The sequence below is a fragment of the Tsukamurella strandjordii genome (assembly GCF_039525985.1).
Classification (GTDB): domain Bacteria; phylum Actinomycetota; class Actinomycetes; order Mycobacteriales; family Mycobacteriaceae; genus Tsukamurella; species Tsukamurella strandjordii.
The window spans coordinates 1-56,506 of the sequence record NZ_BAAAII010000011.1; the positions used below are offsets into that span (position 1 = coordinate 1).

At 68.4% G+C, this 56,506-nt stretch carries 55 protein-coding genes, 1 tRNA gene and 1 pseudogene; 19 read left to right on the plus strand and 38 right to left on the minus strand.

What is annotated here, in order from left to right; genetic code table 11:
* Window positions 1–358 (plus strand): annotated as a pseudogene (locus ABD108_RS18145) (hypothetical protein); the annotation flags it as partial.
* A gap of 45 nt (window positions 359–403) precedes the next feature.
* A complete protein-coding gene (locus ABD108_RS18150) occupies window positions 404–994 on the plus strand; it encodes a hypothetical protein (RefSeq protein WP_343930999.1) in 591 nt (196 codons plus the stop codon).
* Between the two features lie 3 nt (window positions 995–997).
* Here the strand turns inward: ABD108_RS18150 and ABD108_RS18155 are convergent, their stop codons facing one another.
* On the minus strand, window positions 998–1,588 hold the full coding sequence (locus ABD108_RS18155) for a TetR/AcrR family transcriptional regulator (protein WP_220656785.1): 591 nt from the start codon (window positions 1,586–1,588) through the stop codon (window positions 998–1,000).
* A 109-nt stretch (window positions 1,589–1,697) separates the two neighbouring features.
* Between ABD108_RS18155 and ABD108_RS18160 the strand changes: the two genes are divergently transcribed.
* The 3 genes from ABD108_RS18160 to ABD108_RS18170 are packed head-to-tail and all read left to right on the plus strand — an operon-like array spanning window position 1,698 to window position 5,724.
* Window positions 1,698–2,711, plus strand: a complete 1,014-nt coding sequence (locus ABD108_RS18160) for an ABC transporter permease (protein ID WP_343931000.1) — start codon at window positions 1,698–1,700, stop codon at window positions 2,709–2,711.
* 3 nt (window positions 2,712–2,714) lie between these two features.
* Complete coding sequence (locus ABD108_RS18165) at window positions 2,715–3,971, plus strand: pyridoxal phosphate-dependent aminotransferase (RefSeq protein ID WP_220656787.1); 1,257 nt, start codon at window positions 2,715–2,717, stop codon at window positions 3,969–3,971.
* Window positions 3,972–3,981: 10 nt separating this feature from the next.
* Window positions 3,982–5,724 (plus strand): YibE/F family protein, encoded by a 1,743-nt coding sequence (locus tag ABD108_RS18170; RefSeq protein WP_305110281.1) that lies wholly within the window; start codon window positions 3,982–3,984, stop codon window positions 5,722–5,724.
* A 3-nt stretch (window positions 5,725–5,727) separates the two neighbouring features.
* On the opposite strand, the gene dcd is transcribed toward ABD108_RS18170, so the two are convergent.
* Window positions 5,728–6,297 carry a dCTP deaminase gene (dcd, locus tag ABD108_RS18175; RefSeq protein ID WP_220656789.1) on the minus strand — a complete coding sequence of 190 codons (570 nt, stop codon included), beginning with the start codon at window positions 6,295–6,297 and terminating at the stop codon, window positions 5,728–5,730.
* 111 nt (window positions 6,298–6,408) lie between these two features.
* On the opposite strand from dcd, the gene ABD108_RS18180 reads away from it, so the two are divergent.
* On the plus strand, window positions 6,409–7,782 hold the full coding sequence (locus ABD108_RS18180; protein ID WP_343931001.1) for an amino acid permease: 1,374 nt from the start codon (window positions 6,409–6,411) through the stop codon (window positions 7,780–7,782).
* 73 nt (window positions 7,783–7,855) lie between these two features.
* Window positions 7,856–7,929 (plus strand) — tRNA-Gly (locus ABD108_RS18185).
* A gap of 522 nt (window positions 7,930–8,451) precedes the next feature.
* Here the strand turns inward: ABD108_RS18185 and ABD108_RS18190 are convergent.
* Window positions 8,452–9,351: a hypothetical protein gene (locus ABD108_RS18190; protein ID WP_343931002.1), complete on the minus strand. Its 900-nt coding sequence runs from the start codon at window positions 9,349–9,351 to the stop codon at window positions 8,452–8,454.
* A 92-nt stretch (window positions 9,352–9,443) separates the two neighbouring features.
* Here ABD108_RS18190 and ABD108_RS18195 point away from each other — a divergent pair, with 92 nt between their 5' ends.
* Window positions 9,444–9,653, plus strand: a complete 210-nt coding sequence (locus ABD108_RS18195) for a type II toxin-antitoxin system HicA family toxin (RefSeq protein ID WP_343931003.1) — start codon at window positions 9,444–9,446, stop codon at window positions 9,651–9,653.
* Between the two features lie 201 nt (window positions 9,654–9,854).
* On the opposite strand, the gene ABD108_RS18200 is transcribed toward ABD108_RS18195, so the two are convergent.
* The 13 genes from ABD108_RS18200 to ABD108_RS18260 are packed head-to-tail and all read right to left on the minus strand — an operon-like array spanning window position 9,855 to window position 21,792.
* Window positions 9,855–10,616: an amidohydrolase family protein gene (locus ABD108_RS18200; protein WP_220656793.1), complete on the minus strand. Its 762-nt coding sequence runs from the start codon at window positions 10,614–10,616 to the stop codon at window positions 9,855–9,857.
* On the minus strand, window positions 10,609–11,724 hold the full coding sequence (locus ABD108_RS18205; protein ID WP_343931004.1) for an AbrB family transcriptional regulator: 1,116 nt from the start codon (window positions 11,722–11,724) through the stop codon (window positions 10,609–10,611). Before ABD108_RS18205 ends, ABD108_RS18200 begins: the two co-directional genes overlap by 8 nt.
* Window positions 11,724–12,770, minus strand: coding sequence for a PrpF domain-containing protein (locus tag ABD108_RS18210; protein ID WP_343931005.1), 1,047 nt, complete (start codon window positions 12,768–12,770; stop codon window positions 11,724–11,726). Before ABD108_RS18210 ends, ABD108_RS18205 begins: the two co-directional genes overlap by 1 nt.
* Window positions 12,771–12,784: 14 nt before the next feature.
* Entirely contained in the window at window positions 12,785–13,669 is an 885-nt protein-coding gene (locus tag ABD108_RS18215) for a sterol desaturase family protein (RefSeq protein WP_343931006.1), read from the minus strand.
* Between the two features lie 27 nt (window positions 13,670–13,696).
* Entirely contained in the window at window positions 13,697–14,494 is a 798-nt protein-coding gene (locus ABD108_RS18220) for an NAD(+) diphosphatase (RefSeq protein ID WP_343931007.1), read from the minus strand.
* Window positions 14,494–15,750, minus strand: a complete 1,257-nt coding sequence (locus ABD108_RS18225; RefSeq protein ID WP_343931008.1) for an MFS transporter — start codon at window positions 15,748–15,750, stop codon at window positions 14,494–14,496. Before ABD108_RS18225 ends, ABD108_RS18220 begins: the two co-directional genes overlap by 1 nt.
* A gap of 37 nt (window positions 15,751–15,787) precedes the next feature.
* Window positions 15,788–17,203 carry an FAD-dependent oxidoreductase gene (locus ABD108_RS18230; protein ID WP_343931009.1) on the minus strand — a complete coding sequence of 472 codons (1,416 nt, stop codon included), beginning with the start codon at window positions 17,201–17,203 and terminating at the stop codon, window positions 15,788–15,790.
* A gap of 32 nt (window positions 17,204–17,235) precedes the next feature.
* Entirely contained in the window at window positions 17,236–17,994 is a 759-nt protein-coding gene (locus ABD108_RS18235; protein WP_220656800.1) for a thioesterase II family protein, read from the minus strand.
* Between the two features lie 31 nt (window positions 17,995–18,025).
* Window positions 18,026–18,904 carry an ACP S-malonyltransferase gene (locus ABD108_RS18240; RefSeq protein ID WP_220656801.1) on the minus strand — a complete coding sequence of 293 codons (879 nt, stop codon included), beginning with the start codon at window positions 18,902–18,904 and terminating at the stop codon, window positions 18,026–18,028.
* A complete protein-coding gene (locus tag ABD108_RS18245) occupies window positions 18,901–19,488 on the minus strand; it encodes a histidine phosphatase family protein (protein ID WP_220656802.1) in 588 nt (195 codons plus the stop codon). The genes ABD108_RS18240 and ABD108_RS18245 overlap by 4 nt, the downstream gene beginning before the upstream one ends.
* Complete coding sequence (locus ABD108_RS18250) at window positions 19,485–20,453, minus strand: AvrD family protein (RefSeq protein WP_220656803.1); 969 nt, start codon at window positions 20,451–20,453, stop codon at window positions 19,485–19,487. The genes ABD108_RS18245 and ABD108_RS18250 overlap by 4 nt, the downstream gene beginning before the upstream one ends.
* Window positions 20,450–20,731 (minus strand): acyl carrier protein, encoded by a 282-nt coding sequence (locus tag ABD108_RS18255; protein WP_220656804.1) that lies wholly within the window; start codon window positions 20,729–20,731, stop codon window positions 20,450–20,452. The genes ABD108_RS18250 and ABD108_RS18255 overlap by 4 nt, the downstream gene beginning before the upstream one ends.
* Window positions 20,732–20,787: 56 nt before the next feature.
* Entirely contained in the window at window positions 20,788–21,792 is a 1,005-nt protein-coding gene (locus ABD108_RS18260; protein ID WP_343931010.1) for a beta-ketoacyl-ACP synthase III, read from the minus strand.
* Between the two features lie 291 nt (window positions 21,793–22,083).
* On the opposite strand from ABD108_RS18260, the gene ABD108_RS18265 reads away from it, so the two are divergent.
* Window positions 22,084–22,566 carry a transcriptional regulator gene (locus ABD108_RS18265; RefSeq protein ID WP_255585551.1) on the plus strand — a complete coding sequence of 161 codons (483 nt, stop codon included), beginning with the start codon at window positions 22,084–22,086 and terminating at the stop codon, window positions 22,564–22,566.
* Here ABD108_RS18265 and ABD108_RS18270 read toward each other — a convergent pair.
* The 11 genes from ABD108_RS18270 to ABD108_RS18320 all read right to left on the minus strand — a co-directional run bounded on the left by ABD108_RS18270 (window position 22,545) and on the right by ABD108_RS18320 (window position 34,661).
* The gene (locus tag ABD108_RS18270; protein ID WP_305110292.1) at window positions 22,545–23,681 is read right to left on the minus strand and encodes a hypothetical protein; all 1,137 of its coding nucleotides are present in this window, start codon (window positions 23,679–23,681) and stop codon (window positions 22,545–22,547) included. The genes ABD108_RS18265 and ABD108_RS18270 overlap by 22 nt on opposite strands.
* Window positions 23,682–23,716: 35 nt before the next feature.
* A complete protein-coding gene (locus tag ABD108_RS18275) occupies window positions 23,717–24,214 on the minus strand; it encodes an ImmA/IrrE family metallo-endopeptidase (protein ID WP_220656807.1) in 498 nt (165 codons plus the stop codon).
* Window positions 24,211–25,146, minus strand: a complete 936-nt coding sequence (locus ABD108_RS18280) for an alpha/beta fold hydrolase (protein ID WP_305110294.1) — start codon at window positions 25,144–25,146, stop codon at window positions 24,211–24,213. Before ABD108_RS18280 ends, ABD108_RS18275 begins: the two co-directional genes overlap by 4 nt.
* Before the next feature lie 10 nt (window positions 25,147–25,156).
* On the minus strand, window positions 25,157–26,455 hold the full coding sequence (locus ABD108_RS18285) for an MFS transporter (RefSeq protein ID WP_343931011.1): 1,299 nt from the start codon (window positions 26,453–26,455) through the stop codon (window positions 25,157–25,159).
* Window positions 26,456–26,514: 59 nt separating this feature from the next.
* On the minus strand, window positions 26,515–27,456 hold the full coding sequence (locus tag ABD108_RS18290; protein WP_305110296.1) for a ketopantoate reductase family protein: 942 nt from the start codon (window positions 27,454–27,456) through the stop codon (window positions 26,515–26,517).
* Window positions 27,453–28,751 carry a beta/alpha barrel domain-containing protein gene (locus tag ABD108_RS18295; protein WP_343931012.1) on the minus strand — a complete coding sequence of 433 codons (1,299 nt, stop codon included), beginning with the start codon at window positions 28,749–28,751 and terminating at the stop codon, window positions 27,453–27,455. The genes ABD108_RS18290 and ABD108_RS18295 overlap by 4 nt, the downstream gene beginning before the upstream one ends.
* A gap of 72 nt (window positions 28,752–28,823) precedes the next feature.
* Window positions 28,824–30,032, minus strand: a complete 1,209-nt coding sequence (locus tag ABD108_RS18300; protein ID WP_220656811.1) for an MFS transporter — start codon at window positions 30,030–30,032, stop codon at window positions 28,824–28,826.
* Between the two features lie 168 nt (window positions 30,033–30,200).
* Window positions 30,201–31,274 carry a peptidoglycan recognition protein family protein gene (locus ABD108_RS18305; protein ID WP_343931013.1) on the minus strand — a complete coding sequence of 358 codons (1,074 nt, stop codon included), beginning with the start codon at window positions 31,272–31,274 and terminating at the stop codon, window positions 30,201–30,203.
* 350 nt (window positions 31,275–31,624) lie between these two features.
* The gene (locus ABD108_RS18310; RefSeq protein ID WP_343931014.1) at window positions 31,625–33,109 is read right to left on the minus strand and encodes an amino acid permease; all 1,485 of its coding nucleotides are present in this window, start codon (window positions 33,107–33,109) and stop codon (window positions 31,625–31,627) included.
* Between the two features lie 27 nt (window positions 33,110–33,136).
* Complete coding sequence (locus ABD108_RS18315) at window positions 33,137–34,243, minus strand: hypothetical protein (RefSeq protein WP_343931015.1); 1,107 nt, start codon at window positions 34,241–34,243, stop codon at window positions 33,137–33,139.
* 52 nt (window positions 34,244–34,295) lie between these two features.
* Window positions 34,296–34,661 carry a PLD nuclease N-terminal domain-containing protein gene (locus ABD108_RS18320; protein ID WP_220658489.1) on the minus strand — a complete coding sequence of 122 codons (366 nt, stop codon included), beginning with the start codon at window positions 34,659–34,661 and terminating at the stop codon, window positions 34,296–34,298.
* A 77-nt stretch (window positions 34,662–34,738) separates the two neighbouring features.
* On the opposite strand from ABD108_RS18320, the gene ABD108_RS18325 reads away from it, so the two are divergent.
* Entirely contained in the window at window positions 34,739–35,053 is a 315-nt protein-coding gene (locus tag ABD108_RS18325) for a hypothetical protein (RefSeq protein ID WP_220656814.1), read from the plus strand.
* Complete coding sequence (locus tag ABD108_RS18330; protein WP_343931016.1) at window positions 35,050–35,823, plus strand: S-methyl-5'-thioadenosine phosphorylase; 774 nt, start codon at window positions 35,050–35,052, stop codon at window positions 35,821–35,823. The genes ABD108_RS18325 and ABD108_RS18330 overlap by 4 nt, the downstream gene beginning before the upstream one ends.
* 50 nt (window positions 35,824–35,873) lie before the next feature.
* Here the strand turns inward: ABD108_RS18330 and ABD108_RS18335 are convergent, their stop codons facing one another.
* Complete coding sequence (locus tag ABD108_RS18335; RefSeq protein ID WP_343931017.1) at window positions 35,874–36,656, minus strand: DoxX family membrane protein; 783 nt, start codon at window positions 36,654–36,656, stop codon at window positions 35,874–35,876.
* 107 nt (window positions 36,657–36,763) lie between these two features.
* Complete coding sequence (locus tag ABD108_RS18340) at window positions 36,764–36,973, minus strand: CsbD family protein (RefSeq protein ID WP_220656817.1); 210 nt, start codon at window positions 36,971–36,973, stop codon at window positions 36,764–36,766.
* A gap of 521 nt (window positions 36,974–37,494) precedes the next feature.
* Here ABD108_RS18340 and ABD108_RS18345 point away from each other — a divergent pair.
* On the plus strand, window positions 37,495–38,658 hold the full coding sequence (locus ABD108_RS18345) for a DICT sensory domain-containing protein (protein WP_343931018.1): 1,164 nt from the start codon (window positions 37,495–37,497) through the stop codon (window positions 38,656–38,658).
* 11 nt (window positions 38,659–38,669) lie between these two features.
* Here ABD108_RS18345 and ABD108_RS18350 read toward each other — a convergent pair whose 3' ends face one another.
* Window positions 38,670–40,124, minus strand: coding sequence for a catalase (locus ABD108_RS18350; RefSeq protein WP_343931019.1), 1,455 nt, complete (start codon window positions 40,122–40,124; stop codon window positions 38,670–38,672).
* A 268-nt stretch (window positions 40,125–40,392) separates the two neighbouring features.
* On the opposite strand from ABD108_RS18350, the gene ABD108_RS18355 reads away from it, so the two are divergent.
* Together ABD108_RS18355 and ABD108_RS18360 are read left to right on the plus strand one after the other, a co-directional pair.
* Window positions 40,393–41,943 (plus strand): alpha/beta fold hydrolase, encoded by a 1,551-nt coding sequence (locus ABD108_RS18355; protein ID WP_343931020.1) that lies wholly within the window; start codon window positions 40,393–40,395, stop codon window positions 41,941–41,943.
* Window positions 41,943–42,767 (plus strand): trypsin-like peptidase domain-containing protein, encoded by an 825-nt coding sequence (locus ABD108_RS18360; RefSeq protein ID WP_305110305.1) that lies wholly within the window; start codon window positions 41,943–41,945, stop codon window positions 42,765–42,767. Before ABD108_RS18355 ends, ABD108_RS18360 begins: the two co-directional genes overlap by 1 nt.
* A 29-nt stretch (window positions 42,768–42,796) precedes the next feature.
* Here ABD108_RS18360 and ABD108_RS18365 read toward each other — a convergent pair whose 3' ends face one another.
* Together ABD108_RS18365 and ABD108_RS18370 are read right to left on the minus strand one after the other, a co-directional pair.
* Window positions 42,797–43,288 (minus strand): SRPBCC family protein, encoded by a 492-nt coding sequence (locus ABD108_RS18365; protein WP_220656822.1) that lies wholly within the window; start codon window positions 43,286–43,288, stop codon window positions 42,797–42,799.
* 17 nt (window positions 43,289–43,305) lie between these two features.
* On the minus strand, window positions 43,306–44,691 hold the full coding sequence (locus ABD108_RS18370) for an aspartate aminotransferase family protein (protein WP_343931021.1): 1,386 nt from the start codon (window positions 44,689–44,691) through the stop codon (window positions 43,306–43,308).
* A 148-nt stretch (window positions 44,692–44,839) separates the two neighbouring features.
* On the opposite strand from ABD108_RS18370, the gene glsA reads away from it, so the two are divergent.
* Both glsA and ABD108_RS18380 read left to right on the plus strand, forming a co-directional pair.
* Window positions 44,840–46,078, plus strand: a complete 1,239-nt coding sequence (gene glsA / locus ABD108_RS18375; protein ID WP_220656824.1) for a glutaminase A — start codon at window positions 44,840–44,842, stop codon at window positions 46,076–46,078.
* Between the two features lie 23 nt (window positions 46,079–46,101).
* Window positions 46,102–46,599, plus strand: a complete 498-nt coding sequence (locus ABD108_RS18380) for a hypothetical protein (protein ID WP_305110307.1) — start codon at window positions 46,102–46,104, stop codon at window positions 46,597–46,599.
* Between the two features lie 12 nt (window positions 46,600–46,611).
* Here ABD108_RS18380 and ABD108_RS18385 read toward each other — a convergent pair whose 3' ends face one another.
* The 5 genes from ABD108_RS18385 to ABD108_RS18405 all read right to left on the minus strand — a co-directional run bounded on the left by ABD108_RS18385 (window position 46,612) and on the right by ABD108_RS18405 (window position 51,679).
* Entirely contained in the window at window positions 46,612–47,472 is an 861-nt protein-coding gene (locus ABD108_RS18385; protein WP_343931022.1) for a M23 family metallopeptidase, read from the minus strand.
* 126 nt (window positions 47,473–47,598) lie between these two features.
* A complete protein-coding gene (locus ABD108_RS18390; protein WP_255585553.1) occupies window positions 47,599–49,242 on the minus strand; it encodes a long-chain fatty acid--CoA ligase in 1,644 nt (547 codons plus the stop codon).
* Between the two features lie 60 nt (window positions 49,243–49,302).
* Window positions 49,303–50,073 carry an SDR family oxidoreductase gene (locus tag ABD108_RS18395; RefSeq protein WP_220656827.1) on the minus strand — a complete coding sequence of 257 codons (771 nt, stop codon included), beginning with the start codon at window positions 50,071–50,073 and terminating at the stop codon, window positions 49,303–49,305.
* Between the two features lie 54 nt (window positions 50,074–50,127).
* Window positions 50,128–51,072 (minus strand): TIGR03564 family F420-dependent LLM class oxidoreductase, encoded by a 945-nt coding sequence (locus ABD108_RS18400; protein WP_343931023.1) that lies wholly within the window; start codon window positions 51,070–51,072, stop codon window positions 50,128–50,130.
* Between the two features lie 64 nt (window positions 51,073–51,136).
* Entirely contained in the window at window positions 51,137–51,679 is a 543-nt protein-coding gene (locus tag ABD108_RS18405) for a TetR/AcrR family transcriptional regulator (protein ID WP_220656829.1), read from the minus strand.
* A gap of 99 nt (window positions 51,680–51,778) precedes the next feature.
* Between ABD108_RS18405 and ABD108_RS18410 the strand changes: the two genes are divergently transcribed.
* Window positions 51,779–53,329 (plus strand): MFS transporter, encoded by a 1,551-nt coding sequence (locus tag ABD108_RS18410; RefSeq protein ID WP_343931024.1) that lies wholly within the window; start codon window positions 51,779–51,781, stop codon window positions 53,327–53,329.
* A gap of 189 nt (window positions 53,330–53,518) precedes the next feature.
* Here ABD108_RS18410 and ABD108_RS18415 read toward each other — a convergent pair whose 3' ends face one another.
* Window positions 53,519–54,718: an alpha/beta hydrolase gene (locus tag ABD108_RS18415; RefSeq protein ID WP_343931025.1), complete on the minus strand. Its 1,200-nt coding sequence runs from the start codon at window positions 54,716–54,718 to the stop codon at window positions 53,519–53,521.
* A 150-nt stretch (window positions 54,719–54,868) separates the two neighbouring features.
* On the opposite strand from ABD108_RS18415, the gene ABD108_RS18420 reads away from it, so the two are divergent.
* Both ABD108_RS18420 and ABD108_RS18425 read left to right on the plus strand, forming a co-directional pair.
* Window positions 54,869–55,639: a deoxyribonuclease IV gene (locus tag ABD108_RS18420; protein ID WP_220656832.1), complete on the plus strand. Its 771-nt coding sequence runs from the start codon at window positions 54,869–54,871 to the stop codon at window positions 55,637–55,639.
* Complete coding sequence (locus ABD108_RS18425; protein ID WP_220656833.1) at window positions 55,636–56,373, plus strand: class I SAM-dependent methyltransferase; 738 nt, start codon at window positions 55,636–55,638, stop codon at window positions 56,371–56,373. The genes ABD108_RS18420 and ABD108_RS18425 overlap by 4 nt, the downstream gene beginning before the upstream one ends.
* Window positions 56,374–56,506 lie beyond the last annotated feature (133 nt).

The window sequence follows — 56,506 nt, forward strand, 5'->3', positions numbered from 1 at the left end:
CACCGCCGGCGAGTCCAAGGCCGCCGGCTTCGGCATCGCCGCGGGCGCCAAGCGTCCCGGGCTGAAGAAGCTGGGCAGCGAGATCAAGGAGAAGGCCGCGGAGGCGCGGGCCGAGGTGCGCGAGCACATCGAGCACAAGCCCGCCCCGGCCGACGCTCCGGCAGCGGCCGAGGCTCCCGCAGCGGCCGAGGCACCCGAGGCTCCTGCGGCACCGGAATCCGCGGCGGCCCCCGAGGCTCCCGCCGCGGCGCCGAAGGCACCGTCGGGCGACGACCGGAGCCTGGCCACCGAGGGTGAATCGAAGGCGAAGGGCTTCGGCATCGCTGCGGGCGCCAAGCGCCCCGGCGGGCGGAAGTGATCGAACGTCCCCGATTCGCTATCGGTCGTACGGCAGGATGTACGCGTGCCTGAGTACGTGAGCTACGAGGAGTTCGGCCGGCGATTCTTCGAGATCGCCGTGAACGAGGAGCGTGTGGGCTCCGCGTTCGCCGACATCGCCGGTGGCGACTTCACCGTGGGCCCAATCCCGTCGGGCCCCGGTGGGGTCGCGAAGGTGTGGGCGAAGGTCGAGATCGACGAGCCCCAGCTCACGCGCCACGTCGGCGAGCTCATCACCTTCACGGTGAAGATCCCGCTGCGGATCGGCCTGCTGATCGACCTCAAGGTCGACCGCATCCGCTACGACGTGGCCGGCCTCATCACGCTGCCGCTCACCGTCCGCGCCGCGGCGCCGCTGGAGCTGCGCATCGAGGTGGACCCGCCCAAGCCCAAGGACGTGTGGGTCGATGTGGAATCGCACTCCATCCGAGGCTCGATCGTGCGCGTGGTGGCCAGTGTGGACTCCGAGATCCGACGATTCATCGCGCAGTACGTGGCCGAGGAGATCGACAAGCCCGAGGTGAAGAAGGCGCGCATCATCGACGTCTCCGAGGAGCTGGGCCGCGCCTTCCACAATCTGGGCGACGACGACGCCGACTCGGCCACCTCGGCCTAGCGATCAGTTCGACGGTGCGCCGTCGGCGTCGACGAGGCGCTGGATGGCCGGCCCGTAGGTGGCGATGATCTCCTCGGTCGACGGTGCCGTGAAGATCGGCGACCGCACCAGATAGCGCATGAACGCCAGCCCGAACATGGTGCTGGCCACCACCCGCCCCGTCTCGATGCTCACCCCCGCGTGCTGGGTGAGGATCGGGAGCATCACCGAGGCGATGAATTCACCGAAGGTGTTGGCGGCCTTGTCATCCACGTCGACCGCCGCGCGCAGGACGGCGAGGAAGCTCGCACCGGTCTCCGGGCCCTCCCACACGCCGAGCGCCGCACGTAGGAGGCGCTCGCCCATGCCGTCCCGCGGACCGTCGAGCGCGGCGGTGAAGATCTGTTCCGGATCGACGGGCATGCTCATCACGGCCCGGAACAGGCCCTTCTTGTTGCCGTAGTAGTAGGAGACGAGGGCAACGTCGACCCCGGCGCGGGTGGCGATGGCGCGGATGGTGGCGCGGTCGTAGCCGACCTCGGCGAACAGCTCGCGCGCCGCCTCCAGGATGTCCGCCTTCGCGGTGCTCACACCTGCGCGCCTGCCCGTCGTCATGACCGCGAGCCTACCGTCGCGCCGCACTATTTCAACACCTGTTGACTTATCTGGCGAGTCGGTCGTAGCCTCAGGTTCAACAGACGTTGAAATACTTGGGAGCCCCATCATGAGCAAGAACCACGCGAAGCTCGCCGCGGTCTTCGCCGGACTGGCGATCGCGATCCCCCTGATCGTGCTGCTGTTCACCGCACCCGCCGCGAAGGGCAAGCCGCACGACCTGCCGATCGGCGTCGTCGGACCGTCCGCCGCCGTCACCCAGGTGTCCGAACGCCTCGACGCCCAGCAGCCGGGCGGCTTCGAGGTGAAGACCTACGCCACCGCCGACGACCTGATCACGGCCACGCAGAACCGCGAGGTGTACGGCGGCGTCGTCCTCGGCGCCCAGCCCCGGGCGATCACCGCCACCGGCGCCTCCCCCGTGGTCGCGCCGATCATCACCCAGCTCGCGAACGCCGCCGCGCAGGGCCGTACCGCCGCGGTGACCGATGTGGCGCCCCCGTCGGCCGACGATCCGCGCGGAGCCGGCTTCGGCTCGATGGTGATGCCGGTGTTCCTCAGCGGCATGGTGCTGGCCCTGGCCACCGTGATGATCGGCGGCCACCCCACGGTGGTGGCCGCGGCCCTGCCGATCGGTGCCGCGGTGGTGGGCGCCGCGGCCGTGGGCGCCGCGATGTGGATCGGCGTGCTGCCCGGCGGCTTCGGGGCGCAGTGGCTGGCCATGAGCGCCGGGATGCTGGCGATCGGGGCCACGGTGGCGGGCCTGGTGCAGTTGGCTGGCCCGCGCGGAATCGCCCCCGCGGCTTTGCTTTTCATGCTGATCGGCATGCCGCTCGCCGGGGTCGCGGCACCCCCGGAGTTCCTGCCCCACGTGTGGGGCGTGCTCGGCCAGAGCCTGCCGATCGGCGCCACCGGCACCGCCCTGCGCGGCGCGGCCTTCTTCGCACCGGACGCCGTGATCGGCGCCGGAGCGGGAGCCGCGTTCGCAGTGCTCGGCGCCTGGATCGTGGTGGGCTACTGCCTGCTGGTGATCGGTGCGGCCAAGCATCGCGCCGCGACCGCGGCGGCACCGTCGAGCAGCCAACCCGACGAAAAGGATTTGCCGCAGCCTGCGACGATATAGCCCATGAGCCGACCGCATGTGCCCCACATCCGCACCGAACTCAAGCCGCTCGAGCAGTCCGCGAAGCTGCAGAACGTGCTGTACGAGATCCGGGGCCCCGTGGTGGCACAGGCGGCACGGCTGGAGGCGCAGGGGCACCGCATCCTCAAGCTGAACATCGGCAACCCCGCCACCTTCGGTTTCGAGGCTCCGGATTCCATCGTCCGCGACATGATCCACGCCCTGCCCACCTCCCAGGGCTACAGCGAGTCCCAGGGCATCGCCTCGGCCCGGCGGGCCGTGGTGACCCGGTACGAGGAGGTGCCCGACTTCCCGTACTTCGACATCGGCGACGTGTACCTCGGTAACGGCGTCTCCGAGCTCATCACCATGACGATGCAGGCCCTGCTCGACAACGGCGACGAGGTGCTCATCCCCGCGCCGGACTATCCGCTGTGGACCGCGATGACGAGCCTCTCGGGCGGCAAGCCCGTGCACTACCTGTGCGACGAGGACAACGGCTGGAACCCGTCGGTCGAGGACATCGAGGCGAAGATCACGCCGCGCACCAAGGCCATCGTGGTGATCAACCCGAACAACCCCACCGGCGCGGTGTACTCGCGGGAGACGCTGCAGCAGATCGTCGAGGTGGCGCGCAAGCACTCGCTGCTGGTGCTGGCCGACGAGATCTACGACCGGATCCTCTACGACGACGCCGAGCACATCTCGATCGCCGAGCTCGCGCCCGATCTGCTGGTGATGACCTTCAACGGCCTGTCCAAGGCGTACCGGGTGTGCGGCTACCGCGCCGGCTGGGCCGTGCTCACCGGCCCCAAGGAGCACGCCGCCGGATTCATCGAGGGCCTCACCCTGCTGTCCTCGACGCGCCTGTGCCCCAACGTGCCCGCGCAGCACGCCATCCAGGTGGCGCTCGGCGGCTACCAGTCGATCAACGATCTGATCCTGCCCGGCGGCCGGCTGCTGGAGCAGCGCGATGTGGCCCACGAGAAGCTCAACGCCATCGATGGTGTGAGTTGCGTCAAGCCGATGGGTGCGCTGTACGCGTTCCCCCGACTCGATCCGAACGTCCACGAGATCCGCGACGACGAGCAGCTGGCCCTCGATCTGCTCACGCAGGAGAAGATCCTGCTGGTCCAGGGCACGGGCTTCAACTGGCCCACACCGGACCACCTGCGGGTGGTCACCCTCCCCTGGGCCCGCGACCTGTCCGAGGCGCTCGACCGATTCGGCAACTTCCTGAGCTCGTATAAGCAGAAGTAGGGTTGCGGGCGTGACCGACACCGATGAGCACGCCGACCACGACCACGCCGGAGGCGTCCACACCCACTCGCTGAGCAGTATCTCGCTCGGCAAGTGGGCGTCCCGCGTGGTCGTCGGGCTGCTCGCGGTGATCGGTGTGGCGGTGGCGATCGGCGTGATCGTGCTGTGGCCGTCGCAGCTGCGGGTGAGCGTGCCGAACGCCCCGGAATCGCCCACGCTGTACAAGGGCACCGTCGGCGAGCAGGTCCTGGGCGACTGCGATTTCACACCCCGCGGCAACGGCCAGGTGAGCGATGTCGAACCGCATCCGGTGTCCAATCCCAACGGCGGCTGCCTGAACAGCTCGGTGAAGATCTCGAGCGGCCCCGATACCGATAAGTGGACGCAGTTCTCGATCGGGACGATGCGGGTGAGCACCAGCGCGCTGCCCGGCCAGGGCACCCCGTCGGGCAACGGCGGCATCGACACCTCGCGTCCCGCGACCCCGGGCACCGGCCAGCCCGATCTCACGCCCGGAACGAAGATCATGATCGCCCAGAACGGCGGCGGGATGGCGGGGGCTCCGGCGAACTACTCCTTCTACGACTACTCGCGCGGTGTCTCGCTGTGGGTGTGGGGGCTGATCTTCGCCGTCGTGATCGTGGCGGTGGCGCACTGGCGCGGCTTCCGGGCCCTGGTGGGGCTCGCCCTGTCCGGCGTGGTGATCGTGCTGTTCGCGCTGCCCTCGATCCTCGACGGCCACTCGGCGGTGTGGGTGGCGCTGGTGGCCTCGTCGGTGATCCTCTACCTGGTCCTGTACCTGGCGCACGGTGTCTCGCTGCGCACATCCGCGGCACTGCTGGGAACGCTGTGCGCGCTCGCGGTGTGTGCGGCGCTGGCCTGGGCGGCCACGGTGACCACCCGCGTCACGGGCCTGAGCAGCGACGATGCCACCAATCTTCAGGCGCACGCCTCGCAGCTGTCGATCTCGGGTGTGCTGCTCGCCGGTTTCGTGATCGGCGCGCTCGGTGTGCTCAACGATGTGACGATCACGCAGTCGTCGGCCACCTTCGAGCTGGCCAAGCTGTCGCCGAAGGCGTCGCGGCGCCGCACCTTCCTATCGTCCATGCGGGTGGGCCGCGATCACATCGCCTCCACGGTGTACACGCTGGTCTTCGCGTACGTCGGCTCGGCACTGCCGCTGCTGTTGCTGTTCTCGATCGCCGGCCGCCCGCTGGGGCAGGTGCTCACCTCGGACTCGGTGTCGGTGGAGCTGGTGCGGTCCTTCGTCGGCGGTATCGGGCTGGCGCTGTCGGTGCCGCTGACCACCGCGATCGCGACGCTGCTGGCGAAGCCCACGCGGGCGGCGGTCAGTCCCGAGGCGGCGGAGCGGTACACGCACATCCATCCCGAGGCCGATCCGTCCGAGATCAAGGTCCGGCAGCGGCGCGCGGCGGCCGCGCGGGCCTCGGCCGCCGAATCGACGGCAACGGCGTCGGCGGCAGCAGAGTCATCGGCGCAGCCGACCCCGCCCGCACCGTCCGTGCCGCGCCCTCCGGTTCGTGAGGCACCGTCGGCAGCGGCGGAGAAGCCGGTGACCGGCCGGATGCCGGTGCAGCGCCCCGTCCGGCCCGCGCCGCAGCGACCGTCGGAGCCGATTCCCGCGCCCCCTCGCCCGCAGCCGCGTCCCCCGGCCGCGCCGCCGGTCCCGCCCACGCAGCCGCCGTCCGAGCCCGAGCCGCGCCGGCGCGGCCGGCATGCGGCACCGGACTGACCGTCAGTCCTGCGGGAAGTTCAGGTACGCCTTCGACGGGGTGGGGCCGCGCTGGCCCTGGTACTTCGAGCCCGTCGCCGCGCTGCCGTAGGGGTTCTCGGCGGGGCTCGACAGCCGGAACAGGCACAGCTGGCCGATCTTCATGCCCGGCCACAGCGTGATCGGCAGGTTCGCGACGTTGGACAGTTCCAGCGTGATGTGGCCGGAAAAGCCGGGGTCGATGAAGCCCGCGGTCGAATGCGTGAGCAGGCCGAGGCGGCCGAGGGAGGACTTGCCCTCCAGGCGGCCGGCCAGATCGTCGGGCAGGCTGCACACCTCGAGGGTGGAGCCGAGCACGAACTCGCCGGGGTGCAGCACGAAGGGCTCGCCCGGATCGGGTTCGACGAGGCTTGTGAGCTCGTCCTGCCGCTTCGCGGGGTCGATGTGGGTGTAGCGGGTGTTGTTGAACACCCGGAACAGCCCGTCCAGGCGCACGTCCACGCTGGACGGTTGCACCAGTTGCGGGTCGAAGGGCTCGATGCCGAGGCGGCCGGAGTCCAGCTGGGCACGGATGTCACGGTCGGAGAGCAGCACAGGTTCAGCCTAGGGCAGAGCCGTGCGCGACGGGGCGAGCGGCCCGACCTGGCGCTTCGGGCCGGTGCGGAGTTTCTCGAACTGGCGAACCGTGGTGGATACTGCTGATTCGTGACTGACGCACCCCTCCGTCGCGGACTGACCGCCCGGCACATCCGATTCATCGCGCTGGGCTCCGCCATCGGCACCGGCCTGTTCTACGGTTCGGCGAAGGCGATCCAGGCGGCCGGACCTTCCGTGCTGCTGGCGTACGTGATCGGCGGCCTGGTGATCTACCTGGTGCTACGCGCGCTCGGGGAGATGGCGGTGCGCAACCCGCAGGGCTCGTTCGGTGACTACGCCTCGTCGAGCCTGGGACCGCGGGCCGGATTCATGACGGGCTGGATGTACGTCTTCGAGATGGTCTTCGTGTGCATCGCCGATGTGACCGCCTTCGGCACCTACATGGGGCTGTGGTTCCCGCACGTCCCGAAGTGGATCTGGGTGCTGGCCGTGATCCTGTTCATCGGCGCGCTGAACATGATGCGGGTCAAGGTCTTCGGTGAGGTCGAGTTCTGGCTGACGATGGTGAAGATCACCGCGATCGTGGCCATGATCGCGGGCGGCATCGCGGTGCTGATCTTCGGTTTCGGCATGCACGACACCAGCCAGGGCGTGAGCAATCTGTGGGCGGGCGGCGGCTTCTTCGCCACCGGATTCCTGGGCTTCCTGTCCTGTTTCGTGCTGGTGGTGTTCGCCTTCGGCGGTTCCGAGATCATCGGCCTCACCGCGGCCGAGGCCGAGGATCCCGAGCGCACGATCCCGAAGGCGATCAACACGGTGCCGGTGCGGATCGGCCTGTTCTACGTGCTGGCGCTGGCCGTGATCATGGCGGTGATCCCGTGGAATCAGATCAGCAGCGAGTCGAGCCCGTTCGTGCAGATCTTCCAGGCGCTCGGCGTGGAGCCCGCCGCACACGTGCTGAACGTCGTGGTCATCACCGCCGCGATCTCGGCCATCAACAGCGATATCTACGGCGCCGGCCGGATGATGTTCGGCATGGCCCAGCGCGGCCAGGCGCCGAAGATCATGCAGAAGGTCTCCCGCAACGGCGTGCCGTGGATGACCGTGGTGATCATGGCCGCGGCACTGCTGGTGGGCGTGGTGCTCAACGCCGCGATCCCCGAGAACGTCTTCGTGGTGATCGCCTCGATCGCCACCTTCGCGACGGTCTTCGTGTGGCTGATGATCCTGTTCTCCCAGTACCGCCAGCGCACGGCCATGCCCGCCGATGAGCAGGCGGCCCTGAAGTTCCCGGTGCCGCTGTGGCCCTACGGCCAGCTGGTCGCGATCGGTTTCCTGCTGTTCGTGACGGTGCTCATGGCCTTCCAGTCGGACACCCGGATCGCGCTGATCGTGGGGTTCGTGTGGCTCGCTTTCCTCGCCGCGGCGTACGCCGTGTGGGTGGCGCCGAAGGCCGCGTTGCGGTCCGGTTCGGAGCGTTAGGCACGCCCCGCGCCCGACGGTGCGCGTGCTAGTCTGGCCCGTACGCACGACATCGCAGCGCGATGCCGTCGCCGCCGATGTAGTTCAATGGCAGAACTCCTGCTTCCCAAGCAGGTAGCGCGGGTTCGATTCCCGTCATCGGCTCCACGAATGACCTGCACGAATGCGGTCTGCAAACCCAGTACGAGTATTATATTTCCGAATGACAACCTTGTACAAGTTGTACTGGGAGTAACCGTAGGCCGTCTTGCCTGCGGGGATTTTCTTAACATCGAACGCTGTTGCCGTCTTCGCTTGGATTTCGTTCGTGACTTGCTGGCCTGTGCTGGCTGTCGCCTCCGCGGAGACAGAGGCGTTTATCGCTTCCTTCGGAAAACCAACTTCGGCACCAATCTCGTTCGTCTGTTCCCAGGTTCGCGTCGTGGTCAGCGTGACTGTGTCTTCGAGATTGCACTCGGACGACCCACTGCTACATACCGCAATCGGTGCTTCTGCAGTTCGCGACCCCTGATAGCTTGCCTCTTGGAGGGAATAGTCGTAGTCAGGCCAGCAAGGCTTACCGCCAGACAGGCGGTTGCCGTAAGAATAGTGCGTGCCCGCTGGGCATGAGTACCACGCTGTAGAGCAGTGATCGAGATCAGGTCAGCTGAAGATTTCTCTGAGTACTTTTCACTGCTCATCTAACCTGGCGGTCAGTATCTCCTCGGCTTTTAGTGATTTGATGCGGGTGAGTTCGGCTTCAATATCGGGGAGGGTGGAGTAGCCGAGGGTGTGGATGACGGCGTAGTAGGTGTCGGTGGGTGCGGTGTCGGTGACGGAGATGATCGCGTAGTTCGGGTCGGGGCTGCCGGTGCGGGTGGCGGTCACCTCGGGGATGTCGGCGAGGGTCGCGAGCTGTTCGTCGGTGCACGGTACATACAGCCACCGCCCCACAGTAAACAGCGGCGGTCCGGGGATTGTCAGCGTCGGTGACAACAAAGCCGCCTGCGCCATCGCAAACGCTATCTTCAGTCTGTTCCAGGTGCGGTAGGCCTGATCCTCTTCTTGCACAGCTGCTTGGTGGAGAGTGTAGAGCTCGATGTACTCTCTGTCGGTGTGCCATTCATGGAGGGCGTAGCCGAAAACCCGGGCATGCAGATTGACTTCCTCCTCAGCAGTCAATCCCAGCACTGCCGAATCGAGCTCACCCCAAGCGGTCGATACTGTGGCTACCCCCAAGATTTCGGGGATATGGAAGTCGATCCGTCCGGCTTCGGTGCCGCCGGTGAAGATATCGAAGGTGGCAGTGCGCTGATTGGGGCCGCGATTGTCGCCGAGACGGTCGGTGGCGACGATCGCGGTTTCATCGAGCCAGGTAAGGAAACCATCACTGTCACCGTCGGTGGTGCGCATCGACCAGCCGGTCGGACTGAGCACCTCTGCTACCACGACATCGTCACCCCGCGCGAGATTCACAGCAACAAGCTCACGCAACAACCCGGCCCACCGGCGAATCTCCGCCGGCACGTTCATCTCCAACGATGATGTCGTCGACGGAATCTGAAACTTCCACTTCATCGAATCAGTCACAATCTCATTGTCCGTCGGACGTCGCTCCGGCTTCCGTCTCCCCCACCGCGCCGCCCACCCGTTCTCCGCCACCGCCGCCGCACCCTGCGCGGATGGGATCCGATTACGCGCACCAACTCCGTGCTTTCATCTCGCTCGCCGAAGCCCAAGGCTGGCAAGTCACCCGCACCAGCAGCGGGCACATCCGCTTCACCCCGCCCGACCCCGCCGCGCAGATTGTCATCGCGCCCGGCACCACCAGCGCCGGGCGAGCCGTGCAGAACCTGCGCGGGGGCCTGCGCCGCGCGGGACTGGTCCTGTAGCCATACTCCGCTTCAGATGCGGGGTATCTGACCTGCGGCTTCCCGGAACTCGATCCGGGACTATGCTGGATTATCCAGCACTGGATTATCCCGTATCCGCAGGTCAGTCGACTGCGTTGAACCGGGGCAGACTCGTCCGGACTAAACAGGTGCGCTTCCCAAGCAGGTAGCGCGGGTTCGATTCCCGTCATCGGCTCCAGGTCATCGCGGTTCACTGATTCGGTAGAACCGCTCGGCGTTGGTGCGGAGCACCGCGTCCGCATCGTCTCCCACCTCTTCGATCAGCAGATCGATGTCCGCATCCTCGAACGGCCGTCGGGCGCGGGTCGACGGCAGATCCGAGCCGAACATCAGCGCGGTGGGGTCGATGTCCATGATCCGCCGGACGGCCTCCCGCACGTCGAGCTCAACCCGGCCGAAGCCGGTTGCCTTCACGCGGACCCCGCGCTCGACCAGTTCCAGTAGCACCGGCAGCCCGGCGTCCGTCAGCCCGAGGTGATCGACGCTCACAGCGGGGAGACCGCTGATGACGTCCACCAGCTCGGCGAGATCGGCGGCATCGACGTACAACTCGGTGTGCCATCCCGCCACTTCATGGACCCTCCGCGCAAAGGTCTCGAGATTCCCGATGGACTCCGACCCGCCGCGTCGTACGTTGAACCGCACGGCGCGCACGCCGGCTCGATCGAGGTCCGTGATCTCCGCGTCGGTCACCGAGGCGGGCAGTTGGGTGACACCGACGAATCCGGGGCCGAGGCGCGTGAGCGCGTCCCTGAGGTAGGTCTGGTCGAACTCCTGGAAGGACCCCGAGACGACCGCGCCTCCGACCACCTTGAGCCGATCGGCGTGCACCTGATAGGCGGCGACATCGAAGTGATCGGGCAGGAAGCCGTTGTTCTCCACCACCGGAAAGGTGTGGTCGATGATGTGGAAGTGGGAGTCGAAGACGTTGTACTCAGCCATGTTGCAGCTTTCTCTCGGTGACCGGCCGCGATGACGACCGGGGGGTGGGTGACGCCGGAGGCGCGGCGAGCACGCGTGCGGCAATGGCCGCGGCGAGAACCATAGTCAACAGGCGGATCACCTGCAGGGTGCTCACCACCGGCCCGGATCCGGTGTCGGCTGCGGTCGCCATCACGGCGTAGATGCCTCCCGGGGAGGTCGCCAGGTACGCCTCCCCGAGCGGAATGTCCAGCCACATCGCCACACCGAAGGCGAGCGCGAAACAGGCCGCGATCATCACCGCGATGAGGGCGAGGGTGATCGGCAGCAGCCGCAGGAACAGTCGCATCGACGATCGGGTGAACGAGCCACCGGCCTGCCATCCGATGACGGCGTACGCGGCAGCCGTGATCGGGAAGGGCAGATCGAATCGGAGGCTCGGAAGGAGCAGTTCCAGGCCCACTGTGGCCACAAGGGGCGCCAGCAAGTAGGGCGCCGGCATCCGCATCCGCTCGCCGCACAGCCCTGCCAGGCCGATGACGGCGACGACGGCGATCACGCTCTGCCACGACATCGACGGCCCGGTGCTGTGCGTCGGCCCCGCGTGCAGTCCCACCGCGACCAGGACGAAAGGCAGCGTGATCGTGACGATCACCAGCCGGAGGTACTGAGAGAAGGCGACGTACCGATGGTCGACATCCAACTCGGCCGCCATCGTCGAGATGCCGCTGGCACCGCCAGCGAGCGTGGACAGCACTGCGGTCGCGCGACTGATCGTGCCCCGGCCACGCCAGAACACCACGGCGGCACAACCGAGACAGAGCGCGAGAGTCGAGGCGCTCACCACCGCCGACACCGCGAAGCACCCTCTCGCAGTATCGAATCCCACCGCGGCTAGTGGAGCCGCAGCCATGATGCCGACGATCGACTGGGCAGGCCGGAGTATCGCACGGGCTGGCTTCAACTCCCCGCCTCCGAGGACCGCCACCAGACCGGCCGCCACCGTCGCCCCCACGAGCCACGCGCCCGGCATCGCCAGGCCGCTCAGCGCCAGAGCCAGGACGACGGTGGCGGCGACACACAGGCACCAGTGCCGATGAAGCGGATTCACGATGAAGCCCCCGCTCATCAGCTCGCCATCGCCGTGGGATCGGCGAAAACAGTACCGTCGAACAGCTTCCGGGCCGTCCGCCGCAGCGAGGCAGCCGTCGGCTGGCCGTCCGGTCCCAGGTCGACCGCCACCTCCATGATCCCCGCGGGGTGCTCGATGGTGAGCGGCCCGGCCGTCGCGACCGAAAGCACCGAGTCGAGAACGGTTCCGCCCACGCGGGCTGCCGTCGCCAATGCGACGGCACCCGACACCGCGTGCGCGGGATGGCATGTCGTGGGCACGAAGTACCGCGACCGCACCCCGGCGCTCTGCGACGAAGACACCAGCATCACCTTGGGAAGCACGCGCCCCCGGACGTCCCCCATGCCCATCTGGAGCGCGGCCTGGAGCCGCATCGCCTCGATGGCGTCACACAGGTGCCGATCGGCGTCCAGTTCGGCGGGTGACTCGTCACCCACCAGCCCGAACGCGTCAGCACGGGCTATCACCGCACACACCGCCGCGTCGACCGCTGTGTACTCGATACCGCCGACCTCGTTAGTTCCACGCCCCGTGGGGAGGAGTGAGCCCGTGGTACCGCCAGCGAAATCGGTGAACGTCACATCGACCGGCGCCGAACTCCGCGGAACCCCCGCGATCGATTGCTCGCCCTGGTAGGTGACCTCTCCGCCCGGTGTGCGCACGACCAGTTCCACCCTCGCACCCGTGTTGACGAGATTGACCCGGACGGTGGTGAGGGGATCGCCGGCCGGAACCAGCCCCCGCTCCACTGCGTACGGGCCCACGCCGACGAGCAGGTTGCCGCATGTGGGGGTCCAGTCGACGCGCATCGAATCGAGGTCGACCTGTCCGAACAGGTAGTCGATGTCGCATCCCGGTCGCGATGAGGGACCGACGATCGCGACCTTGCTGGTGGTCGTGCTGCCCCCGCCCACGCCATCGATCTGGCGACGGTCGGGCGAGCCCATCAACGTCGGGAGCAGCAGATCGAGATCCAGGCCGGTCGCGTCGAGATCGGAACGCAGGAAGTACATTCCCTTCGACGTGCCTCCGCGCATCAACATTGCGCGCACCGCGATCATCGGACCGGCTCCGAGTCATGCGCAGAGGAAGCAACCGGACGCAGGGCCAGCTCTTTCAGCTGGCGACGATGGAAGGGCACGAACAACAATGCCAACATTCCGAGGTCGCGGGAGTAGTCGAGGCCGATCCGCCACTGCGGAGTGCGTCTGCGCACGTTGTACGTTCCGAACAGCTGGTCCCACCAGGGGAACAGGAAGCCGAAATTGGTGTCGGTGTCTTCGATCTGGTCGTGATGGTGCGCCACGTGCGTCTCCGGGGTGAACACCACGAGCCGGAGCAGGCCTTCGACCTTTCGCGGGACGGCGAGGTTCGAGTGGTGCCAGATCGCGGCGGCGAACGCGACGGTACCGAACACCGTGAGGTAGAGGGGCGGCGCCCCGATCAGAACCGCCACCACCACGAGCACCGCCTGGTGCAGGAGTTCCTCGGCGGTATGCACCCGGGCACCGGTGGTGAAGTCGAAGTCCTCGTCGAGATGGTGCACTTGATGGAATCGCCACAGCACGAGGTTTCGATGGCTCAGGCGATGAAACCAGTAGCCGGCGAAATCGAATGCCAGCACGGCGATCACGATCCCGATACCGAGTGGAAGATCGGCGATGCCGACCGGCGGACGGAACTGGTGCAGTCCGGCCACCAACAGCACCGTGAGCGGCGGGATCACAGTGTGGTTGATCACCGTGAAGGCCAGGTTTCGAGCTGTTCGTGGCCCGCGCGGCGCCACTCGGTGCCACCGCGCGGCGCACAATTCCGCAGCGCCCAACAGGACGAGCCAAGCGATCTGAATAGCGAGGAACACAGCACCCTCCAAACTAGTCCGATTCGATCGAGGATTTGAGAGGCCCCATCGACTGTGGGCGTTCACGTTTGTGAACTCCATTGATACAACTGCGCTTCGCGCGAAGTGTCAACCCCTGAGACTGTGACCCGCACCATACGCCGGGGGTCCCGGTGTCCCCGCATCCGCGATGTACCGATCGACCAGGATCTGCGCCAACCCCGGAGTGTCCGGCAAGGCCAGCGGCCGGCCGTCGACGGTTGCGGTCCCGGTCCGCCGGGCCGCGGCCACCTGATGCCGCGGGAACCAGGCTCCGCGGTCGTGCTCCGCCGCGTCGAGGACCAGAGCTGCGCCGAAAGGCTCCGCAACGGTCACGCTGAACCCCAGCATCAATGATCCGCTCGGCGGCCAGCTCTCGCTTCCCGCGTACACAGTCGAGACCACGGTGAATCCGGTCTCCTCGGCGACCTCCCGCGCCACCGCCTGCTCCGCTGACTCCCCCGGCTCGACGTAGCCCGCCACTGCACCCCAGCGGTCGCCGGCGGCACCGTGCCTGTGCAGCAGCGCGACTCCCTCAGGGGCGTGGACCAGCGCGAGTACGCACGGGTCGATACGAGTGAAATCGCCTGTCGCCGAGGTGGCTCGCATCGCCAGATGCTTCCACTGCGCCGCCGCCCACAGGGCGGCACCACGATCCGTCGCCGCGAGCAGTTCGAGTTCCCGGGGCGCTCGAAGCAGCATCGGCATCGTCGCATCGCACTCCTGCGGGCTCGACAAGAGAGCAGCAACGGCGAGTTCTCCGCTGGGAAGGCGCAGCTGCTGATGTCCGACCGCGCGGGCGTCGACGGTTCGAGGCGGGACCCCGATCAGGGAGCCGCGAACGTGCGCCACGTGACCGCCCTCGAACACCGGAATCCAGGTGGTCACTAGCGATTCGATAACCTTCCTCCCTTCTCGATCACCACCGACAGGCCCGCGGCGATGAGCGCGAGGAAGGCCAGAGCCACACCGGCCCAGATCACGTCCTCGACGAGCGCCGCACGCCCGTACACGGCGCCGCCGATCGCCGGACCGACAGCGTTTCCCACGTTGAACGCGGACAGGCTGACCGCGACGGCAAGGGTAGGCGCGGCGGCTGCGAATCCGATCACCCGTGCGTTGAGCGCGGCGGTCATGGAGAATCCGCATACTCCCATCAGGGTGACCGCGATCGCCGACGGAATCGCGGAGTGCACCACCGCACGGAAGACGATCATGACGACGATCAGCAGCATCAGCGACACGATGATGTTCTTCAGCGGTGAGCGTTCCGCGAGCCGTCCGCCGATCGAGATACCCACGAAGGTGCCTACGCCGAAAGCGAACAGCACCAGCGGAACGGTGCCCGGGCTCATGTGCGAGACATCGATCAAGACGGGCTGAACGAACGAGTAGACGGCGAACAGGGCGGCCTCGAAGAGCACCGTCGTCGCAAGCGCCGCGTACACGCGCGTCTGGTTGAGCGAGCGCAGCTCCGTCACAGCTATCGAGAACAGTGAGGAGTCGGGAGCATGGGCAGAGGGGATTCGATGCACGACCACGGCAACGAGGACCGCGCTCACCGCGCTCAGCACGCCGATGAAGAGAAAGGCCGACTCCCAGTTGAACTGCTCTCCGATGAAACTTCCCACCGGAACGCCGATCACGTTCGCCAGCGTCATTCCTCCGATGATCACCGCGATCGCCCGAGCCGTCCGCTCGCTGCCCGCGATCGAGACCGCCATCACCGCTGCCACCGTCAGTTCGGTGGCGCAGGCGACCGCGGCGACCACGCGTAGCACCACGATCGACTCGAAGTTCGGCGCCAGCGGCGTCAGCAGGTGCGCGAGAGCGAAGACGCCCGCACTGACCAACAGCGTCACCTTCTTGTCCATCTTGAGCGTGAGCAACGCCATGACGGGTGCTCCGATCAGCATTCCGATCGCGAAGAAGGTGATCAGTTGCCCGACCTGGGGAACGGACACCCCGAGCGATCGGGACATCTGCGTGACCAACCCGGCGATCACGAATTCCGAAGTCCCCAGCGCGAAGACACTCGCGCCGAGCGCGTACACGCCGACGGGCATGCGGCCCGACGGCGGCGCGGTCGCTCCGGGGCCACCGGTTGCGCCGACGCCCGTCTCGAGATCAGTCATTGTGGTCATCTCCATTCGTTGGTGAGTCATCGATGTCGTCGATCTGCTATCGCCAGCCCGCTGCGGCCAGCACGCGAGGCACGTCTCCGACATCGCAGTGATCGGTGACGAGGCCGTCGGGGGTGATCACGATGCAGCCTGGCTGGTCACCCTGCAGGCCGGGTGGGCGCGAATTCCCCAACCTTGAGGCATCGACTATCCGTGCGCCGCCGGACACCTCCCGATCGAGCTCGGCGAGTGACCGCGTCCATTGAGCGGCTCGCCACTCACTTCCCGGCCAGCAGACCACCGTGGGAGCAGCCGGTGCCACGGGAATCCCGAGTCCGACGCCCAGCCCACGATGATTGACGTCGACCCGCTGCCCGACGTCGAACTGTGCGAGCTCCGCGGTACTCATGATCGGTATCGGGCCCGGGTCGGACTCACTGACCGTCCAGTCGTCGACGCGGGAGCTCTGCGCCGAGGTGCGTTGCTCGATCTGGCGCGCCGCCGCGGCGCGCTCGACGGCATAGTCGTCGAGAGAGGATTCGGCCAGCCGTCCCGCCAGCACCGCCGAGAGGCGCCACCCCAGTGCTGCGGCATCACCGAATCCGGTGTTCATGCCCTGGCCCGACGCGGGCGTCATCCTGTGGGCGGAATCGCCTGCGAGAATCAGTCGGCCGGCCCTGAAGGTCGTGGCATGACGCACCTGCGCGCGGAAGCCGGCGGAGTGGTGGACGTGCTCGACCGCGACGTCGAGGTCCGATCGGACGCGAATCAACTCGGTTAGGTCGTCGATTCCGACAGGCACCGCCGGTGTTTCCTGGACGCTCCAAGCGATCCGGTAGAGGTCATCCCCTATCGGGCCCACCGCGAGACTGCCGTCGTGGCCGAAGTAGTAGCGGACCTCGTTGCGCGGCGCTCGGCCCGAGAGGGCGGTGTCGGCGAGGACGAATCGCGCAGGCACGTCGTAGCCGCGGTACTCGGCGCCGATCGCAGCCCTCACCGTGCTGCGGACCCCGTCCGCGCCGACCACCCACGCCGGCGAGATCTCACGGATGCCGACGCTCGTCGTGAGCGTGATGTCCGCGTGGTCGCCGGCGTCCGCAACCGACGTGCATTCCGCGGAGACGAGGGTTCCGCCCAACTCCACGAATCGATGACGCAGGATATCCTCCACCACGGACTGGCGGACGCTCACGCCGAACCGGTAGCGAGTATCGGGCAGCTCCCCGAGGTCGATGGACCGCAGCCGCATCGCGGCCGTGCTGAATGTGACTGCGTCGATCCGATGTCCGGCAGCTACGACGGCCTCCGAGACCCCCGCGCCCTCCAAGACCTCCAGCGAGCGGGGCCAGATCAAGGTCGCCTTGCTGTGCCGGCTGTCCGGCGCGGGTCGATCGACGACGAGAGCGTCGACGCCGTTGCTTCGGAGGAGACAGCCGAGCATCAGGCCGACGGGCCCTCCACCGATCACCGCCACCTCGGGGTTCTCAGCGATCACGTTGCGGTTCATCAGCCGACCTTCCTCTCGAGTGCGGATCCGGCGGCTCGGCGTCGCTCCGCCGCCCGGAACGCGGCGCCGAGCACCATCGTGACCGGTTCGCGGTTACGCGCCTCGAGGAACGCGAAGTGGCCGCCCGGTACCGCAACGACAGTGCTTGTGCCGCAAGAATGCTGCTGCCATTCGCCCATGGCGGCGGCGGGAGCGATATCGTCGTTTATTCCCGCCAGCACGTACAGGTCCTGGACCACACGGATCAGGCCGAATCCCGTGGAGCACTGGTCGACGAGCGCGAGGTCGTGATGGAGCCGGGCGTGGAGTTCGTTCCGTATCGCCTCGACCTCGAGTACCTCCGGGGCCGTCATTCCGGCTGCCACCAGGAAGGCCGACAGATCCGTGCTGTCGACGGCCGCCTCCGCGAGACGGTCACGCTCCCCGGGAGTCTGGCTCGCCACGACCACGCCGTCGCACAGTTCCGGGTGGCACTGCGCCGCTCGGATCGCCAGCAACGCGCCGAGGCTGCACCCGAAGAACACCGTGGCAACGGGAGACCGTTCCGCAAGCGCCCACCGCACCGACTCGACGATGTCATCCACCGCATCGTCCTCCTCATCGCGGGCGCGCGCGTCACGGCCGGTCATGGTCAGCGCCCACACCTCGGTCTCATCGGGGCACAACCGAACGACATCGAGGAGGGCCGATGGGCCGCCGCCTGCATGCGGAAACAACACCAAGCGATACCGGGGACTAGCAACTGCGGCGAGCTGCACCCACTGGGCACGGGTGCGTCCGCACGGATGTTCACGCTGCATCGGCTTCTCCCACTGCGACTCCCGCCGACCAGCCACGCGCTGCGATCATGCGCTCGGCAATACCGGTCAACACCGTTCCCGGACCCACCTCGACGAAGCGCTCCACTCCCGCCTCCATCGCCCGCACCAGAATCTCCGTCCATCGAACGGGCGAGAAGAGCTGTCGCACCATGAGATCCGCGATCGCGGCGCTGTCTTCAGGGAACAGTTCTGCAGTCACGTTGGAGTACACCGGAATACTCGGTGCGGCGAGTCGTAGGCGGGCCAGGACATCGGTGAACTCCCGGGCTGCCGCGCGCATGCTGCGACTGTGGAAGGCGCCGTCGACGTTGAGCCCCACCGCGAGGCCTCCGAGCTCATCGACGCGTTCGCAGAGCACATCCAGGGCGGCGTGGGGACCGGAGATCACCACCTGCCGGTCGCCGTTGTAGTTGGCAACATCGAGTTCGGTCAGTTCCTCGCTCAGGATGGTCTCGACCGCGGACGGCGACACTCCCATCACGGCGACCATTCCGCCCGCCGGCACCGATGCCATCAATCGCCCGCGTTCGGCCGCGAGTCCGACTCCGGACTCGAAGTCCACGGCGCCCGCCGCACACAGCGCGGCGAGCTCGCCGAGCGAATGACCTGCCAGTACGGCCTCGCCGCAGGCGGGATTCCGCAGATACGCCACGTACTCGGCGACGAACACCGTCGGCTGTACGTACTGCGTTTTGCGCAGCAGATCAGCGGATCTGCTCGCCTCACTGATATCGAACCCCGCGATCTCGGACGCCAGTACGACCAGGTCGTGGCGATCGCGAAGTGCCGTCGCGCACATACCGGGGCGCTGCGATCCCTGACCCGGGAACATGACGAGCGCGGTCATGCGCGGACCACCTGTTCGTCCGCCGTCACCAACTGCACAGGTACAACTGCGTCGGGCGCGACGAGCCGCAGTCGCACCGCCTCGAGATTCCGGATCCGAGACCTTTCCCGGGTTCCCGCTAGCAGGCGGAGCACGATCGCGATCAGGGCGCCGTGCGTTACGCAGCCGACGGTGTCGACTCCCGCAGGGAGATCGCGGAGGAAGGAGCGGAATCGGGCAGCCACTTCCAGCGCGGACTCCCCCGCGGGCGGGACGAACCGGGCATCGCCCGCCAGTCGCGCGGCGAGGTCCGGATGATCGCTCCGCAGCGCCTCGGCCGCCATGCCGTCCAAGTCGCCCAGATCTCGTTCCGCCAGCCGCTCGTCGACGTGGAACACACGGCCCGGAAACAAATGGACCGCAGTCTGTTGTGCCCGCAATTGCGGCGACGAATAGTAGGCGTCCGGGACGGGCAGTCCGCGCCCGACCCAGTCGGGTCCGGTCAGGGCTCCGGCCAGCACGGGTCCATCCGATCGACGCCCCTGCAGGAGGTCGGCCTCATTGGCTGCGGTACGCGCGTGGCGCACCAGGACCAGCTCGGTCACCGTGCACCGCCTTCGGGCAGCCTGTGCGCGACATCGAAGGTCGATGCGACGCCGGCGCAGCTCGCGGACCATTCGGACAGGCTCCACCAGTGCCCGTCCATCTCGACCACGCTGTGGTCCTCGACGGCGACGCGCACCTGTTCGGCGTCACTCAGTGGCGTCGGCGCGGCGGTCCGCAGGGCCCGGTAGGAGCGCATCCACAGCGTGTTGCTCCGGGAGCGCGGAACCCCGTCCAACTCGTAGAGCAAGGCCTGCGCAACCTGCGCAACGGCCACCACGTGTTGAACGTCGCCAAGGCTGTCCGGGTATCGGCCTGCGAGCTCGCGATACGCGGAGTCATCGCGCCGTACCGGCACCGTGAGTGTCGCGCTCGCTGTATCGCGACCTAGATCGAGCGCGACGTCAGTCAGGGCGACCTCGCTCCCGTGGTACGCCGTCCCGCCGACCGGAGCGGCGGTAAGCGTCCTGGGTACCTGCTCGATCTGGATGCCACCGGGCACGCGAAGTGTGAAATCGATGCGCATGGAGCCCAACTCAGCGCGGACGACCAAACCGGAGCCGGCGCTCTCCGGGTCCGTCCGGACCGCGGCCCTGACCGGCACCGTCGTCGCATCCTCCTGAGGCGATCCGCCCGCACGCAATCCGAGATCATCGATCCAGGCACCGGTGATCTGCTCGGGGGCAGCGGTGGTCGCGCACCGGAGCAACTCGACACCGAGCAATGCGGCGGTCACCGCGCCGTCGATGGTGGACACGTGCGGGGTGACGCTGCGCTCGCCCTTCGAAGACCAGGCGGCGGGGTAGTCGATGGCCATCGAGCCCGAGACCCGGACGCTCTCGCCGTCGACGGTCGCCTCGCGGAGCCTGAGGGACTGATGGACGTCGCGGTAGCGGCTTCCGAAGAAGCGATCTGCGCCAGGGCCGAGCGCGTCGTCGATCGAACGGTGGAGTACGGGGGCGCTCATGCCCGAACCTCGCCGGTCAGCGCACGCGAGTGCACCGCGTCGATGACCGATCCGACGCTGTCTGCGCCGGTGATCTCGTTGGCGGCGAACTCCACGCCGAATCGCTTCTTCACCTTCATCCCGAGCTGCACGATGCCCAGGGAATCGACGTACAACTCGTTGAAGGTCCTCGCCTCGACCGCATCTTCATCGGCGGCATGGCGGCGGACCAGGTAGTCGCGGATGAAGGCGGCCACTTCGGTGCGCTCCGGCGACTGGTTGACGAGATCTGAACTCATGATCGGTTCCTTCCGGATGCGTGATCTGGTTATCGGCTGAGAACGGCGGGGCCGCGCTATGTGGCCGTGGTGGAGAGGGCGGGCCAGGTGAACGTCGTTGCGCCCCAAGACGCTCCCGCACCGAATGCCGCCAGCATGACGCGATCACCGCGATGCAGACGTCCGTCAGCCAATGCACGGCCGAGCGCGAGAGGGATGGATGCGGCAATGGTGTTGCCCGCCTGATCGATGTCGACGATCACCCGGTCGGGCCCGAGCTCCAACTCGTCGGCGACAGCGTCGATGATTCGCCCGTTGGCCTGATGCGGAACGAAGATCGCGACGTCGTCGACACTGATACCGTTGCGGTCCAGTGATTCCCGAACGGCTTCGGACATTCGTTCCACTGCCTGAACGAACAGCGGCTTGCCGTCCATAGTGATGAACGGCGTGGTGGACCCGAGAGACTCGGACGCCCGATCGCGGCCGCCGTATCCGGGCATCATCACGAGATCGTGATGCAGGCCGTCCGCGCCGAGCACTACATCACCGAGAACACCGTCACTCTCGAGGTCGTCCGCGGACTCGATCACCACGGCACCCGCTCCATCGGCGAAGATAGCGGCCGTATTCCGATCGGTCGGATCGGTGAAACGACTCGCGGTCTCAGCGCAGACCAGCAGAACCCTACGCGCACCACCCGAGCGGACGATGCTCGCCGCAACCTGGAGCCCGTAAAGGAATCCCGTACAGGCGGCGCTGATGTCGAAGGCCGGAATGGCCCCCAGGCCCAGCGCCTCGGCCACGATGGGCGCCGTCGGCGGGGAGATGAAGTCCGGTGTCGCGGTGGCGAGAATGAGCATGTCGACATCGCGGGTCCCCGCGGATTCGAGCGCTCCGACGGCCGCGCGAAGGGCGACATCGGAGGTCGCTTCGCCGGGTTCGGCCCGGCGACGAGTGATGATGCCGGTCCGGCTCGTGATCCAGTCCGGATCGGAGTCGATGGACGTGCAGATCGACTCGTTGTCGACGATACGTTCGGGACGATAGGTACCCAATCCGCTTATTCGGGCAGCGAACACGATCGAAACCCCTTCCTCGGTCGGGCGTCCCGGACCTGCGCCCGAGCCGTCCCCCCAACCGGCAGTGTCCACAATTGTGAACACGACCGAGTAGACGCCCTCGCAGCGCGACCCGTCAAGCGCGACCGACTGTGATTCAGCACACCCATACCCGGGTTGACCGCAGGGCCACCAGGATGTTTACTGTTCAATGACCGTTCACAACAGCGAACGATCACCATGTCCCGGCTTCCTCGGGACCGATGCGCTGCCCGCGACGCGGGTAGCATCGGCCCCAGCGAGCTGGACCGCGTGGGGGGAAGCAAGGACTGGCGACTGCAAGTGACACCCGACGCAACGGCACAAGAGATGAAACGAACCTTCACCGAATCCCTGAACGAGCTCTTCGACAATCGCGAGGAGGCGACCGGCCGCCGTCAGTCGCTGAGCGAGTTCCTCTCCGATTTCGAGCGCGTGACCGGCACCCGCATCAGCAAGGGGTATCTCTCCGAACTCCGCAGCGGCGTCGTGACCGACCCGCGCCTGGAGCTGATCCGCGCATTCGCTCGATACTTCGACGTTCCCGCCAGCTACTTTCTCGGTGACGGCGACGAAACCGATTCCGCACATGCAGAACTCACACGATCGTTGACAGCTGCCGGCGCGCAGATCGGACTGCGCGCCGGTGGTCTGTCAGAGCAGTCGATGCGCGAGTTGACACGGCTGATCGACGATCTCCGCGAGCAGGAGGGGCTGGCCGCCGCCGACGACGACTACCCCACGGCCGAACGCTGACCCTGCTCCGCCAGTGCGCCAAGGACCCGGGCACACGCGCTCGCCGAGCCCTCGCCACGGGCGACGGCAGCGCGGAATGCGTCCGCTGATCGGAAGACAGACTCGAGATCGGCGGTTCGGAGCTTTCGGAAGTGCAGCAACGGGGTATCGAGCCCTATGACCGACGGATCGTCGTGCAGATCGATCGAGGCGTCGCCGGGCCCGCGCCCCAGCGGCGCCGCCGCGTCGAAGATCGCGACGACCGCGGCCGTGAGATACGCCGACATCGCAGCGGGCGAGAGGTATTCCGTCCATCGAGGGGAGGCGAAGCCGCCGCTGACGGCAGTCTCCGTCTCACTCACGGCGGCGACCAGCGGGCGCAGTCGCAGGTAGTCGCGCACGTCCGCATAATGCCGGGTAATCCGGTCGCCGAACAACCCCACTTCGACGAACCCGAATCCCGTTGCATAGACCAGGGCACCGATCACGTGGGCGTAGAAGGCCACAGTTTCCACGGCGCCCCCGACGGGCGAGCCGGCCGGAAGCCACGCATGCCAGTACGGCGATCCCAGTCGGCAGATCGCGAAGAAGGCGATCATGGCGGAGCCCATGCAGACCAGAATCAGGCCGGATCGCGCTCCGCGCGAGTCGATTCGGCCGATCTGCGGGACGCAGACCGCCAGCACCGCTACCTTGGTCGCCAGCATCGATCCGGCGTAGGCGACGATGTAGATCCGGCCCGGCACCGTGGGCTCGACGGCGACGATGTAATTGGCCTCCGACGGACCGGGATACAGCACCACGAAGCATGTCACCAACGTTCCGATGGCGAGCGCGCCGAACGCGGCAACCGCCAGCACTGTCCGGCGCGGCACCCGGCCCCAGAGCCAGTAGACCACCAGCAGCAGCGTGAGGCAGTTCCAGAGCACCCCGGAGACATGGGTCAGCAGCGCCACCAGATGCTGGATACCGAAGGTGGACTTGAGTTGCGGCATGAAGATCGAGGCCGTGAACTGGTAGAAGAGCATCCCCACCGCGATCGTCGCCAAGGGCAGCAGGAGCCGGACGCCCCCGCGGCGACGCTCGGTGCGGATCCCCGCTAGCGCTGACAGAGCGATGATTCCGAAGGCGACCACTGCGAGCTGGTAGCCCCAGAGGTACTCCGCGCGAGTCACTTCCACACGCGGCCCCCGGCGAGGGTATCGGTGATGCGGTCGGCTGCCGTTCCCGGATCGGTGGTGCGGACCGAGCGCACCCGCAGGAGATGTGACAGTCGTGCGGCGAAGTACTCCGCGGCACGTTCATCACCGGTCGACGCGGTGCAGGTCGCCCCTTCGGCGATCTCATCCGGGCCCGCGAGACGGTGATCCAGAATCACATGGCCGAGTTCGTGGAAGACGGTGAACAGTTGATGTGTGCCCGGTGTGGCTCGATCGAACATCACCACATCGCCCTGGCCGAGCCTGACGACCATGCCGAAGACAGCGCTGGCACCGAAGTCCGCAGGCATCAGCCTGATCTGCCTGCCCGTACGGGCGGTGAGCAGTTCGATCATGTCTCCGAGTGTCGGGCCGGTCCCGGTGAAGTCGAGCCCCGCGACGAGTTCGGCCGCAGCCCGCTCGACCGCGCGGCGCTGGCCCCACCGCAACTGCGGCGCCCACGCGCTCATCGCACCGGGGGCCGATCATCCGAGTGCTCCCGCAGCCAGCTCGCCAGCAGCGAGAAGACGGCATCCGGCGCCTCGCGATGCGGGAAGTGGCCGACGTTGTCGAGCACGACCCGGCGATAGTCTCCAGCGACGTGATCAGCTGTGCCCTCAGAGGCCTGCGGCGCGACGCACCCGTCAGCTCCGCCGTGGATTACCATTGTGTGGCAATCGATCCGGGAGGAACCCTCGATGGCTTCCGACACGGCATCCAAGGAGGCGGGAATGTCCTCACCGCCCCACCACCAGCGGTGCCCGTAGTAGCCGGCTGTGACGGCCCCCCAGGAGGCACCGAAGGACCCGATGGTGGCGTCGAGATCGTCGGAAGTGAATGCCCAGTTCGGCGACCACTGGTGCCAGAGGAGTTCGACGAGGCCGCTCCGATCGGACTCGAGGTAGCGCGCTCCCATGGGCGTGTTCAGCAGCCAGTGGTACCAGAATCGATGCAGGTGATCCGGGGGCGGAAGCTGGGGTGCATCGGACCGTGGCGACCATCCCGCTCCGAGCAACGTGGTTGTGGAAATCCGTCCCCCGCGCCACGACGCGGCGAGATTGCCAGCAGCCATGGCTCCCCAGTCGTGCCCGATAAGGTGCACGGGTTGATCCGGGGCGAAGATCTCGACCAATTCGCGGAGTCCGGTCACCAGCGCGGGCAGGGTCGCCACCACCTCGTCGGACAGACCCGTCGCCACCGATGAGTCCACTCCCGGCCAGGCGGGCACCACGACGCGGTACCCGTCGTCGGCCAGGCGGGCCGCGATCGACGCCCAGGATCCCGGATGATCGGGCCATCCGTGGATCAGGAAGACCGTCGGGCCGGTGACACCGTAGGACGCGACGTCGAAGGTCGCGATCGACGTCGAAACACGCTCGCGCCACAGTGCGGGTGGATTCACCTGCACCACGCTACGGGGTAGTTCGGGCACCTTGCGACCTGAGCGCGAGCCGGACCGTGGTCCCCATGACGACGAACACCACCGCGATGACCGAGAACGCGAGCACGGGTGATGCGATGACAGTCGCCGAGCCCAGCACGGCGACCGCGATCACCATGCCGAGTTGCCGCCCGACGTTGAACGTCCCGGCACTGATGCCCGAAGTGCCTGGAGTCGCGAGGGTCATCGCAGCACTACTGAGCGTGGAGGCCAACACCCCGGCCGCCACGCCCAGAACCGCGGTTGCGGCGAGCGCAGCGGGCAGGGAGGAGTCCACGAGGAGGGCGATCGCAAGGGCGGCGCCGGCGCCGATCGCGGGTGCGGTCAGCAGCAAGATCCTATGCCGATCGCGTGGTGCGACGAGCGCGACCACGTTACCGACCAGCCATCCAACGCAACACGGCACCATCAACAGCCCAGCGTCCGCCACATCGACGTGCCGGACCACCTGGAAGTACACCGGAAGCACGACCAGCGAACCGTAGGCAGCGAATTGGTAACAGGTGCCGGAGAACACGGCCGGAGTGAATGCGCGGTTGAACACCACAGGCGGCACCAAGGGCTCGGATGCGACACGGAGGTGCCGGACGAGTGCGATGGCGACCACGACGAGCGCGACCGCACATGAGACGGCCACCTCGACCGCGCCACGGCAGAGTTCGATCAATCCGGCGGCTACGGCCGAGAGGCCGAGCGCCAGGAGCGCCTGGCCGCGCCAGTCGATGTCGCGCCCGCCCGGCTCGCCGTCCCGGACGGAGGGCAGCAACGCGAGTGCCATCGCGGACAGCGGCACATTGCAGAGGAACACTGCCCACCATCCGAGCTGAGAGACGAGGACCGCGGCGAGGATCGGCGAGGCGGCGATGGCGATCCCGCCGACCACGCCCCACACCCCGATTGATCGAGTGCGTCTGTCCAGCTGCGGAATTCGACGGCTGATGACAGACAATGTCATGGGGAGCATGAACCCGGCAGCGGCGCCCTGTCCGATCCGCATCGCAATGAGAACGCCGATGCTCGGCGCGACCGCGCACAGCACCGAGAACACGACGAAGGTGAGCGTCGCCCGGCGGAACACCCGGGTGCTCCCGATTCGGTCGCCGAGCACCCCGGCGATCAACAGGACGGCGCAGAGCGGCACGGTGTAGCCGTCGAGCACCCACTGGCGAGCCACGGTGCCTGCTCCCAGGTCCGCCGCGATCTCCGGCAGCGCAACGTTCACACCGGAGGCGTCGAAGGCCACCATGAAGTTGCCGAGGCTCACCGCCACCACGCCGATCCATCCCAGAGGCGGCGCACCGACTCGTGCCGCCTGCGTGATGGTCGCACTCATCCCGCGCGGGCCGATCGTTCGCCAGGAGCCATTGCGGATAGCACGGTGTGATGTACCGGCACATCGACCCCGAGACGCTCGGCGTACGCCACCACCGCGCCGTTCTGCTCGAACAGCTCCGATCTCCGGCCCGCGCGGAGGTCTCGCTGCATCGACGACGTGGTCGCGGGCTCGAAGCCGAGGTAGACCGCCATACAGGCGGCGACATCGCCATCGGTGATCTCGATTCCCTGCGCCCGTGCGACCGCCGCCACCTCGTGCATCGCCGATTCGACGAGGCCGCGACTTTCCGGGTCCGCCGCCGTTTCCCCCGTCGAACGTCCCGTCAGTGCTCCGACGCCTCCGTACGAGGCCACCAGCATCAACTTTCGCCACAGCGCCCTCGGCATGTCCACATTGACCGTGACGGTCATCCCCGCCTGCTGCAAGGTCGTAGCGAGCCGAGTCAACTCTCGGGTCGGTCGGTCGACCCGATCGACCGGACCGAGCTCGATCACCGCGTCCGCGCCGAGACAGTGGACCGTGAGCGATTCGGTTCGTTGCGCGATCACCACGCAGGTCGCGGCGACGGCGTGCTCCGCCCCCAGCGACTCCGCGATCTCCAGCGGCGCGTCCACCCCGTTCTGCAGGGTGAGCACGAGAGTCTGCGGTCCGATGAGCGGCGCGAGCGATCCTGCCACCTCTCGTACTTGCCACGACTTCACGGCCACGATGACCGCATCCACCGGAACCGCGACATCGTCGAAGGAGTCGATCACCGCCACATCATGACGCCGGACCTGACGGTCGCCGTAGTCGATCGTGATCGGCTCACCCGCAGCGAAGCCGGACACCGCCTCGCCACGAGCGAGCAGGTACACCGTATTGCAGCTCACCCCGGCCAGGGCGCCGGCGCAATAGAGGCCCATCGCCCCCGCACCGACGACAACGATGTTCACGCCGGTACCCGCTCCGCGGCGGAGACCCCCGTGATCTGCTGTCCTCGCGTCGCCAGCACGTCCAGGGCCGCCAGCGGAACGTCCTCCAGGCGGATCATGTCGTCGTACAGACCGCGAATCCTCGCGGCCAGTTCGTCGTATTCGTCGCGCTTCCGGTCGTACAGGGCGTCCATCCGGGCGGAGAGCCGCTGATAGACGGCGTCGACGAGCGCCGGGTCCGACGCCGTCAGCTCATTCATACCGCTCTCGATGAGGATCTGCTTGATGTACGTCGGAAACAGACCGATCTTGTTGAGGAAGTAGTCGACATCGCGCGAGACTCCCAGATAGTCAGGAACATTCACGATTCCGGCGTTCTCGTTCTGTACGAGGAATCCGCTGACCGCGCGGTACGGGTCAGGGGCGGCGAGATACGTGTGCTCTGCGAGTCTCGCAGCATGCGCGAGTCCGTCGAGATCGAGCTCGCCATCGGCGACCGTGATCGAGTTCCGCTGGAAGATCGCGGCAATGCTCTCGATCTCCGGCAGCCCAGCCCGGTTGCCCACGCCGGCGACCCCGCCCTCGACCATCTGGAAGCCGTGGAAGACGGACGTCAGAGAATTGGCGGTCCCGATGCCGAAGTCGTTGTGCCCGTGCAGATAGAAAGTGATATCTGGGTTGTCGCGTACCAGGTTGGCGGCGAGAATCGCCGTGGTGTCCGGGACGAGCGTCCCTACCGAGTCATTGATCCGGATCAGCTCGATCCCCTGGGCTCGGCACCGGTCGATCTGCGCCATCAGATGCTGGTACTCATGCTCGTCGACAGTGGTCGAGAACGCATTGAGCAGACTCGAGCGGAAACGGCGGATTCCGATGCCGCGGAGGCGATCCACGACCCGCTCGAACAGATGTTGCTGACTGTCGATCTCGATCATGCCGAGACTGACATAGATGCGATCGCGATACTCCAGCGGCAGGTCCCGCTCCAGCGTCGCGATCAGCGGCTCCCAGGTCTTGAGCGTGAGATTGAACGAGAACTGCGCCGACGCGGGGATCCTTCCCATCAGATGCTGCGAGTCGAGAACGCTCCGAACGAATCTCGCCTCCTCTAGACCGGAGCCCACGTCGATGTCCGTGACCCCCGCCGCGGTGATCGCCTCGATGAGTCGAAGTTTGCGGTCGTCACCCGCGCCGAACGGCGCGCGTTCGCCGCCTTCCCGGATGGTCTCGTCCGAGATCGCCTTGATTTCGAAGTCCTCGTATCGGGCCTGATGCCCTGTGGGAAAAGACAATGCAGACATCACCACTCCGTTCATGATTGTGAACCCTCCCACCTCAGTGAACACCCGGGGGACCGGAGCGGCAACTCGTGCGAAGTGAGATCGTCGTCACACCACCGTGCGACGCGTGGTCACGGCCACCGTGATCGCCAAGACGATCAGCGGGAGTGCGATGGCGACGGACACGGAGAGCGAACTGCGCAGGTGCAGCGCCTCGACGACCACCGAGTACACCGCACCGGAGGCCATCTGCACGAAGAAGAACAACCCAGCCCCCACACCTTGGGCCTTGAGGTCCAGTTCCAGCAGCCCGCCCTGGGAGAACGGAATCGCAGCCCCGACGCCGAGGAATCCGACAGCGAGTGGCAGGACGACGGCGGCGGGGTTGTGCACGCCGATCGCCGCGAGGATCACCAGGGCGGCGGCACCGAGTACCGACCCAACCGCGCCGATGCGCACGGCCCGCACCGTCGACGAGGCACGCCGGATCAACACGCTGCCGGCGATGTAGCCGACTGCGGGGACGATCAGCAGGAGTCCGTACTGCAATTCCGAGGCGCCGTGCAGTTCCTGGAGTACGAACGCGGATTGTTCAATGAACAGGAAGTACCCCATCCACGCCAGCGAGATCACTACGGCGTTTCGGTGGAACCCTTTCCGGCCCAGCGCTTCGCCGATACCACGACCGATCGCCCGCGGCGTCGGCGACACCGGGGACGCGGGTGGGGACGCGGGGACGAGCAACAGGAAGGCGGCGGCGAGAATCACCCCGAGCGCCGCGAGTCCCATGAACAGTGCGCGCCATGCCAGCACCTGCACCAGCGCGGACCCGAGGAAGGGCGAGAGCGCCGGGGTCGCGGCGATCACGATCGACAGCGAGGTGAGCAGCTGCATCCTGGCGTCGGCCGGGTACCTGCGCTGAATCACCAAGCGACACAGCACTGTCGCGGAGGTTCCGCCCAGCGCCTGGACGAACCGCGCGGCGGCGAGCACGCCGACGTTCGGTGCCACAGCGGCCGCCACGCCTCCTGCGGCGAACAGCAGCAGCCCCAGCGCCTGGAGGGCGCGAGCGTCGAAGCGGTCGGCCAGGATGCCGGCGGCGAACATCGAGACCGCGTATCCGGCCATGTACCCGGACAGGGTGAGCTGCACGGCCGCGACCGTGGTGTGCAGATCGATGGCCATCTGCGGGATCGACGGGTTGAGCAGGCTGAGGCCGAGTTGCGGCGCCGTGACCGCCACGAGCAGCATGACGGTGGTCCACCGCCGCGGAGTGGTAGCCGCGGCGGCTTCCTTGTCGACGATCCCGACTGACATCACAGATCACGCCCCCTCGAACCGATTGCCTGCGCCCCCGCTGAACCGAACCCTGCTTTTCATACTGCCTGAAAGTAAACAATTAGTGTCCGGTGACGCTCCACCGCCGAATCTGTGCGCTCGGAGGACGCGAAGCCCGCGATCGGCTCCGGCGCACACGGAGACCGGTCACGGCCGAGGGACGGGCCTCCGAGGCACCTCAGCGTCATCGGAAACACGGAACTCGGTCGCACTGCGCAGTGCCGGGAGCAGAGCCCACAACTCGTCACCCGGACATTCCGTAGGGCCGGCGATCTTCGACCAGTCGCGGTGTCCGCTGATCGACCATTGCGTGGCGCGCACGGCGTTGTTGGGATTCGCGTACCGGACCGCGGCCTGCGGGTTCATCCCCAACGGGCGGCACAGAGCCGCGAGCACCTGGACGAGCGATGCCCGGGCCGCCGGGGTGGGCTGTGAGCCGGTGAAATCACCGATCACACAGATTCCGATGTTGCCGCTGTTGGCCTGATACACGTGCCCGGCGGTGACGACTGGCGTACCCGGTCGCAGCGTCGAGGTGCCGGGCGCGAAGACGGGCGCGTCGGTGCCGGTGTCGCGGCCGGCGTAGATCACGCCGTTGGGGTCGATCACGAGGTGGTAGCCGATGTCACCCCACCCTCGTCCGCCGTCGGATGCCGGGGACGCGTGGAACCGGTAGATCGATCGGACCGCATCGCGATAGTCGAGGTACTCGTCGCCCCGCGGTTGCGCCGTGTGGTGCACGGTGATCACCTGGGCCGGTGTGTAATCGGGGGTTCCCCAGGTCTGGAGGCCGGGATCGGCTCCCCAACCAGCCCGTGTGACCACGGGAAATCCCCATCCGTAGTGGGTGGCCACGGGCGACTGGAAGTTCGGTGCGGTCGCGATCCGGTAGCGGGTCGGCGTGAGGGCGATACCCGCGTCGGTGATCACCTCCAGGTCGAGTGTGTCCGCCGGGAGGGCGATCAGCTCGGAGGTGTTCGGCAATGGCCGGTCGTCGCGACCGTGCGTCGTTCGGCGGACGGCGATCTCGACGGTGCGCCCGCCGGGAAGCGCGACCCTGATCGCGACCCGCTGCCCTCGTGTTCCGGTGAGGTCGACCGAGACGTATCCGGCTCCACCGGCGGTCGGTGTGGGTGCCGCCGCGGCCCTGCGCCCCGATCCAACCGTGGCCGCCACGGCCGTGGCGCCCGCCATCATCACCGAACGCCGGGAAATCCGCATACTGCCACGCCTCCATTTCGTGATCGCACCGCTCACCGGAAGGCACGCCGAAACGTCTGACGAACCACTGCCCGAGCAGGTTTCGTGCACGACGCCGCGCGCATGAACCCCAGTTTGCGGGAGCTCTCCCACACCCGTCACCGCCGGCTTCATGAACACTCCCGCCGCACCGAGGGCGCACACACAACGCATCGTCGCGCCACACATTCAGATCTGGTTCGAAACCATCAGTGGCCCAGGCTGATCAACCGGTTCGTCAGCTCCCAAACCTGCCCGAGTGCGGCGATGCCGCAACGACCGATTGTGTGATCAACAACATAGTGTGCAGAAAGGGCCCTCACGGGCCCTGCCTACCGCCTCTTGTCGCGGGGACTCGGCCGCTCCGCGACCACCGGGAAGGTGCCGGTGTACCCGTCACGCGCGGCGGCGGCCTCGGCGACGCGGCCACGCGCGAGGAACCAGCCGCCGATCAGCATCGGGATCAGCACCAACAGGCTGGCGACGGTCCAGGTGCCGATCGGGGTGTCGAAGGCCATGAGCACCAGGACGAGCACGAGGAAGGCCAGGGTGATGTAGCCGGTGTACGGGGCGCCGAACAGCCGGTACGCCGGCCGCTCGATCCGGCCCGCCTGCGATTCGTGGTACAGCTTCAGCTGGCACAGCACGATCGTGGCCCAGGCACCGAGAATGCCCAGCGCCGAGATGTTGAGCACGATCTCGAAGGCCTGCCCGGGGTTGAAGGCGTTGAGCAGCACGCCGCCCAACGTGAACACGCAGGTGAGCAGGATGCCGCCGTAGGGCACGCCGTTGCCGGACATGCGGGAGGTGAACTTCGGCGCGCTGCCGTTGACCGACATCGAGCGCAGGATGCGGCCGGTGGAGTACAGGCCCGCGTTGAGCGAGGACAGCGCGGCGGTGATCACCACGAGGTTCATGATCGAGCCGGCCTCGCTGAATCCGAGCTTGGAGAAGAACGTGACGAACGGGCTCTCCCCGTCCTTGTACGACGACCACGGCAGCAGCAGAGCGAGCAGCAGCAGCGAGCCGCAGTAGAAGATGGCGATCCGGAAGATCACGGTGTTGATCGCCTTGGGCATCACCTTGCGGGGGTTCTCCGTCTCCCCCGCCGCGGTGCCCACGAGTTCGACCGCCGCGTACGCGAAGACCACGCCGGAGGTGACCACCGCCAGGGGCAGCACCCCGTGCGGGAACCAGCCGCCGTTGTCCGTGATCACCGACAGGCCGGTGCGCTGGCCCTCGATGGTGAACCGCCCGCTCAGGAAGATCGTGCCGACCAGCAGGAAGGCGGTGAGCGCCACGACCTTCACCAGGGCGGCCCAGAACTCGAGCTCGCCGAAGAGCTTGACCGAGATGAGATTCATGGTGAGCACCACCGCCAGCGCCATGAGCGCGAAGGCCCACTGCGGGATCACCCGCAGTGGCCCCCAGAAGTGCAGGTACAGCGCGATCGCGGTGGAGTCGACGATGGAGGTCATGGCCCAGTTCAGGAAGTACAGCCAGCCGGCGACGTACGCGGCCTTCTCACCGTAGAACTCCCGCGCGTAGGAGACGAACGAGCCCGACGAGGGCCGGTGCAGCACCAGCTCGCCCATCGCGCGCAGGATGAAGAAGACGAAGACGCCGCAGATTCCGTACACCAGGAACAGTCCCGGACCGGCGGAGTTGAGTCGGCCGCCCGCGCCGAGGAACAGGCCGGTGCCGATGGCACCGCCGATCGCGATCATCTGCAACTGTCGAGGCGTGAGGGACTTCTGATAGCCCTCGTCCTCGGCGCCGAGTGCGTGGTCGGCGCTCACGTTCTGGTCGGTAGACACCGAGCCATTGTGCGTTACTGAGATTTACTACGCATTCCGGGTGCCGTATTCGGCGCCGTCGGCCACCATCCACACCTGAACCGCGCCGGAGCTGGAGGTGTCCGCCGCGGCGCGCTCGAGCTCCGGTCCGAGTTCCTCGTTCCGGATCCGCTGGTCCACGTACAACAGCGTGTTCACCGAGGCCAGGAAGGGCAGCGTCATCACCTGCCCCGCCGCCGAGCCCAGCACGATCAGGGCCGTCGGCAGCACGTCTCCGGCCCCCAGCGCGGTGGGCGCCAGCCAGCGCGCCGAGTACCAGAACGGCAACCACACGGCGATCCCGATCGCGTACGCGATCAGATAGCTGAGGACCAGGCGCGACAGGATGCGGCGGTACCCGGGCCGCTGCAGGTCGAACGCGCGGCTGAGCGCGCCGATCGACCCGCGCCGCTCCAGCATCACGACCGACGTCGCTATGGCCATGAAGGGCCACATCGCCAGGATCGTGAGCACCGCCCCGATCACTGCGATCACCGCGATGAGTCCGGCGCGGTCCGGCCCCACGGCGATCGCGCCCAGGATCGCGACGGCGACAGCGGCCGCGACCGGGAGCAGGAGCAGGACGATGTCGAGCACACCGAGCGCCACCAGCGTGTGCATGCGCCGCCCCGCCGACAGCAGGGCCGTGACCGTGTGGGTCTTGCGGCCGAGCACGGCGCGGGCCACGCTGATGGTCACCACGCCCGTCACGAGCAGTGTGCCGGCGGTCCCGAACGCGGAGTTCGCCATGGACCAGCCGGAACCGAGACCGGTGAGCGAGAGCACCTGCGCCACGTCGGCATCGGCACGGGGATCGCCGATCCTGGTGCCGCGTGCCACGAACAGCAGCTGCGTGGCGATCGAGACCACACTCATCACCGCGACGATCACCGCGGTGAGCCCGAACATCACCCGGGGGTTCGCGCGAAGCGCGTGGACCGCGCCCAGGAAGAGATCGACGATCCGCAGCGGTGCGAGGGGGATGAGCGGTGGCAGCAGTGCGATGACCGCTTCCACCGCGGCTTCTTCCGCGGCTTCCATTGCATCGTCTGCCGCGTCATCAGCAGCATCGTCATCGTCCCGGCGGCGCGTGGCCTCCGCTTCGTCGCCGGTCACAGTGACATGATGGGGGCGAATGCCGAATCGCACAAGCATTCGCCCATCAAGATCAGTCCTTCGACTCGGGCTCGTCGCCCAGGTTGCGCGCGTCGAGGCCCTTGGCCTTGCGGCGCTGCTCCTCTGCGCGCTCGCGGCACTGCCGCAGGAAATCGTCGTCGTCATCGGGATATTGCGCGATGTGCCTGCCGCGGCGCTCGTACTCCGGGAAGCCGGTGGCGCGGGTGGGCGCACCGGTGACGGCCCCGACGGGGCGGCCGAGCAGGAACCAGATGAGCGAGCCCGCGAGTGGGATCAAGATGACCACGATGAGCCAGCCGAACTTGGGCAGATGCCGTACGCGGTACTCGTCCGCGACGATCACGTCGATCAGCGCCGCCACCCACAGCAGCAGCACGATGGGCCCCAGGTACACCATCTCAACCCCCAAGATCACGCAAACGGATAGCCGATGCTACCTCGGCTGTACCGCTCCGTTCCACCTATCCTGGCAGCATGAGTGACCTGAGCTGGCCCGCCGCCCGGATCCTGGGCCGTGCGGCGATCCGTGGACACCTGGAACTCAGCGATACCCACCTGCGGTTCCGCCCCGCGGGGATGGCCGCGAAGCTGCAGGGCACGCCCTTCGCCGTCCAACTGCGGCACCTCGCAGGCGCCGGCGTCACCGAGACCTCCGGCGGATTCCTGCGCCGCGGGCGCCAGCGCCTCTGCGTGACGCTGGGGGACGCCTCCGAGCAGGTCTTCGACATCCCGCGCCCGGACGATGTGGCCGCCACCATCCGCGAGCGGATCCCGGGGGCCGCGGCATGACGGCGCCGATCGCCGTGATCGGCGGCACCGGCCTGTACCGCTTCCTGGACGGCGCGACGCAGACGCGCACCGTCGAGACGCCGTACGGAGCGACCAGTGCGCCGATCACGCTGGGCGAGGTGGCCGGGCGGCAGGTGGCCTTCCTTCCCCGGCACGGGCTGCACCACGAATTCTCGCCGCACACCGTGCCCTACCGCGCGAACCTCTGGGCTCTGCACAGCCTGGGCGTGCGGAAGGTCTTGGCGCCGTGCGCCGTCGGCAGCCTGGACTCGGCGCTCGGCCCCGGCACGATCGTGGTCCCGGACCAGTTGGTGGACCGGACCACGAGCCGCACGTCCACCTACTTCGACGGTGGCGGCGTGCACGTGAGCTTCGCCGATCCGTACTGCCCGACGCTCCGGGCCGCGGCGGCGCCGCGCGCCGATCGCGACGGCGCCACCATGGTGGTGATCGAGGGACCGCGATTCTCCACCCGCGCCGAGAGCCGTTGGTACGCCGCACAGGGCTGGGAGCTGGTGAACATGACCGGACTCCCGGAGGCGGCGCTGGCCCGCGAACTGAAGCTCTGCTATGCCTCCATCGCCCTGGTCACCGATCTGGACGCGGGCATCGAAGCGGGCGAAGGCGTGCATGCCGACGATGTACTGCAGCAGTTCGCCGCCAACCTGCCGCGCCTCACCGAGGTCCTCACCGAGACGATCGCCGCGATCTCCCCCGGGGACGAGTGCACGTGCGCGGCAGGCGATCACGATCTCTCATCGCTGCAGTAGCCGGTCGACGACGCCCCTGTCCCCAGGGGTGAGCGGAGCTCGGCGAGGCTTCAGCCGCGCCTGCGCCGCGATGCGATCTCGTCCTGCGCCGCCTCCGCGGCCTCGCGAACCTGGTCGACGTACCGCGGGGCACGCTCCTGGGCGCTGGCGACGAGGCGCTGCGCCCCGTCCTTGACCTGATCCGCGTATTCGGGAGCGTGCTCGCGCAGGTCGGTCAACGTCTCGGACGCCGCCGCGGAGATCCGTGCCGCCCGCGTGCTCGCGGCGTCGGCGAGGGTGGCGACGGCGTCGTGCGCCTTCTCCCGCACCTCCGCGGCGCGATCGCCGAGGTCGGGACCGGCCTCGGCGGTGCCGGGCGTGAGGGCGGCGACGGTGGCCGAGGCGCGATCGGCGGCATGCCGGCCGGCCCGCTTGGTGCGCCAGAGGACGCCCGGCTCCCCCTCGGTATCGAAGCCGGCGATGATGAGTCCGCCGATGAGTGAGAGGTTCTTGAGGAAGTGGACCGTCGCCTCCTGTCGGGCCGCCGGATCGGATTCGGCCCAGAACCGGTTCTCCGTCGCGGTGGTGGCGGCGAGAGTGCCGGCGAGCGTCAGGGCGCTCAGCCGCGGCAGCCGGCCCAGTGCCAGGAGGGTGCCACCACCGAGCTGGGCGCCGCCGAGGGCGCGCGCCCACGTGGTGGGGCTGGCGGGCAGCGGGGCGTCGGGGAAGGCCTCCTGGGCCTTGTGGACCACACCGGCCGAGGAATCCGCTGTCTCGGCGGGGCGGAGCAGGGTGTTCACACCCGAGTAGATGAAGTACGACCCGAGCAGGGGCCGGGCGATGCGGCGAATCATGGGGACTTCCTTCTGTTCTCGTACGGACGATGGGGAGGTCCTGCAGGTGCCGGCGCCCCGGTGGGAGGAATCGCCACCGGGGCGTCCGGCACGCCGAGGGCGGAGCCTTACTTGCCGCTGAGCTTGTCCTTCACCGCATCGACGCCGCCCTTGACCGCGTCGGCGACCTCGGCGACCTTCTCCTTGATCTGGGCCTCGACCTGGTCGGCCTTGCCCTCGGTCTTGAGATCCTCGTCGCCGGTGACCGCGCCCGCGGCCTCCTTCGCCCGGCCCTTGAGATCCTCGGCCTTGTTCTGCGCGTCATCAGAGATCGACATATTCAATCCTCCTGCTGTTGTGAATCTTTCACGAACGTGCGGGTGACTCTTCGCACACCGGCGCCGGCCCTACAGCCACTCGGCGAACAACTGCCCGGTATCCACCTCGGACACCTCCGGTGACTTGATTCGCTCCGGTGAGCGCTGGCCGCCCCGGCACTTCCACGCTAAGCGCGTCGAACGCTCCTTCGCCAGTCGCCTTCGCACTCCAGGGCCCCGTCACGGCGATGATCAATCCACCTTGGATCGATTTTGCGATGACCGGCATGCGCGCTGAATCAGCTGTATTCCAATCGAATTCAGAAACCCCTCCACCGGACCGTCGTTCGATTCGTTATCGCCTCGTTATCACGTACCGATTTCGTAACCCTCGCCGAATCGACTGGCGTCGCGAGCCGCGCGCGGGCACGATCGATGCAGACGGGATGCGAGGCGCATCGCGCTGTGAACTGTGATTGACTCAGCTGGTGAAGCGAGCCTTTCCGCTGCCGGTCCGCGAAGTGGCCGGGATCGAGGTGGAAATGACTTTCGCCCCTGTGCGCCGGTTGTCGGACGGTGCGCTGGCCGCCGTGGAACTGCAACTCCACGGGACGGCCGGGAGCGCTTTGGAGTCCGCGCATGAGGCGCGCAGAGCGATGCGACTGCTGGAGCAGAAGGATCGACTGGATACGGCCAAGGCGCAGTCGGCAGCAGACCCGTCCGCCACGGCGCTGGCCCGGGCCGTTCCGCTCATCGTCGCGCTCGACGCCTTCGCCCTGGACGATGTGCTCGCCGCGCATCCCGTGGATGCCGGGCAGCGCGTCGTCGTCTCCGTCTCGTCCCGCCTGTTCATCGACTCCCCGCACGAGACCATGGCGGCGATCTCGTCGGCCCGCGACAAGGGCTTCACCATCTGCCTCGAGGTCGGCGGCGACGATGAGCACGCCCTCGCCTTCCTGGCGTTGATCGAGCCTGATCTGGTGCTCACCGCCCCGGACTTGCTGCGCACCCCGCTCGCCGCGGAAGCCGCCAGTACCGCGCACGCGCTGGCGGCCCACACCGAGCGCTCGCACGCCGTCATCATCGCCGAGGGCGTCGACGACGAGGCGACTCGAGCCGTGGCCGAGACGATCGGGGCGGACTACGGCATCGGCGCACTGTATCCCCCGCAACCCGCGGAGGAGCTCGTCGCGGAACAGCTCGTCGCGCTCCCGCCGCACCCGGTGTGGGCGTCGCCGGACAGCGGGCCGACAACGCCCTACGCCCTGGCCACCCGCGACAACTCGGCTCGCCGTGGAACCAAGCGGGTACTCGTCGAGATGAGCAAGGCCCTTGAAGCGCAGGCCGGCGCGATCGGTGCATCGATGATCGCCGTGGGCACGTTCCAACACCGGCGGCACTTCACCGAGCGCACCTCGGCACGCTGGCAGGCACTCTCGGAGGCGATCGGGTTCGCCGGGATCTACGGCGCGGAGATCACGCCGATCCGGGAGGGCAACATCCACCGGGCACCACTGAATCCCGGCGACCCGCTGGTCGACGAGTGGACCGTCGCGATCCTCGGGCCGCACTTCAGTGCCCTCATCGCGGCCAAGGACCTCCACGACAACGGCCCGGACCTCGAGCGCACCTTCGACTTCATCCAGACCTTCGACCGCCTCACCGTGGTCCAGGCCGTGCGCAGCGTCCTCAGCCGCTTCGAATAGCCACCCGCGGGTCAGCTCGCGCCGGCCTCGACCGCGCGCTCGATCCGCGCTCCGGTCTCGGGATCGATGTTCTTCCAGTACTCGAAGGCGCGCTGGAGCACGGGCCGGCTCACCCCGTCGAGGAGGTGGCCGGCCACGTTGTCGACGAGGCGCTCGCGGGCGGCATCGTCCATCACATCGCGAATCAGCATGCGGGGCTGGGAGAAGTCGTCGTCCTCGGGGTGGTCGACGTAGGCGGTGCGCACGATCTCCCCGTCCGCGGCCCACTGCGGCTCCGCCTGCCCGGGGTAGTCCGCGCTGGGGCCGCCCTTCGAATTCGGGGCGTACACCGGGTCCCGCACCGGATCGATGCGCATGGCACCGTCCTTGGAGTAGCTGCGCACCTCGTTGCGGGGCGCGTTCACCGGGATCTGCTTGTAGTTCGCTCCGAGCCGCGCGCGGTGCGCATCGGCGTAGGCGAAGACACGCCCCAGCAGCATCCGGTCGGGGCTGAGCCCGATCCCCGGAACGAGGTTGTTCGGTTCGAACGCCGCCTGCTCGATCTGTGCGTGATTGTCGGTCGGGTTCGTGTGCAGCGTCATCTTCCCGACCTCCTGCAGCGGGTAGTCGCTGTGCGGCCACACCTTGGTCAGGTCGAACGGGTTGTACCGGTAGGTCTTCGCGTCCTCGAAGGGCATGATCTGCACCTTGAGCGTCCAGCTCGGGTGGTCTCCGTCGCGGATCGCATCGAACAGATCCCGCACGTGGAAATCGCCGTCGGCGCCTGCCAGGCGGTCCGCCTCGTCCTGTGTCAGGTGCTCGACACCCTGATCGGAGATGAAGTGGTACTTCACCCAGTGCTTGACGCCGGTGCCGTTCACCCACAGGTAGGTGTGCGAGCCGTAGCCGTTCATGTGCCGCCAGCTCTTCGGGATGCCGCGGTCGCCCATGAGCCAGGTGACCTGGTGGGAGGACTCCGGCGAGAGGGTCCAGAAGTCCCACTGCATGTCGTGGTCGCGCAGGTTGTTGTCGGCCCGGCGCTTCTGCGACCGGATGAAGTGCTGGAACTTCAACGGGTCCTTGATGAAGAAGACCGGCGTGTTGTTGCCGACCAGGTCGTAGACGCCCTCGTCGGTGTAGAACTTCAGCGCGAAACCCCGAGGGTCGCGCCAGGTGTCCGCGCTACCGCGCTCCCCGGCCACGGTGGAGAACCGGGCCACCATGTCCGTCCGGGTGCCCTGCTGGAACAGTGAGGCGCACGTGTAATCCGATACGTCGGCGGTGGTTTCGAAAGTGCCGAAAGCACCGCTGCCCTTCGCGTGCGGCTGCCGCTCGGGGATGCGCTCGCGATTGAACTGCGCCATCTGCTCGATCAGATAGTGGTCGTGCAGCACGATCGGTCCGCCGGCGCCGACGGTGAGCGAATGCTGGTCACTGCCCGCCGGGGCCCCGGAGTCGGTGGTGGTGTAGTTGCGATGATCCGTCATGGCTTCTCCTCCACTGATGAGCGGGGACGGCCGATGAGCCGAAGGAAGCGCTGCAGTCCGGGCTGTCGGAGAGCTGAGCAGTGCGTCGATCGACCGGTCGGGCTTATGCCGTTCCCACAACCTGTTATACATCCGACCCTACCGGAACGATCGAAGGCGTGCGTCGAATGCAATTGCATGACAATCGATCACGGTTCCGACCAACCTATTACCCTGCTGTTACTCGGATACGACACTCCCGATGCCGGCGCGCGGAACGCTCACGAGCATGGAACTCCGCCGACACCGTGTCAGAGCGATCGCCGCCGTCGCGGTCCTGCTGTCCACCACCGCGGCCCCACTCACGGTCTCCGCCGCACCACCGAGCGCGGCGCCTCCGCCCGACCCCGGCCTGCGCACGTGCTCGGAGGTCGTCCCGGGCTTCGGCGACGACGTGAAGAAGTACCAGCTGTCCCCCGAGCTCGCGGCCCAGTTGGAGTGCGGGTTCCTCGATGTGCCCGTCGATTACGCCAAGCCCGACGGCCCCACCACCAGGGTCGCCTTCTCCCGTCTGCCGGCCTCCGATCCGGGTCGCAGCCGCGGGGTCCTCATGACTCACAGCGGCGGCCCCGGCGGACCGTCGCTCACCTATCCGATCGAGCTGGCGTCCCGGCCGATCGGCGAGGTGGTCCGCGAATACGACACCGTGAGCCTGGACTACCGGGGCCTCGGCAAGAGCGATCCGTACCTCTGCGGGGCCCCGCCGAGCGAGGGCACCGACGACCCGACCGAGGCCCGGTTCCGCGCCGAGGCCGCCGCGAAGGCCGCGGCGAATCAGGCTGTGGCCCGGTGCCAACCCGACTTCACCCGCACATTGACCACACCGACGATCGCGCGCGACATCGACCGCATCCGCGATCGTCTGAAGGTGGACAAGGTGGCCTTCTACGGCGTCTCCTACGGCACCGTCGTGGGGATGACCTATCGCGCCCTCTTCGACGATCGCGTATCCCGCATGTGGCTCGACTCCCCCGTGGACCCGGAGATGACCGCCGCGGGCGCGAAACGCTCCGACTACGACACCGACGTGATGCTGCGCGACAAACTCCTCGATGAACTGGCGGCGCAGAACGCCGCGTACGGGTTCGGAGCCACCGCCGACGACGTCCGACGGACCGTTCTCCGGCTCGCCGACGATGCGGTGCGCCGGATCGACGCCGCATCCGGTGCCGGGCCCCGCGCCGATCGCACCACGGTGATCGACACCATCATGTCCGGCCGGGCCATCGACGCGGCCAATGATCTCCTGCAGATCCGCGACGGCGGCCTTCCCTCGGCGCTGACATCGGGGAAGAGCGACCCGGCCACGCCCGCCCCGATTCCCGCACCCCCCGCCACCGTCGACGTGGCGCCCGGCGAGGGAGACACCTACCTGCCCATCTACTGCGGCTTCACCGCGGGCGGGCGCGATACCGACGAGACCTGGTCGCAGTACACCCGACTGCAGTCCGAGGTACCGAAGGATTCCCTGGCAGCGGCACCGACCTACCCCAGCACGATCTGCCTCGGATGGCCCTACCCCGCCGACCGCCCCGACTGGGGATCGATCACCAGCTCCAGCCCCCTCATGCTCGGCGGGCACCGCTACGAACGCTCCACTCCGTACTCGTGGGCCACCAACGCCAAAAAGGTGCTGCGCGGATCCCTGCTCACCGTGAACGACGGGCGGCACAGCGGCACCATCTTCACGCAGTGCGGCGCCGACCGCATCACGCAGTTCCTGCGCGGCGGTGATGCCCGTGACGGCGAATGTCTCACCGAGGAAGGGAAACTCCAGTGATGATCACCCGGACCCGCACGGCCCTGGCCGCGTTCGGCGTCGCCCTGTTCGCGATCAGCGCGTGCGGCACCGCAGGCGAGAGCGCCTCGGTCGAGACGGCGACGGATCCGGCGAGCACCGTCGGACTGGCTTCTTTCGACGGGGGCTGCGCCGGCTCGGTCGTGGCCGTCGACGGTGCGCGGCCGTCCGACGCCGCCCTGTTCCTCACCAATGGGCACTGCGATACCGATCGCGCCGTGTACGGGCGCGCCAATGTCGACCAACCCGGGCAGGCTTCGGCGGTGATCTCCACCGGCTCCGCTACCCCCGGGGTCGCGGCCCAGGTGGACCGCCGCCTCTACTGGACCATGACCGGCACCGATGTCGCGCTGTTCCGGCTCCAGCGGACCTACGGCGATCTCGCGGATCGCGGCATCAAACCCTTCCGCCTCAGCGACCGCAGGCCCGAGACGGGCGAGCGGATCACCGTCGCCACTCCCACCAAGCCCTACCGCTGCACGGTGGCGCGCACCGTCCCCACGGTGATGGAGATGGGTCTGCAGACGAACGATGTGCTCGCCTACAGCCCGGAGTGCGACACGGTGGCGGGCACCTCGGGTGCGCCGGTACTGGACGAGAAGGCGCAGATCATCGGGATCAACAACTCGCACAACACCTCCGGCGGGCAGTGCACCCGGAACGAGCCCTGCGAGGTGAGCCGGGAGGGCGTCGTCACGGTGAGCCGGGGAACCGGCTACGCGCCACCGGTGCGCGGCCTGGTCTCCTGCCTCACCGGCACCCGACTCGACCTCGGCAAGGAGGGGTGCTCCCTACCGAAGCCGTGATCGGGACCGGGACCAGGACCAGGACGGGCTTAGGCCGATCCCAGGTACTTCTCGGTGTCGCGCTGCAGCCACTTCACCACGAGCCCCACGGGCAGTCCGCTGAGCCCGATCACCTTGGCGCCGCCGACCGGCTCGATGAGCAGCGTCCAGGTGAACAGCGATCCACCCTCAGGCAGCGCCTCCACCCGGTACTTCTCGGCGAGCCGGGAGAGGCCGGGTGCGGTCGCGGACTGCACGTAGAAGGCCTTCTCGCAGAGGTCCTCCGACTCCTCCCAGGAGTAGAAGATCTCGTCGGCGCTGATGCCGGGACCGAGCGTCACGGTGCGGGTGGAGCCCGCGGCGAAGGGCCGCGGGCTGGTCCACTCGATCTTGCGGATCCCGTTGCACCAGTGCAGCGGGGTATCGGAGGTCAGCTCGCCCCACACCCACTCGACGGGGCGCGCCGACCGCACGGAGAACTCGTAGACGCCGGGGTTCCCCGGGGTCAGATCGGCGGGCAGGACGGGTTTGAGAGCGGGCATGACGTCTCCTGGCTCGGTCAGACGGTGTGCGCGTCGGCCACGTTCAGCGCGTCGTCGATGATCGCCAGGCCCTCACGGGCCTCGTCGACGGAGACGTTGCACGGCGGCACCACGTGGATGCGGTTGTAGTTGGCGAAGGGCAGCAGGCCACCCTTCTTGAGGGCCGCGACGGTCTCGTTCATCGCGGGGCTGCTGCCACCGTACGGCGCGAGCGGCTCACGCGTGTCCCGATCGCGGACCAGCTCGATCGCGAAGAAGACGCCCTCGCCGCGCACATCGCCCACGGACGGGTGCTTGGCCTTGAACTCCTCGAGGGTCGGCCGGATCACCTCGTCGCCGATCTGCGCGGCGTTCTCCACCATGCGCTCCTCGGTCATGGCGTTGATGGTCGCGACCGCCGAGGCGGTAGCCAGCGGGTGGCCCGAGTAGGTGAGGCCGCCCGGGTAGGGCTTGTCGGCGAAGGTCGCGGCGATCTCCGCGCCGATCGCGACGCCGCCGAGCGGGACGTATCCGCTGTTCACGCCCTTGGCGAAGGTCAGCAGATCGGGCACCACGGGGCCGGCGGCGGTGGCGCCGTGCTCGATGGCGAACCACTTGCCGGTGCGGCCGAAGCCGGACATCACCTCGTCGGCGATCATCACGATGCCGTACTTGGTGCACAGCTCGCGCACACCCGCCAGGTAGCCGGGCGGGGGCACCATGATGCCGGGGGTGCCGGGGATGGACTCGAGGATGATCGCCGCGATGGTGCCGGGGCCCTCGAGCACGATGGTGCGCTCCAGGTGCTCGAGCGCGCGCTGGCTCTCCTGCTCCTCGGTCTCGGCGTAGAAGGAGCTGCGGTACAGGAACGGCCCGTCGAAGTGCGCCACCGCCTGGGCGCCGTGGTCGTTGGCGAACCGGCGGGTGTCGCCGGTGACGTTGATCGACAGCTCGGTGCCGCCGTGGTAGCTGCGGTAGCGGCTGAGCACCTTCTGCCGGCCGGTGTGCACACGCGCCATCCGGATGGCGTGCTCGTTGGCGTCCGCACCGCCGTTGGTGAAGAAGACCTTGTCCAGATCACCGGGGGTGCGCTCGGCGATGAGGCGGGCGGCCTCGCTGCGGGCCTCGTTGACGTGCTGCGGCGCGATGGTGCAGATCTTCGCGGCCTGCTCGGCGATCGCGGCCACGACCTTCGGGTGCTGGTGCCCGATGTTGGTGTTCACCATCTGTGAGCTGAAGTCGAGCAGCTTGTTGCCCTGCCCGTCCCACACGTAGGAGCCCTCGGTGGCGACGATCGTCATCGGGTTGATCTGGGCCTGGGCCGACCAGGAGTGGAAGACGTGCGCGCGGTCCAGCTCGTGGGCGCGCGCTCCGGCGGCGGTCGCCTCGTCGATGGTCCTGCCGTCGGGTAGCAGTTCAGTCATATCAATTTCTCCATGTAATTCGACGGCGATATCGGCTGGTCTGCGCTGCTCACCTGGGTTTCGTCGCGGTACGTAGCACGATACTCACCTCTGTCGCAGAGCTACGGACCGGCCAGCGTCCACCGGACATCTTCGCTAGCTTCGAGGTATGCCTGAGCAAACGATCGGCGATTCCATCAGCACCGACAACCCCGTCAACGCCGCCATGGCACGCGTGCTCGACGACGTGCGCCGGGAGGACCACCCCGGCCACGTGGCCGACTACATCCCGCAGCTGGCGAAGGTCGACCCGGACCAGTTCGGCATCGCGGCCGTATCGGTGCGCGGGCACAGCTACGCCACCGGCGACTACCGGGTGCAGTTCACCATCCAGTCGATGTCCAAGCCCTTCGTGTACGCCCTGGCGCTGCAGGAGCTGGGCACCACCGCGGTGTGCGAGCGGATCGGTGTCGAGCCCAGCGGCGAGGCCTTCAACGCGATCAGCTTCGACCCGTCGGGCCGCCCGGAGAATCCGCTCATCAACGCCGGCGCGATCGTGTCCACCTCGCTCATCCCCGCGGACAGCGGCCCCGAACGCTACGAGAAGATCCGGGCGGGCCTGTCTCGCTTCGCCGGCCGCGACCTCGAACTCGACGAGTCGGTGTACAAGTCCGAGTCCGAGACCGGCTTCCGCAATCTGGCGCTCGCCGCACTCGCGAAATCGACCAATGCCCTGCGGGTCCCGGTCGAGGACGCGCTCGATCCGTACTTCCGGCAGTGCTCGCTGCTGGTCGATGCGCACGACATCGCCGTCATGGGCGCCACCCTGGCGAACGGCGGGGTGAACCCGTGCACCGGCGAACGCGTGGTGGACACCGTGGTGGCCCGGCACACGCTGTCGGTGATGACGGGCTGCGGCATGTACGACCGGTCCGGCGCGTGGATGTGCTCGGTGGGCATCCCGGCCAAGTCCGGCGTCGGCGGCGGCATCGTCGCGGCGGCCCCGGGCGAGTACGGCGTGGGCGTCTTCTCGCCGCCGCTCGACGAGGCCGGGAACTCGGCGCGCGGGGTGGCGGTGCTGCAGAAGATGAGCAGTGAGTTCGGCCTGCACCTGCTGGACCGCCCGATGACACCGGTGAGCGCGCTGGAGAGCATCACCACCGATCCGTCGACGGGCCACATCACGCTGAAGCTGCGTGGCGAGGTGGACTTCGTGGCGGTCGAGGAGGTGGTGCACGAGGCGCTGCGCGCAGGACGCGTGCAGCAGGGCAACACGGTGATCCTCGACCTCACCAACGCCACCCGGATCAGCGTCGTCTCGGCGTACCTGATCAACCAGCTCGTCGCCGACGTGGGCTACGGGGCCCGCGTGGTCATCGTCGACCCGTCGGGCCTGCTGCCCGGCTAGCCACCGAGACCAGGGGGAACGTCATGGGATGGAACGTATCGATTCTGCACATCGCGGCACCGGGACCGGACGCGGGAGGCGCCCTGATCCTCGGCGACGACCGGCGGCAGGACCCGGCGGGCGACGACGACGCCTGGGCGGGCACCGTCGGCGCCGGCACGGCGGTGGTGAGCGGCGGCGTGCTCGATCCGGATGCGGTGCAACGGTTCGCCGCGCAGGTCGGCGTACCGGTCACCAGCGTGATGATCGGGAACACCGGCGGCGCCTACGGCATCGAGGTCTTCCGCGACGGCGCCCTGGTGCGCCGCGTGGGTGAGACGGACGACGGCTTCTCCGATCAGTCGGGGACACCGCTGCCGCAGGAGTCCGCTCCCGAGGTGGTGGGCGAGAAGCACTCGGAGGACCGGTATTTCGCGCTCTTCGCCGCGATCGCCGGGATCGACGATCTGCGCTTCCTCACGGACGCGGACTTCGCCCGGGTGCTGGCGCCGGAGCTGACCTTCGGCCTCGACGAGGGCTGACGGGGCGTCCACCTACCCGGGGCGGGCGACCAGCAGCTCACCGTCGGCCGGCACCCCGGGGTACGGGTCGCTCGGCGGTGCCGCGGTCACACCGTCGGGCAGGTCGGCGTCCGCAGGTTCGACCGCGACATCGCGCAGTCGCAGCGGCAGCCCGAGCGCGATGCTCACGGATGCGCGGTCCATGAGCTGCGCGTGCACATGCGGCACCGAGGAATTACCGGAGTTGCCGCACGCCGCGATCACCTCGCCCGCGCGCACCCGGTCCCCCACGCGCACCCGCAGCGATCCCCGGCGCAGGTGCGCCACCATGGCGAAGGCACCGTCGTCGGATCGCACGATCACGTGGTTGCCCACGATCCATCCCGGACCGCCGAGCTCGCGGATCACGCCCTCGAGCATCAGGTAGGCCGTCGCGAGTTTCGATGTGCGGCACCGGTGGTCGCACCGCCACCCGGACGCCCGGACCACCTCGCCGTCGACCATCGCGTGCACGGGGTCACCGAAGCCGGCGATGGTGTCCGGCCGCGCCCACCCGGTACCCCAGTCCATGCCGCCCTCGTCGGGCCATCGCGCGAGGTCGATCGCATAGGCCTGCCCGTAGGCCCGGACTCCGTGGCTCGGGACCCTGCTCGACGGGCTGTTCACCGCGAGCCAGCGCCCGCCGACCGGCGAGGCGACGGTGCGGGACGGATCGTCCTCGGCCTCGACCGGCCGGGAGAAGCCCGCCACCACCCCGATCGCGACTGCGACTGCGGCGACGCCGGGGATCTGCGGATCGGTGGTGAGGATCGCCGAGGCCAGGAAGACCAGGGCGCCGGCGAGGACCAGGACGGCGCGCCAGCGGTAGGCGGTGGTCCACAGCTGCGCGAACATCCCGACTCCAATCATCCGTAATTCCGGATTTTCAGACTATCAGACGGGGGCCACGCCGCCCGGGCCCCGGGACGACGAAGCCCGCGACAGTCTGCGCGACTGTCGCGGGCTTCGTCGATCCGTCGATCAGGCGCGCGAATCGACCACCGGGTAGGCGTCGTCGGCGTACTCGGCGCGGATCAGCTTCTTGTCGAACTTGCCCACCGAGGTCTTCGGCACCTCGGCGACGAAGGCCCAGCGCTCCGGAATCTGCCACTTGGGCAACAGATCCGCGAGGAAGGCGCGCTGCTTCTCGGCGTCCGCATCGGCCGGGTCCTTCACCACCGCCAGCACGAAGGGACGCTCGTCCCACTTGTCGTCGGGCACGCCGACCACGGCCGCCTCGGCGATCGTCGGGTTGCTCATCACGGTGTTCTCCAGCTCGACGGAGCTGATCCACTCGCCACCGGTCTTGATCATGTCCTTGGTGCGGTCGCGGATGGTCATGAAGCCGTCGGGGCTGATGCTCGCGACATCGCCGGTGCGCAGCCAGCCGTCGTGGAACTTGGACTCGTCCACCACGTTCCCCTCGGGCGAGTAGTAGGCGCCGGTGATCCAGGGGCCGCGCACCTCGAGCTCGCCGGAGGACTCACCGTCCCAGGGCTGCTCGTTGCCCTCGTCGTCGATGAGCCGCGCCTGCACCGAGGCGGGGAAGCGGCCCTGCGTGACGCGGTAGGCGAACTCCTTGTCCTCGTCCTCGATGCCGAAGGGCGGCCGCGAGACCGAGCCGAGCGGCGAGGTCTCCGTCATGCCCCAGGCGTGCACGATGCGGGTGCCCAGCTTGTCGAAGGCCCGGATCATCGACGGGGGCACGGCGGCACCGCCGACGACCACCTCACGCAGGTGCGAGATGTCCTGCGGCGTCGCGGCGAGCTGCGCGGCCACGCCCTGCCAGATGGTGGGCACGGCGGCGGCGAAGGTGGGCTTCGCGGCGGCCATGATCTGCAGCAGCGGCTCCGGCTGCAGGAAGCGGTCGGGCATCACCAGGGTGATGCCGCCCATCATCGCGGCGTAGGGCAGGCCCCACGACATCACGTGGAACATCGGGACGATGGCGAGCACCGAATCCGCGTTGCCCAGAGACATTCCCGAGCTGGAGTTGACCTGCATCGAGTGCAGCCAGATGCTGCGGTGGCTGTAGACCACGCCCTTGGGGTCGCCCGTGGTGCCCGAGGTGTAACACATGACCGCCGGGTCGCGCTCGTCGATCTCGGGCCAGTCGAAGGTGGTCGGCTCGCCGTCGAGCAGCTCGTCGAGGCTGTGCACGGTGATGCCCTCGGGCGCCTCCAGCGCCTCCTTCGGGCCGTTCGTCACGATCACGTGCTGCACGTTCGGGGTGGCGGCGATGTACTTCGAGAGCAGCGGCGCGACCGAGGCGTCCACCAGGATCACCTTGTCGTCGGCCTGCTTGATGATGAAGACGGCCTGCTCGGGCGAGAGTCGCAGGTTCAGCGTGTGCAGCACCGCACCCATCGCGGGCACGCCCGCGTAGGCCACCTGGTGCTCGTTGTTGTTCCACATGAAGGTGGCCACGCGATCGCCGCGCTGCACGCCCAGCTTGGTGAGCGCGTGCGCCAGCTGCGCCGCCTTGTCGCCGATCTCGGCGAACGAGGCGTCGCGGAGCTCGGTACCGGTCCAGGTGGTGATCTTGGCCTCGGGGAAAACGCGGCGGCTGTACTCGACGAGCCGAGCGATGCTCAGCTCACCATCCTGCATCGTGGTCGCAATCACGGTGGGGTGGACTCCTTCTGACGAAGATCTCGACGAAATCTGGTGCGGACCGGCCGGCTGTTACTGGCTGGTGATCCGGTTGATCAGGCGCACGATGGCGCGCGGTGCGAATTTACTCGAATTGGACAGCACCGTGGTGAGAGTTCCGACGGAATAGTGCACGCGCGGAAGGTACGGCAGTTGCACACCGGGGTGCACCGAGTTCCACACCTGATCGGCCACCTCCTCGGGGGTGATGTTCACTCCGAGGGTGCGGGTGCTCTTCGCGTCGGTCTCGGCGAGCGCGGTCTTGGCCCACAGCGGCCAGATCGCGACCACCCGGATCCCGTGCTTCTCCCACTCGAGTTCGAGCGCCTCGGTGAAACCGGAGACGTAGAACTTGGCGGCGCTGTAGGTGGCGATGCCCGGCTGGCCGTAGATCGCCGAGGCCGAGCTGATGTTCACCAGGTGGGCGCCCTTCACCCCGGTGAGGTAGGGCAGGGCGGCTTTCGCGCCGTAGGTGACGCCGAGCGCGTCGATGTCGATCTGCAGCTTGATCTGCTCGGGGGTGATCTCGTCGAGGTCGCCGCTGAACAGGACGCCGGCGTTGTTGTCGAGCACGGTGAGGGTGCCGCCGGTGTGGGTGGCGAAGTCGGCGAGGGCCTGCTCCCACTGCCGGAAGTCCCGGACGTCCAGCGTGCCGGTCACGATCTCCGGGTGCTCCGCCTTGAGTTCATCGAGTGCGGTCTGGTTGACGTCGTACACGCCGACGGTCCAGCCCTCGGACAGGAAGCGCAGAGCGGTGGCACGGCCGATTCCGGACGCGCCTCCGGAGATGAAGATCGATGGCATGGCCACCAACCTACCTGCCGGTCAGGGCACGGTAAAGGCCCTACTGAACAACACTCAATTAGGTGCGGTCCGGGTCAGGCCCGCCAGGAGATCCCAGGTGCGCTGCTGCGCGCGGCGACCGCCGAGATCGGTCTGGGTGACGTACAGCTCGGTGGCACCGGCATCGACGTACCTGCGCAGTCCGGCCGCCACCTCGTCCTCGTCGCCGATGAGCGCGAGGTCGATCGGGTGCGCGGCTCCCTCGGCCGCCAGCACCGACCGGTACGAGGGGATGGTGGCGTAGAAATCCAGTGCGGGACGGACGATCTCGCGCACGCCGTCGGCATCGTCGGTCACGATCGCGACCACACCCGCCACCACTCGGCGCGGTGCCCCATCGGATCCGGCGAGCAGGCCCGGCACCACCCGGTCCGCGATGGTGCGCGGGCCGGTCAGGAACGGGATCGAGCCGTCGGCGAGCTCGCCCGTGACCCGCAGGGCCTGTTCCCCCAGCGCCGCCACGAGCAGTCCGAATCCGCCGCCGCCGGCGATCTGCGACGGGACCGGCGTGTGCGCCACCAGGTGCGGGCCAGCATGGTCGACGGTGCCCATCCCCCGGTAGGCGTCGAGCACGGCGAGCGCCTCGCGCAGGTGCGCGATCGGCCGCGCGATGCGCACCCCGAAGGTCGCGGCGTCGCGCTCGGAACCGGCCACGCCGACGCCGAGCGTGAACCGGCCACCGCTCGCCGCATTCGCCGTCTGCGCCTGACTCCCGAGCATGATCGGATGGCGCGGACCGAGCGGCACCACCGAGGTGCCCACCCGCAGCCCCGGCACGGCGGCACCGACCACGGCGGCGACGGTGGTCGCATCGTGGTCCTGACGCTGGCCGAACCACACCGCGGGGATGCCGCGCTCGTACAACCCGCGGGACTGATCGACCAGATCGGCCACGTGGTTCGCAGTGCCCTCGCGCTGCCACAGTGCGACGCCGATGTCCACGCTCAGCCGGGAGGTCATGCCGCCCATGCTGCCGCCGACGGTGCGCGGCGGCCACCGATTTCCTCAGCGCAAGCCGAAAGGATCAGCGCGGCGCGTCGAGCATGTGCCGGACCAGCGCGAGGAGTTCTTCGATCTGCTCATCGGTGGCCACGTGCCGGCCGCCGCTGAGTGCGGCGTTGTAGTAGAGCCCGTCGCCCATGAGGATCACCGCGCGGGCGGCGGCCTCGTCGGACACCTGCTCGGTGAGCGTGGCCAGCCAGCGCTGCTGCATCGACTGGATGGCCTCCTGCGCGCGAGCATTGGCCACCTGGCTCAGCCGCAGCACCGCGACGATCGTGCGATCGAGCGGGGTATCGGCGTAGTTCGAGGTGCGCACGTAGTAGTCCACGGCCCCCTCGGGCGCCGCGCGCATCAGCTCGACGTCGTCGTCGACCAGCTCGTCCAGCCGCCCGATCAGGCCCTCCACCAGGGCGTCCTTGGAGCCGAAGTGGTAGAGGAGTCCGCCCTTGCTCACGCCCGCCTCCGCGGCGACCGCTTCGAGGGTGGCCGCGCGCTCACCGTGCTCGATGAGGATCCGCACGTAGGCGTCGAGCAGTTTGGCGCGGGCTGCGGGTGGGGGTGGCACAGCACGAATGGTAACCGTGGTCACGCGCACTGGTTTCTATACCGTCCAGTTGGTACAGTAACGATGCGAATCATTCATCACTACCGACGGACGTGCGACATGACCACCCTCACCACCCCGACCTCGACGGCGACGCCGCGGGCCACGATGCGCGACTGGTGCGCATTGGCGGTGTTGATGCTGCCGGTCCTGCTGGTCTCGGTGGACGGCACGGTGCTCGGTTTCGCGCTCCCCTCGATCGCCGCCACCCTCGGCCCCACCGCCGCGCAGCAGCTGTGGATCATCGACGTGTACCCGCTGGTGCTCGCCGGGCTGCTGGTGTCGATGGGCAGCCTGGGCGACCGGTTCGGCCGCCGTCGTCTGCTCCTGATCGGCGCCACCGGCTTCGCGGCCATGTCCGTGGTGGCGGCGTACTCCCCCACGGCGGGCGCGCTCATCGCGGCCCGCGCCGGCCTGGGCTTCTTCGGCGCCATGCTGATGCCGTCCACGCTCTCGCTGCTGCGCAACATCTTCGTGGACGCGAACCAGCGGCGGCTCGCGATCGCCGTGTGGGCGTCCTGCTTCGCGGCCGGTGCCGCGCTGGGTCCCATCGTGGGCGGCCTACTGCTGGAGTACTTCTGGTGGGGCTCGGTGTTCCTGCTCGCGGTGCCGGTGCTGATCCCGCTGCTGGCCCTGGCGCCCGTCTTCATCCCGGAGTCGCGCGATCCCGCGCCGGGCCGGATCGACCCCGTCAGCATCGTGCTCTCGCTGCTCGCGCTCACGCCGATCGTCTACGCGGTCAAGAGCCTGGCCAAGGGCGGCGATCTGGTGAACACCCTGGTGCCGGCGCTGATCGGCGTGATCGCCACCGTCGCCTTCGTGCGGCGCCAGTTGCGCCGGCCCGATCCGATGCTGGACATGCGGTTGTTCCGCAACCGGCAGTTCTCCGGTTCGGTGGCGGTGAACCTGCTCGCGGTGTTCTCGCTGATCGGCTTCATGTTCTTCATCAGCCAGCACCTGCAGCTGGTGATCGGACAGAGCCCGATGCAGGCCGCGATCGCGCTGCTGCCCGGCATGCTCGCCACGATGGTCGCGGGCCTGGTGGTGGTGCGCGTGGTGCGGCACATCGCGCCCGCGGTCGTGGTGGCCGGCGGCCTCACGCTGGCGGCCGTGGCCTACGTGCTCATCGCGTTGTTCGCCTCCCCCGATTCGGTGACGGTGATCCTGGGCGCCTTCGCCCTGCTGGGCATGGGCGTCGGTGCCACGGAGACGATCTCTAACGACCTCATCGTCTCGTCGGTACCGGCCGAGAAGGCGGGGGCGGCGTCGGCGGTCTCGGAGACCGCCTACGAGATGGGCACGGTGCTCGGCACCGCCGTGCTGGGTTCGATCCTGGCCGGCGCCTACACCGCGAATCTCGCACTGCCCGCCGGGATGGACGCCGCGCAGGCGGCGGCCGCATCGGAGACCCTGGCCGGCGCGCATCACGTGGCCGGGCAACTCCCCGCAGACATCGGGTCGGCGCTGATCGGTGCCGCGGATCAGGCCTTCGAGACCGGCGTGGTGATCACCTCCTCGATCGGCGCGGTACTCATGCTGGCCGCCGCCGCGATCGCCTGGTACACGCTGCGCGTCCCGGCATCGTCGACCGCGGCGACCGAGTCCCGGTAGTCCCGGATCCGTTGCGCCGCAGCACGCGCGACCGCCGCGTACTCGGTGAGCGCTGCGGCGGCGCGGGCGGCGAATTCCGCCGTCCCGGGAGCCGAAGCCGCGGACCAGGCCCGCGCCGCGGCGTCGCGCTCCGCGGCCGCGGCCTCCCAGCGGCGTGCGAGAGAGTCCAGATCGCTCAACCGCACCTCGTCACCCGGCATCGCCGGACCGTCCCGCCAGGACCCTGCCGAATTCGGCGAGGGCGGGCGAACCCGGGTCGAGGTAGCCGGAGTGCGCGCCCCGCGGCCCGGTCGGACCCTCGACGGTGATCGCCTTCGCCCCGAAGGACTCCGCCGCCGGATCGTTCCCGACGCCGAATCCGGTCAGCCCCGGCGCCGCACCGAGCGCCACGCCGAGGGCACGCGCGAGGAAGGTGCCCGGCGGGACCGGATCGTCGGGATCACGCGCCACGTAGACCCCCTCGGCCAGCCCGAGCTCCGCCGCGCGGTGCACGGGTCCGGTTCCGGGAGAACCGAAGAGCACCATCGCATCGACGGTGCCGGACAGTGCGCCGCCCCGTCCCGCGATCGCCGCCGTGGTCGATCCGTAGCTGTGTCCGAAGACCACGGTGCGGGAACCGGCGGGGCTCAGCCGACCCAACGCGGCCAGATCGTCGCGCAGCAGCGCCGCACCGCGCTCCGCGGAGCGGGTGGTGCTCACCTGCGCGAGGGCGCCGCGCCCCGACGGTGCGTCGTACCCGATCCACGCGACCGTCGCCACCGCCGCTCCCGGGTCCGCCCGGCGGGCCGCCGCGTACAGCTGCGCCGCCCCGCCGCCCACCGCGCCGAGCGAGGCGGCGGTGGTCCCCATTCCGGGTACCAGGACGCCCACGTGATCGGCGGCGGCCAGATCGCCGATCGCCACCACCACCGCACCGTCGCCACGGAAGGCGTGCGGGTCGTAGGTGAGCAGGTGCACGGGCACGGACGCGCCCGTGATCGGGTCGACGGTGCGGTCCAACTCCGCCAACCGGCCGGCCGCCGATTCGGCCGTGGCCAGCAGCCGGCGGTGCGCCGCGAAGGTCCGGCCGCCGGACCGCAGCCGCTGCAGATCCGCTGCCAGGCGGGCACGGTTGTCGCGGTCCCGGGCCACAGCCGACGGGGTGCGCGGCGCGGGTGCGCGAGGCGCGGGTGCCGGCGGTGCACCCGGTGCCACCGCCGCGGGTAGCTCGATGGCCGCGAGCCGCTCCGCGAGTCCCGGTCCCGCCCGCGCGATCTCCGCCTCCGCGCGCCGGAGCGCGGCGTCGAGTTCGGCCGCCGCCCGCGCCTCGTACCCCGACCAGCGGTCGTACGCCTGCGCCGCCGCACCCCGCCACGTCTCCGGCGCCCGCAGCGCCACGTCCTCCGCCATGGCGCCACGCTAGGCCGCGATCATCGGACGGACCCGGTCCCACACGGCGCGGGCGCGGCTCCGTCCACAGGACCGCGGTCCTCCACAGGCACTCCGTCGCAGTTGTGCGCTCCCTCGCCAGCGACCGCCGCGGGGCAATAGGCTGGAGCCATGCGTATCGGTGCCCACGTCCGCAGCGACACCCATCCCGTCGAGACCGCGGAGAGCCTCGGTGTGGACGTGATCCAGATGTTCGTCGCGGACCCGCAGAGCTGGAAGAAGCCGGAGCCGCATCCGCAGGCCCAGGCGCTGCGCGACTCCCCGCTGGAGATCGTGGTGCACTCGGCGTACGTGATCAACGTGGCCAGCCTGAACAACCGGCTCCGGATGCCCTCCCGCAAGGCCGTGGAACAGCAGGCCGCCGCGGCGGCCGAGCTCGGCGCCTTCGGGCTCGTGGTGCACGGTGGGCACCTGCGCGAGGGGGAAGACCTGCAGGGCGGAATCGACAACTGGCGCAAGCTGTTCACCCGGCAGGAGGACAAGGGCGGCTTCGGCGTGCCGATCCTCATCGAGAACACCGCGGGCGGCGACGGCGCGATCGCGCGGCAGCTCGACACCATCGCCCGGCTGTGGGACGCCGTGGGCGATCAGGGCGCCGGCTTCTGCCTGGACACCTGCCACGCGTGGGCCGGCGGCGAGGAGCTGCTCGGCATCGTCGAGCGGGTCCTGGCGATCACCGGCCGGATCGACCTGGTGCACCTGAACAACTCCCGCGACGAGTTCGATTCCGCACGGGACCGGCACGCGAACCTGCAGGACGGCACCATCGATCCCGATCTGCTGGCCGATGTGGCCCGCGCCGCGGGCGCACCGGTCATCCTGGAGACCCCGGCCGACGGCCTCGCCGACGACGTCGCCTACCTCAAGGAGGCCCTGCTGTGAGCACCCCCGACGGCGGCGGCGCACCGAAGCACGCCGCTCCCGACACCGTCGCCGTCCCCGACGGGATCGACCGGAGCGATCAGGAACGTGAGGAGGGCGGCATCGGGCCGCTCGCGCCCGCGGCGCTCGCGCGCGAGGAGAACCAGATCCGGGACGCGGACGCCTGGGACGCCCGCTACCGCTCCACCGACCTGGTGTGGGGGGCGCCGCCGGACCCGTGGATCGTCGAGCAGGTGACGATCCTGCCTCCCGGTCGGGCGCTCGACGTGGGCGCCGGCGAGGGCCGGCACGCGCTGTGGCTCGCCACCCGTGCCTGGGACGTGACCGCGATCGACTTCTCCCGGGTGGGCCTCGACAAGGCGGCCACCGTGGCCGCGCGGCAACCGCGCACCGTCCGCGCCCGCCTGCACTGGACCCCGCTCGACGTGACCGTCGACGAGATCCCGAACCAGCCCTTCGACCTCGCCCTGTGGGCCTACGTGCACCCCGAACCCGAGCAGCGTGCGGCGGCGATCGCCAAGGTCGCCGGGGCACTCGCTCCCGGCGGGCTGCTGCTGTTGCTGGCGCATGAGCGCCTGGAGGGCCACGACGGGCTGCCCACCTTCGGCGCCGCCGAGGTGTCCGCCGCCCTGCCGGAGGACATGGTGGTCGAGCACGTCGAGTGGCGAGAAAGTGATCCGCACCACGGAACGGGGGTTGACCTCGCGGTACGTGCGCGCCGTCGCTGGCAGTGACCTGAATCGCGCCGGAGTGCTTGCACTTGTTCGCACGAGGCGGGCGCGATAATATTCAGTTATTACCGACTGGTAACTTACTGGCTGGTAACGACAGCTTGCAACACATCAGCTCGAATCACGAAGGTGGAAC

Excerpts from the sequence above, each read along its gene's own strand:
- ABD108_RS18330 (WP_343931016.1), top strand. The coding sequence starts at position 35,050 with ATGACGGCGCCGATCGCCGTGATCGGCGGCACCGGCCTGTACCGCTTC.
- ABD108_RS18400 (WP_343931023.1), bottom strand. The coding sequence starts at position 51,072 with ATGACCTCCCGGCTGAGCGTGGACATCGGCGTCGCACTGTGGCAGCGC.
- ABD108_RS18370 (WP_343931021.1), bottom strand. The coding sequence starts at position 44,691 with ATGACTGAACTGCTACCCGACGGCAGGACCATCGACGAGGCGACCGCC.
- ABD108_RS18225 (WP_343931008.1), bottom strand. The coding sequence starts at position 15,750 with ATGACCACAATGACTGATCTCGAGACGGGCGTCGGCGCAACCGGTGGC.
- ABD108_RS18300 (WP_220656811.1), bottom strand. The coding sequence starts at position 30,032 with ATGTCAGTCGGGATCGTCGACAAGGAAGCCGCCGCGGCTACCACTCCG.
- ABD108_RS18250 (WP_220656803.1), bottom strand. The coding sequence starts at position 20,453 with ATGAGCGCCCCCGTACTCCACCGTTCGATCGACGACGCGCTCGGCCCT.
- ABD108_RS18345 (WP_343931018.1), top strand. The coding sequence starts at position 37,495 with ATGACTTTCGCCCCTGTGCGCCGGTTGTCGGACGGTGCGCTGGCCGCC.
- glsA (WP_220656824.1), top strand. The coding sequence starts at position 44,840 with ATGCCTGAGCAAACGATCGGCGATTCCATCAGCACCGACAACCCCGTC.
- ABD108_RS18160 (WP_343931000.1), top strand. The coding sequence starts at position 1,698 with ATGAGCAAGAACCACGCGAAGCTCGCCGCGGTCTTCGCCGGACTGGCG.
- ABD108_RS18415 (WP_343931025.1), bottom strand. The coding sequence starts at position 54,718 with ATGGCGGAGGACGTGGCGCTGCGGGCGCCGGAGACGTGGCGGGGTGCG.
- ABD108_RS18350 (WP_343931019.1), bottom strand. The coding sequence starts at position 40,124 with ATGACGGATCATCGCAACTACACCACCACCGACTCCGGGGCCCCGGCG.
- ABD108_RS18320 (WP_220658489.1), bottom strand. The coding sequence starts at position 34,661 with ATGGTGTACCTGGGGCCCATCGTGCTGCTGCTGTGGGTGGCGGCGCTG.
- ABD108_RS18295 (WP_343931012.1), bottom strand. The coding sequence starts at position 28,751 with ATGAACGGAGTGGTGATGTCTGCATTGTCTTTTCCCACAGGGCATCAG.
- ABD108_RS18215 (WP_343931006.1), bottom strand. The coding sequence starts at position 13,669 with ATGGAGTTCACAAACGTGAACGCCCACAGTCGATGGGGCCTCTCAAAT.
- ABD108_RS18365 (WP_220656822.1), bottom strand. The coding sequence starts at position 43,288 with ATGCCCGCTCTCAAACCCGTCCTGCCCGCCGATCTGACCCCGGGGAAC.
- ABD108_RS18380 (WP_305110307.1), top strand. The coding sequence starts at position 46,102 with ATGGGATGGAACGTATCGATTCTGCACATCGCGGCACCGGGACCGGAC.
- ABD108_RS18355 (WP_343931020.1), top strand. The coding sequence starts at position 40,393 with ATGGAACTCCGCCGACACCGTGTCAGAGCGATCGCCGCCGTCGCGGTC.
- ABD108_RS18325 (WP_220656814.1), top strand. The coding sequence starts at position 34,739 with ATGAGTGACCTGAGCTGGCCCGCCGCCCGGATCCTGGGCCGTGCGGCG.
- ABD108_RS18305 (WP_343931013.1), bottom strand. The coding sequence starts at position 31,274 with ATGCGGATTTCCCGGCGTTCGGTGATGATGGCGGGCGCCACGGCCGTG.
- ABD108_RS18210 (WP_343931005.1), bottom strand. The coding sequence starts at position 12,770 with ATGTTGATGCGCGGAGGCACGTCGAAGGGAATGTACTTCCTGCGTTCC.
- ABD108_RS18395 (WP_220656827.1), bottom strand. The coding sequence starts at position 50,073 with ATGCCATCGATCTTCATCTCCGGAGGCGCGTCCGGAATCGGCCGTGCC.
- ABD108_RS18155 (WP_220656785.1), bottom strand. The coding sequence starts at position 1,588 with ATGACGACGGGCAGGCGCGCAGGTGTGAGCACCGCGAAGGCGGACATC.
- ABD108_RS18385 (WP_343931022.1), bottom strand. The coding sequence starts at position 47,472 with ATGTTCGCGCAGCTGTGGACCACCGCCTACCGCTGGCGCGCCGTCCTG.
- ABD108_RS18335 (WP_343931017.1), bottom strand. The coding sequence starts at position 36,656 with ATGATTCGCCGCATCGCCCGGCCCCTGCTCGGGTCGTACTTCATCTAC.
- ABD108_RS18420 (WP_220656832.1), top strand. The coding sequence starts at position 54,869 with ATGCGTATCGGTGCCCACGTCCGCAGCGACACCCATCCCGTCGAGACC.
- ABD108_RS18360 (WP_305110305.1), top strand. The coding sequence starts at position 41,943 with ATGATCACCCGGACCCGCACGGCCCTGGCCGCGTTCGGCGTCGCCCTG.
- ABD108_RS18165 (WP_220656787.1), top strand. The coding sequence starts at position 2,715 with ATGAGCCGACCGCATGTGCCCCACATCCGCACCGAACTCAAGCCGCTC.
- ABD108_RS18255 (WP_220656804.1), bottom strand. The coding sequence starts at position 20,731 with ATGAGTTCAGATCTCGTCAACCAGTCGCCGGAGCGCACCGAAGTGGCC.
- ABD108_RS18200 (WP_220656793.1), bottom strand. The coding sequence starts at position 10,616 with ATGGCTGAGTACAACGTCTTCGACTCCCACTTCCACATCATCGACCAC.
- ABD108_RS18340 (WP_220656817.1), bottom strand. The coding sequence starts at position 36,973 with ATGTCGATCTCTGATGACGCGCAGAACAAGGCCGAGGATCTCAAGGGC.
- ABD108_RS18275 (WP_220656807.1), bottom strand. The coding sequence starts at position 24,214 with ATGAGCGCGTGGGCGCCGCAGTTGCGGTGGGGCCAGCGCCGCGCGGTC.
- ABD108_RS18410 (WP_343931024.1), top strand. The coding sequence starts at position 51,779 with ATGACCACCCTCACCACCCCGACCTCGACGGCGACGCCGCGGGCCACG.
- ABD108_RS18195 (WP_343931003.1), top strand. The coding sequence starts at position 9,444 with ATGGGATCCGATTACGCGCACCAACTCCGTGCTTTCATCTCGCTCGCC.
- ABD108_RS18205 (WP_343931004.1), bottom strand. The coding sequence starts at position 11,724 with ATGAGCGGGGGCTTCATCGTGAATCCGCTTCATCGGCACTGGTGCCTG.
- ABD108_RS18240 (WP_220656801.1), bottom strand. The coding sequence starts at position 18,904 with ATGACCGCGCTCGTCATGTTCCCGGGTCAGGGATCGCAGCGCCCCGGT.